Origin of the sequence: Serratia sp. SSNIH1, assembly GCF_002935055.1 — a bacterium.
Classification (GTDB): domain Bacteria; phylum Pseudomonadota; class Gammaproteobacteria; order Enterobacterales; family Enterobacteriaceae; genus Serratia; species Serratia nevei.
Genome location: NZ_CP026383.1, coordinates 1821230 through 1876498 on the forward strand (window position 1 = coordinate 1821230; position 55269 = coordinate 1876498).

The 55269-nt window shown below is 62.0% G+C and carries 54 protein-coding genes and 1 riboswitch (2 of these 55 only partly in view); of the genes, 24 read left to right on the plus strand and 30 right to left on the minus strand.

Going from position 1 to position 55269, the window contains the following annotated elements; genetic code table 11:
• The 6 genes from galK to modE all read right to left on the minus strand — a co-directional run.
• Positions 1 to 841: the 5' portion of a galactokinase gene (galK, locus tag C3F38_RS08760; protein WP_047728448.1), read on the minus strand. The gene continues 311 nt to the left of window position 1, outside the view; only the first 841 of its 1152 coding nucleotides appear in the window; the start codon lies at positions 839 to 841; its stop codon lies off the left edge, out of view.
• Positions 838 to 1890: a galactose-1-phosphate uridylyltransferase gene (galT, locus tag C3F38_RS08765; protein ID WP_047728445.1), complete on the minus strand. Its 1053-nt coding sequence runs from the start codon at positions 1888 to 1890 to the stop codon at positions 838 to 840. Before galT ends, galK begins: the two co-directional genes overlap by 4 nt.
• A 284-nt stretch (positions 1891 to 2174) precedes the next feature.
• Complete coding sequence (locus C3F38_RS08770) at positions 2175 to 2996, minus strand: CPBP family intramembrane glutamic endopeptidase (protein ID WP_055317479.1); 822 nt, start codon at positions 2994 to 2996, stop codon at positions 2175 to 2177.
• A gap of 167 nt (positions 2997 to 3163) precedes the next feature.
• Positions 3164 to 3736: a cysteine hydrolase family protein gene (locus tag C3F38_RS08775; RefSeq protein ID WP_055317480.1), complete on the minus strand. Its 573-nt coding sequence runs from the start codon at positions 3734 to 3736 to the stop codon at positions 3164 to 3166.
• A 95-nt stretch (positions 3737 to 3831) separates the two neighbouring features.
• Positions 3832 to 5319 (minus strand): molybdate ABC transporter ATP-binding protein ModF, encoded by a 1488-nt coding sequence (modF, locus tag C3F38_RS08780; protein WP_055317484.1) that lies wholly within the window; start codon positions 5317 to 5319, stop codon positions 3832 to 3834.
• A 90-nt stretch (positions 5320 to 5409) separates the two neighbouring features.
• A complete protein-coding gene (gene modE, locus C3F38_RS08785; RefSeq protein ID WP_049201184.1) occupies positions 5410 to 6201 on the minus strand; it encodes a molybdenum-dependent transcriptional regulator in 792 nt (263 codons plus the stop codon).
• Between the two features lie 193 nt (positions 6202 to 6394).
• Here modE and C3F38_RS08790 point away from each other — a divergent pair, with 193 nt between their 5' ends.
• From C3F38_RS08790 to modC, 4 genes are all read left to right on the plus strand, one after another.
• Entirely contained in the window at positions 6395 to 6544 is a 150-nt protein-coding gene (locus C3F38_RS08790) for an AcrZ family multidrug efflux pump-associated protein (protein ID WP_004939813.1), read from the plus strand.
• A gap of 158 nt (positions 6545 to 6702) precedes the next feature.
• Positions 6703 to 7476 carry a molybdate ABC transporter substrate-binding protein gene (modA, locus tag C3F38_RS08795; protein ID WP_048232964.1) on the plus strand — a complete coding sequence of 258 codons (774 nt, stop codon included), beginning with the start codon at positions 6703 to 6705 and terminating at the stop codon, positions 7474 to 7476.
• Positions 7473 to 8162 carry a molybdate ABC transporter permease subunit gene (gene modB, locus C3F38_RS08800; protein ID WP_015377003.1) on the plus strand — a complete coding sequence of 230 codons (690 nt, stop codon included), beginning with the start codon at positions 7473 to 7475 and terminating at the stop codon, positions 8160 to 8162. Before modA ends, modB begins: the two co-directional genes overlap by 4 nt.
• Entirely contained in the window at positions 8163 to 9230 is a 1068-nt protein-coding gene (gene modC, locus C3F38_RS08805; protein WP_047728437.1) for a molybdenum ABC transporter ATP-binding protein ModC, read from the plus strand. It begins immediately after the preceding gene.
• 31 nt (positions 9231 to 9261) lie between these two features.
• On the opposite strand, the gene C3F38_RS08810 is transcribed toward modC, so the two are convergent.
• Positions 9262 to 10080, minus strand: coding sequence for a pyridoxal phosphatase (locus C3F38_RS08810; protein WP_055317481.1), 819 nt, complete (start codon positions 10078 to 10080; stop codon positions 9262 to 9264).
• A 178-nt stretch (positions 10081 to 10258) separates the two neighbouring features.
• On the opposite strand from C3F38_RS08810, the gene pgl reads away from it, so the two are divergent.
• On the plus strand, positions 10259 to 11254 hold the full coding sequence (pgl, locus tag C3F38_RS08815) for a 6-phosphogluconolactonase (RefSeq protein ID WP_047728433.1): 996 nt from the start codon (positions 10259 to 10261) through the stop codon (positions 11252 to 11254).
• Positions 11255 to 11321: 67 nt separating this feature from the next.
• On the opposite strand, the gene C3F38_RS08820 is transcribed toward pgl, so the two are convergent.
• Positions 11322 to 11804 carry a kinase inhibitor gene (locus tag C3F38_RS08820; RefSeq protein WP_038870942.1) on the minus strand — a complete coding sequence of 161 codons (483 nt, stop codon included), beginning with the start codon at positions 11802 to 11804 and terminating at the stop codon, positions 11322 to 11324.
• A 32-nt stretch (positions 11805 to 11836) separates the two neighbouring features.
• Positions 11837 to 12805 (minus strand): CDF family Co(II)/Ni(II) efflux transporter DmeF, encoded by a 969-nt coding sequence (gene dmeF / locus C3F38_RS08825; RefSeq protein ID WP_071890428.1) that lies wholly within the window; start codon positions 12803 to 12805, stop codon positions 11837 to 11839.
• 78 nt (positions 12806 to 12883) lie between these two features.
• On the opposite strand from dmeF, the gene C3F38_RS08830 reads away from it, so the two are divergent.
• Positions 12884 to 13159 carry a metal/formaldehyde-sensitive transcriptional repressor gene (locus tag C3F38_RS08830; RefSeq protein ID WP_047728423.1) on the plus strand — a complete coding sequence of 92 codons (276 nt, stop codon included), beginning with the start codon at positions 12884 to 12886 and terminating at the stop codon, positions 13157 to 13159.
• Positions 13160 to 13161: 2 nt separating this feature from the next.
• Positions 13162 to 13563 (plus strand): YkvA family protein, encoded by a 402-nt coding sequence (locus tag C3F38_RS08835; RefSeq protein ID WP_038870940.1) that lies wholly within the window; start codon positions 13162 to 13164, stop codon positions 13561 to 13563.
• A 4-nt stretch (positions 13564 to 13567) separates the two neighbouring features.
• Here C3F38_RS08835 and bioA read toward each other — a convergent pair whose 3' ends face one another.
• Entirely contained in the window at positions 13568 to 14842 is a 1275-nt protein-coding gene (bioA, locus tag C3F38_RS08840) for an adenosylmethionine--8-amino-7-oxononanoate transaminase (RefSeq protein WP_047728422.1), read from the minus strand.
• 88 nt (positions 14843 to 14930) lie between these two features.
• Between bioA and bioB the strand changes: the two genes are divergently transcribed.
• Genes bioB through bioD form a run of 4 tightly spaced genes read left to right on the plus strand, consistent with a single transcriptional unit; the run spans position 14931 to position 18543 of the window.
• Positions 14931 to 15968, plus strand: a complete 1038-nt coding sequence (gene bioB, locus C3F38_RS08845) for a biotin synthase BioB (protein ID WP_038870977.1) — start codon at positions 14931 to 14933, stop codon at positions 15966 to 15968.
• Positions 15968 to 17119: an 8-amino-7-oxononanoate synthase gene (bioF, locus tag C3F38_RS08850; protein ID WP_048232974.1), complete on the plus strand. Its 1152-nt coding sequence runs from the start codon at positions 15968 to 15970 to the stop codon at positions 17117 to 17119. The genes bioB and bioF overlap by 1 nt, the downstream gene beginning before the upstream one ends.
• Positions 17103 to 17870 carry a malonyl-ACP O-methyltransferase BioC gene (gene bioC, locus C3F38_RS08855; RefSeq protein ID WP_057523643.1) on the plus strand — a complete coding sequence of 256 codons (768 nt, stop codon included), beginning with the start codon at positions 17103 to 17105 and terminating at the stop codon, positions 17868 to 17870. Before bioF ends, bioC begins: the two co-directional genes overlap by 17 nt.
• The gene (gene bioD / locus C3F38_RS08860; RefSeq protein WP_057523642.1) at positions 17863 to 18543 is read left to right on the plus strand and encodes a dethiobiotin synthase; all 681 of its coding nucleotides are present in this window, start codon (positions 17863 to 17865) and stop codon (positions 18541 to 18543) included. The genes bioC and bioD overlap by 8 nt, the downstream gene beginning before the upstream one ends.
• Before the next feature lie 56 nt (positions 18544 to 18599).
• On the opposite strand, the gene C3F38_RS08865 is transcribed toward bioD, so the two are convergent.
• Both C3F38_RS08865 and C3F38_RS08870 read right to left on the minus strand, forming a co-directional pair.
• Positions 18600 to 20234 (minus strand): hypothetical protein, encoded by a 1635-nt coding sequence (locus C3F38_RS08865; RefSeq protein WP_055316121.1) that lies wholly within the window; start codon positions 20232 to 20234, stop codon positions 18600 to 18602.
• A gap of 129 nt (positions 20235 to 20363) precedes the next feature.
• Positions 20364 to 21074, minus strand: a complete 711-nt coding sequence (locus C3F38_RS08870; RefSeq protein ID WP_041033958.1) for an ATP-binding cassette domain-containing protein — start codon at positions 21072 to 21074, stop codon at positions 20364 to 20366.
• 1107 nt (positions 21075 to 22181) lie between these two features.
• Here C3F38_RS08870 and uvrB point away from each other — a divergent pair.
• Positions 22182 to 24194 (plus strand): excinuclease ABC subunit UvrB, encoded by a 2013-nt coding sequence (gene uvrB, locus C3F38_RS08875; protein ID WP_038870923.1) that lies wholly within the window; start codon positions 22182 to 22184, stop codon positions 24192 to 24194.
• A gap of 100 nt (positions 24195 to 24294) precedes the next feature.
• Positions 24295 to 24561, plus strand: coding sequence for a VF530 family DNA-binding protein (locus C3F38_RS08880; protein ID WP_004939783.1), 267 nt, complete (start codon positions 24295 to 24297; stop codon positions 24559 to 24561).
• A 6-nt stretch (positions 24562 to 24567) separates the two neighbouring features.
• Here the strand turns inward: C3F38_RS08880 and yvcK are convergent, their stop codons facing one another.
• Positions 24568 to 25485, minus strand: a complete 918-nt coding sequence (yvcK, locus tag C3F38_RS08885) for a uridine diphosphate-N-acetylglucosamine-binding protein YvcK (protein WP_047728409.1) — start codon at positions 25483 to 25485, stop codon at positions 24568 to 24570.
• A 259-nt stretch (positions 25486 to 25744) separates the two neighbouring features.
• Positions 25745 to 25889, plus strand: a riboswitch (molybdenum cofactor riboswitch).
• On the opposite strand from yvcK, the gene moaA reads away from it, so the two are divergent.
• The 6 genes from moaA to C3F38_RS08915 all read left to right on the plus strand — a co-directional run bounded on the left by moaA (position 25876) and on the right by C3F38_RS08915 (position 29561).
• Positions 25876 to 26862, plus strand: coding sequence for a GTP 3',8-cyclase MoaA (gene moaA / locus C3F38_RS08890; protein ID WP_047728407.1), 987 nt, complete (start codon positions 25876 to 25878; stop codon positions 26860 to 26862). Its footprint overlaps the riboswitch before it by 14 nt.
• Before the next feature lie 147 nt (positions 26863 to 27009).
• Positions 27010 to 27525, plus strand: a complete 516-nt coding sequence (gene moaB, locus C3F38_RS08895) for a molybdenum cofactor biosynthesis protein B (protein ID WP_055316122.1) — start codon at positions 27010 to 27012, stop codon at positions 27523 to 27525.
• A gap of 3 nt (positions 27526 to 27528) precedes the next feature.
• Entirely contained in the window at positions 27529 to 28008 is a 480-nt protein-coding gene (gene moaC / locus C3F38_RS08900; RefSeq protein WP_038870915.1) for a cyclic pyranopterin monophosphate synthase MoaC, read from the plus strand.
• On the plus strand, positions 28005 to 28250 hold the full coding sequence (moaD, locus tag C3F38_RS08905; protein ID WP_019453985.1) for a molybdopterin synthase sulfur carrier subunit: 246 nt from the start codon (positions 28005 to 28007) through the stop codon (positions 28248 to 28250). The genes moaC and moaD overlap by 4 nt, the downstream gene beginning before the upstream one ends.
• Positions 28251 to 28252: 2 nt before the next feature.
• A complete protein-coding gene (moaE, locus tag C3F38_RS08910; protein ID WP_047728402.1) occupies positions 28253 to 28720 on the plus strand; it encodes a molybdopterin synthase catalytic subunit MoaE in 468 nt (155 codons plus the stop codon).
• Positions 28721 to 28850: 130 nt separating this feature from the next.
• Entirely contained in the window at positions 28851 to 29561 is a 711-nt protein-coding gene (locus C3F38_RS08915) for a Bax inhibitor-1/YccA family protein (RefSeq protein ID WP_033637508.1), read from the plus strand.
• A gap of 75 nt (positions 29562 to 29636) precedes the next feature.
• On the opposite strand, the gene C3F38_RS08920 is transcribed toward C3F38_RS08915, so the two are convergent.
• Genes C3F38_RS08920 through cecR form a run of 5 tightly spaced genes read right to left on the minus strand, consistent with a single transcriptional unit; the run spans position 29637 to position 35355 of the window.
• The gene (locus C3F38_RS08920; RefSeq protein WP_055316123.1) at positions 29637 to 30743 is read right to left on the minus strand and encodes an ABC transporter permease; all 1107 of its coding nucleotides are present in this window, start codon (positions 30741 to 30743) and stop codon (positions 29637 to 29639) included.
• A 12-nt stretch (positions 30744 to 30755) separates the two neighbouring features.
• Positions 30756 to 31910, minus strand: a complete 1155-nt coding sequence (locus C3F38_RS08925) for an ABC transporter permease (RefSeq protein ID WP_048232980.1) — start codon at positions 31908 to 31910, stop codon at positions 30756 to 30758.
• Positions 31907 to 33643, minus strand: coding sequence for an ATP-binding cassette domain-containing protein (locus C3F38_RS08930; RefSeq protein ID WP_055316124.1), 1737 nt, complete (start codon positions 33641 to 33643; stop codon positions 31907 to 31909). Before C3F38_RS08930 ends, C3F38_RS08925 begins: the two co-directional genes overlap by 4 nt.
• Before the next feature lie 8 nt (positions 33644 to 33651).
• On the minus strand, positions 33652 to 34638 hold the full coding sequence (hlyD, locus tag C3F38_RS08935; RefSeq protein ID WP_038870898.1) for a secretion protein HlyD: 987 nt from the start codon (positions 34636 to 34638) through the stop codon (positions 33652 to 33654).
• A gap of 18 nt (positions 34639 to 34656) precedes the next feature.
• A complete protein-coding gene (gene cecR, locus C3F38_RS08940) occupies positions 34657 to 35355 on the minus strand; it encodes a transcriptional regulator CecR (RefSeq protein WP_038870895.1) in 699 nt (232 codons plus the stop codon).
• Positions 35356 to 35652: 297 nt separating this feature from the next.
• Between cecR and rhlE the strand changes: the two genes are divergently transcribed.
• The 3 genes from rhlE (at position 35653) to dusC (ending at position 39111) form a co-directional block, all read left to right on the plus strand.
• A complete protein-coding gene (rhlE, locus tag C3F38_RS08945) occupies positions 35653 to 37020 on the plus strand; it encodes an ATP-dependent RNA helicase RhlE (RefSeq protein ID WP_038870893.1) in 1368 nt (455 codons plus the stop codon).
• A 114-nt stretch (positions 37021 to 37134) separates the two neighbouring features.
• Positions 37135 to 38094 carry a D-2-hydroxyacid dehydrogenase family protein gene (locus C3F38_RS08950; protein ID WP_055316125.1) on the plus strand — a complete coding sequence of 320 codons (960 nt, stop codon included), beginning with the start codon at positions 37135 to 37137 and terminating at the stop codon, positions 38092 to 38094.
• Positions 38095 to 38178: 84 nt separating this feature from the next.
• The gene (dusC, locus tag C3F38_RS08955) at positions 38179 to 39111 is read left to right on the plus strand and encodes a tRNA dihydrouridine(16) synthase DusC (RefSeq protein ID WP_049295196.1); all 933 of its coding nucleotides are present in this window, start codon (positions 38179 to 38181) and stop codon (positions 39109 to 39111) included.
• A 41-nt stretch (positions 39112 to 39152) separates the two neighbouring features.
• Here dusC and C3F38_RS08960 read toward each other — a convergent pair whose 3' ends face one another.
• The 8 genes from C3F38_RS08960 to C3F38_RS08995 form a co-directional block, all read right to left on the minus strand.
• A complete protein-coding gene (locus C3F38_RS08960) occupies positions 39153 to 39419 on the minus strand; it encodes a hypothetical protein (protein WP_004939738.1) in 267 nt (88 codons plus the stop codon).
• 248 nt (positions 39420 to 39667) lie between these two features.
• Positions 39668 to 40714: a ferric ABC transporter ATP-binding protein gene (gene fbpC / locus C3F38_RS08965; protein ID WP_038879845.1), complete on the minus strand. Its 1047-nt coding sequence runs from the start codon at positions 40712 to 40714 to the stop codon at positions 39668 to 39670.
• Positions 40715 to 40725: 11 nt separating this feature from the next.
• Positions 40726 to 42804: an iron ABC transporter permease gene (locus tag C3F38_RS08970; RefSeq protein ID WP_055316126.1), complete on the minus strand. Its 2079-nt coding sequence runs from the start codon at positions 42802 to 42804 to the stop codon at positions 40726 to 40728.
• 67 nt (positions 42805 to 42871) lie between these two features.
• Positions 42872 to 43903 carry an ABC transporter substrate-binding protein gene (locus C3F38_RS08975; protein ID WP_055316127.1) on the minus strand — a complete coding sequence of 344 codons (1032 nt, stop codon included), beginning with the start codon at positions 43901 to 43903 and terminating at the stop codon, positions 42872 to 42874.
• Positions 43900 to 45204: an MFS transporter family glucose-6-phosphate receptor UhpC gene (uhpC, locus tag C3F38_RS08980; RefSeq protein ID WP_055316128.1), complete on the minus strand. Its 1305-nt coding sequence runs from the start codon at positions 45202 to 45204 to the stop codon at positions 43900 to 43902. Before uhpC ends, C3F38_RS08975 begins: the two co-directional genes overlap by 4 nt.
• Before the next feature lie 84 nt (positions 45205 to 45288).
• Positions 45289 to 46830 (minus strand): MASE1 domain-containing protein, encoded by a 1542-nt coding sequence (locus tag C3F38_RS08985; protein ID WP_047728377.1) that lies wholly within the window; start codon positions 46828 to 46830, stop codon positions 45289 to 45291.
• Positions 46830 to 47459, minus strand: coding sequence for a response regulator transcription factor (locus tag C3F38_RS08990; RefSeq protein ID WP_038879860.1), 630 nt, complete (start codon positions 47457 to 47459; stop codon positions 46830 to 46832). Before C3F38_RS08990 ends, C3F38_RS08985 begins: the two co-directional genes overlap by 1 nt.
• A gap of 123 nt (positions 47460 to 47582) precedes the next feature.
• On the minus strand, positions 47583 to 48347 hold the full coding sequence (locus tag C3F38_RS08995; protein WP_038879863.1) for an arylamine N-acetyltransferase: 765 nt from the start codon (positions 48345 to 48347) through the stop codon (positions 47583 to 47585).
• A gap of 151 nt (positions 48348 to 48498) precedes the next feature.
• Between C3F38_RS08995 and C3F38_RS09000 the strand changes: the two genes are divergently transcribed.
• Positions 48499 to 49251, plus strand: a complete 753-nt coding sequence (locus C3F38_RS09000; protein ID WP_047728375.1) for an SDR family NAD(P)-dependent oxidoreductase — start codon at positions 48499 to 48501, stop codon at positions 49249 to 49251.
• Positions 49252 to 49283: 32 nt separating this feature from the next.
• Here C3F38_RS09000 and C3F38_RS09005 read toward each other — a convergent pair whose 3' ends face one another.
• Positions 49284 to 51104, minus strand: coding sequence for a hypothetical protein (locus tag C3F38_RS09005; protein ID WP_048232987.1), 1821 nt, complete (start codon positions 51102 to 51104; stop codon positions 49284 to 49286).
• Between the two features lie 197 nt (positions 51105 to 51301).
• Entirely contained in the window at positions 51302 to 52201 is a 900-nt protein-coding gene (locus tag C3F38_RS09010) for a LysR substrate-binding domain-containing protein (protein WP_047728371.1), read from the minus strand.
• Positions 52202 to 52317: 116 nt separating this feature from the next.
• Here C3F38_RS09010 and C3F38_RS09015 point away from each other — a divergent pair, with 116 nt between their 5' ends.
• Positions 52318 to 53097 carry a 2OG-Fe(II) oxygenase gene (locus C3F38_RS09015; protein WP_048232990.1) on the plus strand — a complete coding sequence of 260 codons (780 nt, stop codon included), beginning with the start codon at positions 52318 to 52320 and terminating at the stop codon, positions 53095 to 53097.
• Positions 53098 to 53134: 37 nt separating this feature from the next.
• Here the strand turns inward: C3F38_RS09015 and ansP are convergent, their stop codons facing one another.
• Both ansP and C3F38_RS09025 read right to left on the minus strand, forming a co-directional pair.
• Positions 53135 to 54601: an L-asparagine permease gene (gene ansP, locus C3F38_RS09020; RefSeq protein WP_038879875.1), complete on the minus strand. Its 1467-nt coding sequence runs from the start codon at positions 54599 to 54601 to the stop codon at positions 53135 to 53137.
• A 435-nt stretch (positions 54602 to 55036) separates the two neighbouring features.
• Positions 55037 to 55269: the 3' portion of a PACE efflux transporter gene (locus C3F38_RS09025; RefSeq protein WP_047728368.1), read on the minus strand. The gene runs 205 nt beyond the window's last position; only the last 233 of its 438 coding nucleotides appear in the window; its start codon lies off the right edge, out of view — the gene reads right to left on this strand; the stop codon is at positions 55037 to 55039.

The following is a 55269-nucleotide window of genomic DNA, read 5'->3' on the forward strand; positions in this document are numbered from 1 at the left end:
CCTCGGCAGCTGCCAGCGTGCGGGCGTTCTCGCTGATCACATGGCGCGCGCGTTTGGCCACTAACGGATCGAGCTGGTGTTGACGCGCCTCAAACTGTTCGGGGCTGACGTCGCGCAGCGCCTTGACGCCGAAGAACCGCGCCGCTTCCTCGCACTGTTTGCGGCGGGTGTTGTATTCGCTGTCCACCAGCCCGCGTTGCACATTGGAGTTGACGATCACCACCGCGACGTTGTCCGGCATCGGTACCGCACGGGTTTCCAGCGAGCGGCAGTCGATCAGCAGAGCGCTGTCGCGCCGGCCGAGCGCGGAGATCAGCTGATCCATGATGCCGCAGTTGCAGCCGACGAATTGGTTCTCCGCCTCCTGGCCGTTCAGCGCCAGCGCTACGCCGTCCAGCGGCAGCTGATAGAGCGCCTGCAGCGCCTGGCCCACTGCCACTTCCAGTGCGGCGGAGGAGCTGAGCCCCGCCCCTTGCGGCACATTACCGGCGATCACCAGATCCGCGCCGCCGAAGTCGGCGCTGCGGCGCTGGAGGTGCTTCACCACGCCGCGCACATAGTCGGACCAGCGCTGATCGGGGTGGCTGACGATCGGATCGTCGAGCGAGAATTGATCCTGCTGATTCTGATAATCGGCGGCGAGTACGCGGATCTGGCGGTCGTCGCGCTTGGCGCAGGTGATGACGGTTTGATAATCGATGGCGCAGGGCAGCACGAAGCCGTCGTTGTAATCGGTATGCTCGCCGATCAGGTTCACCCGCCCCGGCGCCTGGATGGTCAACGCCGGCGCGTAGCCGAAGTGTTCGGTAAACAGGGAATGGGTAAGCGGTTTCAGGCTCATGCTTGGGCTCCGGCTTCACGGTAATGAATATCGCTGACGGCGCGCAGACGCTCTGCGGCCTGTTCGGCGGTCAGGTCGCGCTGGGTTTCTGCCAGCATCTCGTACCCGACCATAAATTTGCGCACGCTGGCTGAACGCAGCAGCGGCGGGTAGAAATGGGCGTGCAGCTGCCAGTGTCGGTTGTCGGCACCGTTGAACGGCGCACCGTGCCATCCCATCGAATAGGGGAAGGAGCACTGGAACAGGTTGTCGTAGCGGCTGGTCAGCTTCTTCAGCGCCAGCGCCAGATCTTGGCTTTGCGCCGCGCTGAGATCGGTAATGCGCTGCACCGCCGCTTTCGGCAGCAGCAGCGTTTCAAACGGCCAGGCGGCCCAGTAGGGCACCACCGCCAGCCAGTGTTCGGTGTTCACCACGATGCGTTCGCCGGCGGCCAGCTCGCGCTGCGCGTAGTCCAGCAGCAGCGGGGTGGCGTGTTCCCGAAAATACTCGTGCTGCAGGCGATCTTCGCGCTCGGCCTCGTTCGGCAGAAAACTGTTGGCCCAGACCTGCCCGTGCGGGTGCGGGTTGGAGCAGCCCATCGCCGCGCCTTTGTTTTCGAACAGCTGTACCCAGGGGTACTGCCTGCCCAGCTCATCGGTTTGCGCCTGCCAGGCGGCGACCACCTGCTCCAGCGCCGGCAGCGGCAATTCGGGCAGGGTCTTGCTGTGATCGGGAGAGAAGCAGATCACCCGGCTGACGCCGCGCGCGCTCTGGCTGCGCATCAAAGGATCCTGGCTGTCGGGCGCCGGCGGCGTATCGCTCATCAGCGCGGCGAAATCGTTGGTGAAGACGTAGGTGCCGCGATAATCCGGATTGCGATCGCCGGTGACGCGCGCGTTGCCCGGGCACAGGAAACAGTCGGGATCGTGCGCCGGCAGCGTTTCCGTAGGGACGGCCTCTTGTTGGCCCTGCCAGGGGCGCTTGGCGCGGTGCGGTGAGACCAGCACCCACTGGGCGCTCAGCGGGTTGTAGCGGCGGTGTGGATGATCGATAGGGTTAAATGCCGTCATACGGTTCCTTTCTTGGCGTCGACGAGGTGTAATCGCTTTCAGCCGCCGTCTTGATACGCCCATTGCTGAAAAGGGAGAGTACATTGCGCAAAAAGATAGCATGCCCGCGGCGATAAAAAGGTGATCTAACGCGAAAAATGGAATCGTTTACACTTCATTGAAAAGCGCCGGATAGGCGGAGATGAGCCGGTGGCTACGTGATTGAGGGGATTGCGATGAGCTGCCGGTGATAGCGTTTTCACCTGGTCAACCGGCAGAGAGAGGCTCTCTGCCGGCGTCAGCCGTCAGGGGTGCTGATACAGCGGGTAGGTGAAGAACAGCAGATGGGTCAGGTTAAGCCCGAAATGGAACAGAATCGGCACCCACAGGCGGCCGCTCCACATCCATGCCAAGCCGTAGATCACGCCGGCCAGCGTCGCGAAGATCACCATCAGCATGCCGCCGGCCAAATGCGCGGCGCCGAACACCAGGGCGGCGACGATCAGCGCCGGCCAGGCCCCCAGCCATTGGCTGAGGCGCTGTTGCAGGTAGCCGCGAAACAGCGCTTCTTCGGCCATGCAGACGAAGAACAGGTTCGCCATCACGAACGGCAGGATCCAGGCGGGCGCATGCAGTTCGATTTTTAAACCGCCCAGCGCCACGGCCAGCAGCAACAGCGCCGGTACGCTGATGATCAATGCAATCCAGGAACCCGAGGCGACGCTTTTTTCCGCTTTATCGGTTCTGAACAGCGTGGGCAAGCAGGCGAACAGCAGGAAGGGCACCATCGCCTTGTCGAAGTTGTAATACATGGTGAACGGCGCGCTGAGCGGGCCGGCTTTTTCGCCGTCGATCATCAGCTGGTTGTGGATGCCCGGCACCAGATGCAAGAACAGCGCGATGCAGCCGGCTACCACCAACCCTTCGAACGCGACCGCCAGATTACGCTGCTCGCGAAAATGGTGACGCAGCCCCGCCAACGCTACGATCGCCAGCAGATAACTCAGGCTGAGCGGCGTCAGTACCCCATGATAAAGCCCCATGCCCGCCGAGGCGGCCAGGATCACCCAGGCTATCAGCCGGTTAAACGGCAAGAAAAATAACGAAGCAGCCAGTACGCCCCACATAATATGTCCCTTTAAAATATGTACACGGCGCTCAGCGCCTTTGCGGCGTGCGATGATGGCGAAATTGAGCGCTAAAGCGGATAGTAGCACACCCAAATGACGCTAAAGGTCGGGGCAGTGACGGATTTGTGCATGATGCCGGCCCATACGACCGGCGACAACGCGGGTCAGCCTTTCATCCAGGCCTGCGAGCGGGTGATTTCGGCCAGATTTTGCAGGGTGTCCAGACTCTGCTGATGGATCTCCTGCGTGGGGGCCGCGCACAGGTCGTGCAGCACGGTCACCTGAAAGCCGGCGTCGTGCGCCTGACGCGCGGTGCTCTCGATGGCGAGCGGCGTGCTGACGCCCGCCAGCAGCAGATGATGGCACCGATGCTGCCGTAGCCAGGCTAACAAATTGTTACCGGAGAAGGCGCTTACCGCCGTTTTTTCAAACAGCAGATCGGTCTGTTCCTGATGCAGTTCGGGCACCCAGCGGCAGCCCGGGCTGTTAAGCCGCAGCGCGCCTATCTGTTTTAAATGGTTGAACAGCGGCGAATGGGGGGGAATATCATGATAATCGTCGGCGAATCCCACCCGCACCCAAATCACCGGGATTTTTCGCACTCGGGCGTAGGCCGCGGCGGCATTGACGTTGGCGAGCAGGTGGGTCGCCACCACCTGTTCGCGGCAGTAGTTGGCGCGCCCTTTGGGCCCGATCAGCTCCTCGATCAGGTCGATAATAATCAACGCAGCGGACATGGCGTCTCCAGAAAATGGCCTTCTTTCTTTCTATGATAAAAGGCCAAATGTGATGTGCTGCGGTGAAGTGTTGCCGGATATGTTTACGCCGCGCTTCAGGCGGAGGCCGCCTCCAGCCGTTGCTGTTGGTAGCCGTAGCCGCCCTCGCCGTCGGGCACGAAGCTGAGGCGGTGAGTGATGCACTGCGGCGCGTCTTCGGCATGGTGCGAGACGAACAGCAGCTGGGTGGCGCCCTGGCCGATCAGCACGTCGATGAAGCGACGCACCAGCTGGCGATTGAGCGGATCCAGCCCTTGCAGCGGCTCGTCGAGGATCAGCAGCGCCGGGTGTTTCACCAGCGCGCGGGCGATCAGCGCCAACCGCTGTTGGCCCCAGGAAAGGCTGTGGAACGGGGCATCGCCGCGCGCGCCGTCGAGCCCGAGCAGCGCCAGCCATTGTTCGGTCAGCTGCCGCTGACGATCCGACACCGCCTGATAAATGCCGATCGAATCGAAGAACCCCGACAGCACCACGTTGTGCACGCTGGTGTTGACGCGATAGTCCAGATGCAGGCTGCTGCTGACGTAGCCGATATGGCGCTTGATCTCCCAGATGGTTTCCCCGCTGCCGCGGCGGCGGCCGAACAGCGTCAGATCGTTGCTGTAGCCCTGCGGATGATCGCCGGTGATCAAACTGAGCAGCGTGGATTTGCCGGCGCCGTTCGGGCCGACGATCTGCCAATGTTCACCGGGGTTAACCTGCCAGTCGAGATGATTGAGGATCGGCCGATCGTTATAGCTGACCACGCCGTCGCGCAGAACGATCAGCGGCCGATCTGCCGGCAGCGTCACCTTTTGCGTCGGATCCTCGGTCTCCGGCAGCGCCAGCCCGCTGAGGTTTTCGCTGTGCGCCAGCTGCGCCACCAGCGCGTCCGCCATCACCTGGCGGCGCGGCCCGCGGCTGGTCAGGGTGCAGTCCGCCAGCACGCCCACCTGCCGCACAAAATCCGGTATTTCGTCGAACCGGTTGAGCACCAGCACCACGGTTTGACCCTGGGCGGAAAGCTCGCTCAGCAACGCGGCGAGCTGCGCGCGCGAGTGAACGTCCAGCCCGTCGAAGGGCTCGTCGAGGATCAGCAGGTCAGGCTCGGGCATCAGCGCCCGGCACAGCAGGGTTTTACGCGTTTCGCCGGTGGAGAGGTATTTGAAGCGGCGCGTCAGCAGGGCGGTGATGCCGAACTGCGCGGCCAGCCGCTCGCAGCGCGCGGCGTCTTTCACCTCTTCCTGAATGATTTCCGCCGCGGTGCGGCCGGTGTCGTCCTCGTCCGCGCTGAGCAGATCGGTGTTGTTGCGTTGCCACTCGTCGCTGACCATTTTTTGCAGCTGTTCGAAGGAGATGCGCACCGCGTGCTGAAAATCGCTGCGGCGTTCACCGCTCAGCAGAACCAGTTCGTCCACCAGCGCGCGCGCCAGGGCGGACTTGCCGCTGCCGTTGGCGCCGACGAAGGCCCAGCTGTCGCCGGCCTGGATTTCCAGCGCGTCCAGCGTCAGGGTGCGGGTATCGCTTAAGCGGAATGAACCTTGCGAAATGTGCAACGACGACATCACCTGTTCCTTTTTTTGCAATTACTTGCCTTAGAAATAGGCGCATTGCAGGGGGATGTCAATCAACAAAAACGCAACGTCACGTTGCGCTTAACACAACGTGGCGACAATCACGCGATCGGCGTTGAACAGGGCGTGTACGGCGGCGCCGACGCTCAGCTGCAGACGCTGCAACTCCGCCGTCGTCAGGGTGGCGCACAGGGTTTCGCCGCCCGCCAGCGTCACCAGCACCTCGCTGTGTTCAGCGCCCGGCTGAATGCCGGCCACCACGCCCGCCAGCGCGTTATCTGCGCCGGTATGCTCCGCCGTATCGACGCTTAACCGCACCCAGGGCGCCTTGATCAGCGCCAGCACCTCTTTACCCGGCGTCAGCTGCAGCCGGTCGGCGCTTTGTTGGGTGACGGCCGCCATCAGGCGAGTGGTGCCGTCGTTCAACAAAATCGCCAGGTGCTGCTGCACCTGCTGATGATCGCGTTCGATGACGGTGCCGAAGAACTGATTGCGCGCGCTGGTTTGCAGCGAGAAGCGCGAGATGGCCGCCAGCAGGCTGTCGAGCGGCAGATCGTCCTGCTGCAACACGTCGAAAGCTTTTTGCTGCACCTGGCCCAGCAGGTCATACAGCTGGATCAACCGCTGGCCATAGTGGGTCAGCTGCGCGCCGCCGCCGCCTTTACCGCCGGTGGCGCGTTCCACCACCGTTTGTTCCGCCAGCTGGTTCATTTCATTGATGGCGTCCCAGGCGCTTTTATAGCTGATGCCCGCCAGTTTGGCGCCCTGGCTGATCGAGCCGGTGTGCTGCACCTGTTTCAGCAGCGCGATGCGGCGCGGATCGGCGAACAGCTTTTGCTGGAGTTTGAGAGTCAGAAGAATTTCGGCCTGCATAGCGCATCCTGTCGGCGGCAAAAATCTTATTGTCGCCGATTTGGCGGCAAAGCGCCAAAGGGCACGTTTAGCCGATCACAATTTCGCCCCGCTGGCTAAAATAACTCCGGTTTTACCGATTTTTTTGGGTTAGAATAACCCGATATGCGGTGAAAGGCATTTGCCGCTCAATGGGCAGTTAAGCGAGGCTATCATGTTGGAATTATTGAAAAGTCTGTTGTTTGCCGTGGTCATGGTGCCGGTGGTCATGGCGCTGATCCTCGGCCTGATCTACGGTTTTGGCGAAGTGTTCAACGTCTTCTCCAAAGTGGGCCGTTCGAAAGAAAACCGCACCCAGCACTGACCGTTCCCCATCCCGATACCCGCCGGCGTCGCCCGGCGGGCATTCCTCAAGTTATCTCACGCTTTGCCGATAAACCGCATGACAAGCTTTCGCGCAACGTTATATTATTTTTTATATAACGAAGAGTGATAATGCACGTTAACTTGCGGAGAAAAACAATGAAACAGCAATGGACCAAATGGGTTGGCGGGATCGTGTTGGCATCGGGCCTGGTGGCACAGGCTTCGGCGGCGGAAAAGATCACCGTGTTCGCCGCCGCGTCGCTGACCAACGCGCTGCAGGACATCGCCACCCAGTATCAAAAAGGCAAGGATGTGCAGGTGGTTTCCTCCTTTGCGTCCTCTTCGACGCTGGCGCGCCAAATTGAGCAGGGCGCCCCAGCCGATCTGTTCATCTCCGCCGATCAACAGTGGATGGATTACGCCATCGACAAGCAGCAGATGGTGAAAGACACCCGCTATACGCTGCTGGGTAACGAACTGGTGCTGATCGCCGCCAAGAGCGATAAGCAAGATAAGATCGCCATCGACAAGCAGACCGACTGGACCAAGCTGCTCAACGGCGGCCGTCTGGCGGTGGGCGATCCGGATCACGTACCGGCCGGCATCTACGCCAAAGAGGCGCTGGAACACCTGGGCGTCTGGAGCGCGCTGGAGCCGAAACTGGCGCGCGCTAACAACGTGCGCAGCGCGATGGCGCTGGTGGAGCGCGGTGAAGCACCGCTCGGCATCGTCTACGGCTCCGACGCGGTCGCCAGCGACAAGGTGAAAGTGGTGGGCGTATTCCCGGAAGACAGCCACAAACCGGTTGAATATCCGATGGCGATTGTGAAAGATCGTCAAAATCCGACGGTCAGCGCTTTCTATACCTATCTGAAGGGCCCGGAAGCGGCCGCTATTTTTGAACATTATGGATTCACCCCGCGTAAATGATTCTGAGTGAGTACGAGTGGCAGGCGGTTGAGCTGAGCCTGAAAGTCTCCGGTTTGGCGGTGGTCTGCAGCCTGCCGTTCGGCATTCTGATGGCCTGGGTGCTGGTGCGTTGCCGCTTTCCCGGCAAGGCGCTGCTGGACGGCGTCATTCACCTGCCCCTGGTGCTGCCGCCGGTGGTGGTCGGCTATTTGCTGCTGATCGCCATGGGGCGGCGCGGCGTCATCGGCGAGTGGCTGTACGACTGGTTCGGCTTCAGCTTCAGCTTTAGCTGGCGCGGCGCCGCGCTGGCATCGGCGGTGGTGGCGTTTCCGCTGATGGTGCGCGCCATCCGGCTGGCGCTGGAGGCGGTGGATACCCGGCTGGAGCAGGCGGCGCGCACGTTGGGCGCCAACCCGTGGCGGGTGTTTTTCACCATCACGCTGCCGCTGTCGCTGCCCGGCGTCATTGTCGGCGTGGTGCTGGCCTTCGCCCGCTCGCTGGGGGAGTTCGGCGCCACCATCACCTTCGTCTCCAACATTCCCGGTGAAACCCGCACCATTCCGCTGGCGATGTATACGCTGATCGAAACGCCGGGGGCGGAAGCCGCCGCCGCGCGGCTGTGCGTGATCGCCATCGTGCTGTCGCTGGCTTCGCTGATGGTGTCCGAATGGCTGGCCCGCTGGGGCCGCAAACGGATGGGGGTGTAAATGCTGGAGCTGGATTTCTCGCAGCAGCTGGGCGACCTTAATCTCAACGTCCGCGCCGATTTGCCGGCGCAGGGCATCACCGCGATTTTCGGCCTGTCCGGCGCGGGCAAAACTTCCCTGATCAACGCCATCGGCGGCCTGACCCGTTTGCAGCAGGGGCGCATCGCGCTCAATGGCCGCACGCTGGTGGATACCGCCGCGGGCCTTTGCCTGCCGCCGGAAAAGCGCCGTATCGGCTACGTGTTTCAGGATGCACGGCTGTTCCCGCACTATCGGGTGCGCGGCAACCTGCAGTACGGCATGGCGGCCGGCATGCGTGCGCAGTTCAACACCATCGTCGAGCTGCTGGGCATCGGGCCGTTGCTCAATCGGCTGCCGCTGACGCTGTCGGGTGGTGAAAAACAGCGGGTGGCGATCGGCCGCGCGCTGCTGACCGCGCCGGAACTGCTGCTGATGGACGAGCCGCTGGCCTCGCTCGATCTGCCGCGCAAACGCGAGCTGCTGCCGTATCTGGAGCGGTTGGCGCAGGACGTCAACATCCCCATCCTCTACGTCAGCCACAGCCTGGACGAGATCCTGCGCCTGGCCGAGCGGGTGATGGTGCTGGATCGCGGCGAGGTGCGCGCGTTCGGCGGGCTGGAAGCCGTCTGGGCCAGCAGCGCGCTGCGGCCGTGGCTACAGCGTGAAGATCAGAGCAGCGTGCTGCGCGTCAGCGTGATTGAGCATCATCAACGCTATGCCATGACCGCGCTGGCGCTCGGCGATCAAAGGCTGTGGGTCAGCGGCATCGACGCCGAACTGGGCACCCAGCTGCGCATTCGCATCAACGCCGCCGACGTCTCACTGGTGCTGCAGCCACCGGTCAACAGCAGCATTCGCAACGTGTTGCCGGCCAAGGTAAGCGAGTGTCTGGACGTGGACGGGCAGGTGGAAGTGAAGCTGGCGGTCGGGGAACACGTGCTGTGGGCGCGGATCACGCCCTGGGCGCGCGATGAACTGGCGATCCGCCCCGGGCAGTGGCTGTACGCGCAGGTGAAGAGCGTGTCGATCAGCCGCGAGAGCCGCTAAGACAGGCCCTCCCGACGGGAGGGCGAAAAAACTAGAGTACGCGGGTGCGGATCACCTCGGCGATGCCCGGCCGCAGGTTATCGGCGATCACCAGATCGGCGCGTTCCTTGATCGCGTCATCGGCGTTGCCCATCGCCACGCCCAACCCAACCGCTTCCAGCATGCTGATGTCGTTGTAGTTGTCGCCGAACGCCACCACCTGATCCATGCTCAGCCCCTGCGACTCCACCCATTGGCGCAGGCGCTTGCCTTTGCTGTTGCCGCCTTTGGCGATATCCACCTGATCGTGCCAGGACCATTCGCACGCCAGCCCCAGCTCTTTCTCCACCGTGTCGGCAAACTCGCGCAGCGCCAGGGTATCGGCGTGCGAGGTGGCGAATTTCCAGATCGCCTGCGCGTCGTCGGCCGCCTGCGCCAGGCTGCCGACCTGCAGCAGCGTTGGGCGCTGCGCTACCGGCAGGGTTTCGGCCCAGGCCAGCGAGCGGGTCACGTGGCCGCTCGGCTCCTGATAGAGCATGGCGTCGTCGACGTACATCAGCCCGTGAATGTCGGTCTGTTTGAGCATCTGCAACACCTGCTTGGCCTGATCTTTCGCCAGCGGATCGGCGGCCAGCACCTTCTTCTGCTGAAAATCATACAGATAGGTGCCGTTGCAGCAGATGGCCGGGGTATCTATCTGCAGCGCCTGGTAGAACGGATGGATGGCGACATGATGGCGGCCGGTGACCACCACCACCTGGATGCCGGCGGCGCGCGCCTGCGCCAGCGCTTCCAGCGATTGCGGTAAGATGCGTTTTTGGTTGTCCAGCAGGGTGCCGTCAAGATCGAGGGCGATGACGCGGTAGCTCATAGGGTTCTCGTTATCGTTAGCCATGAAATTAATCCGATGGTACACCGGATAGCCAACGGAGAAAACCGCGTGAGCTTCCGGTGCTAAGCGGGGTTGCCATGCGACGGATGTGCGGTAAGCTAGGGGCAATCGAACGGCCTGAAACCGGTTCCTCTTTTACCCTTTGCAAGGAGAACACATGAAGCAAATCGTTTATGTCGCCAGCCCGGAGAGCCAGCAGATCCACGTTTGGCAGTTGGACGATGCCGGCGCGCTGGCGCTGCTGCAAACCGTTGACGTGCCGGGCCAGGTGCAGCCGATGACCCTTCATCCGGACAAGACCCACCTGTACGTCGGCGTACGCCCGGCGTTCGGCATCGTCAGCTACCGCATCGAGGCGGACGGCACGCTGCAGCAGGCCGGCATGGCGCCGCTGCCGGGCAGCCCGACCCATATCTCCACCGATTTGCAGGGGCGTTACCTGTTCTCCGCCTCCTACAGCGGCAACTGCGCCAGCATCAGCCCGATCGGCCACGACGGCGTGGTGACGGCGCCTATTCAGCAGATCGACGGCCTGACCGCGCCGCACTCGGCGAACATCGATCCGACCAACCAGCTGGTGCTGGTGCCATGCCTGAAAGAAGACCGCATCCGCCTGTTCAACCTGAGCCTAGCGGGCCAGCTGACGCCGCACGCGCAGGAAGCGGTGGCGACCGCCGCCGGCGCCGGGCCGCGTCATATGGCGTTCCACCACAACGACAAGTTCGCCTACTGCGTCAATGAGCTGGACGGTACGGTGGACGTGCTGGCCATCTCGGAAAACGGCGGCCACTACACCGTGACGCAGACGCTAGACATCATGCCGGCCGACTTCGACGGCACCCGCTGGGCGGCGGACATCCACATCACGCCGAACGGCCGCTTCCTGTACACCAGCGATCGCACCGCCAGCATTCTGACCATCTTCAGCGTTTCCGATGACGGCGGCACGCTGAGCGTGGTCGGCTATCACCCGACCGAAGCGCAGCCGCGCGGTTTCAACATCGATCACAGCGGCCGCTTCGTGATTTCGTCCGGCCAGAAATCCGGTCACATCGCGGTGCATGAGATTGATCAGCGCAGCGGTGAGCTGACCACGCTGGCGCGTTATCCGGTGGGCAAAGGCCCGATGTGGGTGAGCGTGCTGGCGAAGTAATTCGGCGGTCAGACGAGTATGGAAAAAGCGCGGTTCGGTTGAATCGCGCTTTTTTATTGGCGGGGGATCAGTTGAACGTTACCGTCAGCGTGGCGCTGCCGAGGCTGTGGAAATGGACGTTGAAGCCCACCAGCGCGCCGCTGGATCCCTCATCCACCTCGATATGTTCCACGTCCAGCGCATGCACGGTGAACTGGTAGCGGTGGCTCTCGCCCTCTGGCGGCGCCGCGCCGCCGTAGCCGGCCGAGCCGAAGTCGGTGCGGGTCTGCAGTGCGCCGGCGGGCAGCGGGGCTTTGCCGGAGCCCGCGCCCTGCGGCAGCTCGCGCACGTCGGCGGGAATGTTGGCCACGATCCAGTGCCACCAGCCGGAGCCGGTTGGGGCATCGGGATCGTAAACGGCGATTACGAAGCTCTTGGTGCCGGCCGGCACGCCGTCCCAGGCCAGGTGCGGCGACAGGTTATCGCCGTGGTAGCCCATGCCGTTGAAGACCTGCGCCTGCGGCAGCTTGCCGCCGTCCTGCAGGTCGTTGCTGTACAAACGAAAAGCCATAGTGACTCCCAGTTGCGATAAAAGCAGAGCCCTTAAGCTAGATCTTTTTGGTGGAACAATACAACCCCTTGCGCCAGCGGCGGGCGGTTGATCTCGACGGTGACATGCACCAGTTCGGGATGAGCGGCCAACAGTTGGCGCACCCGATCGGCGGTGAGGGCGCGATCGGTGCTGCTCAAGGCGATGACGCAATGATACTTTCCTTTGCCGATGCGGCCTAAATGCAAATCGGTCAGCGTGAGCGAGTGGCCGGCAGTGGCCAGAGTTTGACGAATCTCTTGTGCAACGGGAGCGTCCATTTCGGCATCCAGCAAAATCTTTCCGCTATCGCGCATCAGGCTATAGGCCCAGGCGGCCACCATCATCGCGCCGACGATGCCCATCAGGGGATCGAGCCAAACGGCGCCCCAAAGCTTACCGCCGAACAGTGCGACGATAGCCAGCACCGAAGTGGCGGCGTCGGCGAGGACATGGACATAGGCGGAACGCAGGTTGAGGTCATGATGATGGTCATCGTGGTCATCCCCGTGATGATGGTGGTGGCCGCCGCCGCGCAACAGCCAGGCGCAAAGCAGATTGACGGCCAGCCCAATCGTACCGATGGCGATGGCTTCGTTGTAATGAATCGGGCTGGGATTCATCAGCCTCTGTGCAGACTGGAACAGCATCAGCGCTGCCACCAGCACCAACAACACCGCGCTGGTGTAACCGGCCAGCACTTCTATCTTCCAGGTGCCGAGGCTGAAGCGGCTGTCTTTGGCCAGCCGTCGTGCGGCGCCGTAAGCCAGCACCGACAAGCCCAGAGCCAGCGCGTGCGAGCTCATATGCCAGCCGTCGGCCAGCAATGCCATCGAGTTAAACAGCCAGCCACCGGCTATCTCGATGGCCATCATACCGGCGGTGAGTATTACCGCCCATCTGGTGTTTCTTTCAGCCAATGGGTTACCATCGTCAAAAACGTGGCTGTGCTCGCGGTGCAAAGCGGGCGCGTGAGAAGTCATGATGAAGTTCCTCAGCAAAAGGTAGTGTGCTGAAATATACTATACCCCAGTATAGTAAATGACAATCAGGCGGAAATGATGAGCCATACTCTCAGAGATCAAAAGAAGCTGTTGGCGCGGGTGCGTCGCATTAAAGGGCAGGCCGAAGCGCTGGAGCGCGCGCTGGAAAGCGGCGGTGAGTGTTCTGCTATTCTGCAGCAGATCGCGGCGGTGCGCGGCGCGGTCAACGGTTTAATGGCGCAGGTGCTGGAAGGGCATGTGCGCGAACATCTGGCTGCCGCGGACGCTACGCCGCAGCAGCGTGAGCAGGACATCGAGCAATTGATGACCGTTTTACGTTCTTATATGAAGTAATCATGATCTCACTGAAAAAACGCACGCCGTGGTTCGGCTGGCTGCGCCGTTGGGCCAAAAGCATCAAGCGCGATATTTACGCGCTGTGGCTGGCCGCCCGTGATAAGCGCACCCCGTGGTACGCCAAACTGATCGCGCTGCTGGTGGCCGGCTATGCGATCTCGCCGATCGATCTGATCCCGGACTTCATTCCGGTGCTGGGCTATCTGGATGACGTAATCATCGTGCCGTTGGGCATCATGCTGGCGGTGCGCCTGATCCCCAAGCCGCTGATGGCCGAGCTGCGCGAGAAGGCGCAAAAGCGCGTCGATAACCCCACCGGCCGCATGGCGGCGGCGATGATCATTTTACTTTGGCTGCTGTGTCTGGGATTGCTGGCCCGCTATCTGGACCAGCATTGGTAAGGCATTAACGCGCGGCGGCGGCGACGGCGGCGGTCAGGCGGCTGAGCTGTTCCGCTTCGATGATGTAAGGCGGCATCAGGTAAATCAGCTTGCCGAACGGCCGGATCCACACCCCGCGTTCGACGAATCCGCGCTGCAGCTCGGCGACGTCCACCGGTTCACGCATCTCCACCACCCCAATCGCGCCCAGCACCCGCACGTCCGCCACCTTCGGCAGCGCCGCGAGCGGCAGCAGTTCCTGTTGCAGCTGGGCTTCGATGGCGTTCACCTGCGCCTGCCAGCGATTTTCCGCCAGCAGCGCCAGGCTGGCGTCCGCCACCGCGCAGGCCAGCGGGTTGCCCATAAAGGTTGGGCCGTGCATAAAGCAGCCGGCCGCGCCGTTGCTGATGGTCTCCGCCACATGGCGGGTGGTCAGGGTGGCGGACAGCGTCATGTAGCCGCCGGTCAGCGCCTTGCCCAGGCAGAGAATGTCCGGCACCACCTGTGCGTGCTCGCAGGCGAACAGCTTGCCGGTGCGGCCGAAGCCGGTGGCTATCTCGTCGGCGATCAGCAGCACCTGATGGCGATCGCACAGCTCGCGCACCCGCTTGAGGTAGGTCGGGTGGTAGATACGCATGCCGCCGGCGCCTTGCACCACCGGTTCCAGGATCACCGCCGCCACTTCACCGGCGTGCTGCTCCAGCAGCGCGGCGAACGGCGCGATGTCCTCTTCGCGCCATTCCTCGTCGAAGCGGCACTGCGGCGCGGTGGCGAACAGGTGCGGCGCCAGGTAGCCCTGATAGAGGCTGTGCATCGAGTTGTCCGGATCGCAGACCGACATCGCGCCGAAGGTATCGCCGTGATAGCCGTGGCGCAGCGTCAGGATGCGCTGCCGGCGCTCACCGCGCGCCTGCCAATACTGCAGCGCCATCTTCAGCGACACTTCCACCGCCACCGAACCGGAATCCGCCAGGAACACGCACTGCAGCGCTTCCGGCGTCATCGCCACTAACCGGCGGCACAGCGAGATGGCGGCCGGATGGGTAATACCGCCGAACATCACGTGCGACATCTTCTCCAGCTGCCGGCTGGCGGCCTGATTCAGGCGCGGGTGGTTGTAACCGTGGATCGCCGCCCACCAGGAGGACATACCGTCCACCAGACGCCGGCCGTCCGCCAGCTGCAGCTCGACGCCGCTGGCCGACTCGATCGGGTAACAGGGTAACGGGTGGCTCATGGAGGTGTAGGGGTGCCAGATATGACGTTGGTCAAACGCCAGGTCGGAAGCGGTGACAGACATGCTTGTAAACCAAATTGAATCAAGATTGGTTGACAGTATATCCACAATATTTAAACTGGCGACACTTTTTCGTTTTGGAGACGCCATGATGGCCGATCGCATTCACTGGACAGTAGGGCAAGCCCAGGCCCTGTTTGATAAACCTCTGCTTGAACTGCTGTTCGAAGCGCAAACCGTACACCGCCAGCACTTTGACCCGCGTCAGGTGCAGGTCAGCACGCTGCTGTCGATCAAGACCGGCGCTTGCCCGGAAGACTGCAAATACTGCCCGCAAAGCTCGCGCTACAAGACCGGTCTGGAGTCGGAGCGGTTGATGCAGGTCGAGCAGGTGCTGGAATCGGCGCGCAAGGCCAAGGCGAACGGCTCGACCCGTTTTTGCATGGGCGCGGCGTGGAAGAACCCGCACGAGCGCGATATGCCTTATCTGCAGCAGATGGTGCAGGGCGTGAAAGCGATGGGCATGGAAACCTGCATGACGCTGGGCACGCTTGACGGCACTCAGGCCGAGCGGCTGGCGGAAGCCGGGCTGGATTATTACAACCATAACCTCGATACCTCGCCGGAGTTTTACGGCAGCATCATCACCACCCGCAGCTACCAGGAACGCCTGGATACGCTCGACAAAGTGCGCGACGCCGGCATCAAAGTATGCTCCGGCGGCATCGTCGGGCTGGGTGAAACGGTGCGCGACCGCGCCGGGCTGCTGGTGCAGCTGGCCAACCTGCCGAAGCCGCCGGAGAGCGTGCCGATCAACATGTTGGTGAAGGTAAAAGGCACGCCGCTGGCGGATAACGACGACGTCGATCCGTTTGACTTTATCCGCACCATCGCGGTGGCGCGCATCATGATGCCGTCTTCTTATGTTCGCCTCTCCGCCGGCCGTGAACAGATGAACGAACAAACGCAGGCGATGTGCTTCATGGCCGGCGCCAACTCGATCTTCTACGGCTGCAAACTGCTGACCACGCCGAACCCGGAAGAAGACAAAGACCTGCAGCTGTTCCGCAAGCTGGGGCTGAACCCGCAGCAGACCGCCACCGAACACGGCGACAACCAGCAACAGCAGGCGCTGGCTAAGCAGCTGCTGAACGCCGATACCGCCGAGTTTTACAACGCGGCGCCGTGATGAGCTGGCCACAACGCATCGAGCAGGCGCTGGCAGAGCGGCGCCTGAACGCCGCCTACCGTCGGCGACAGACCACCGAGGGCGGCAACGGCCGCCAGATCCGGCTTGGCGATCGTCTCTACCTGAACTTCTCCGGCAACGACTACCTGGGGCTGAGCCAGGATGCGCGGGTGATCGCCGCCTGGCAGCAGGGCGCGCAGCGTTACGGCGTCGGCAGCGGCGGTTCGGGCCACGTCACCGGCTTTTGCGCAGCGCATCAGGCGCTGGAGGAGCAACTGGCGGAGTGGCTCGGCTATCCGCGCGCGCTGCTGTTCATCTCCGGTTACGCCGCCAACCAGGCGGTGCTGGCGGCATTGATGCAGAAAGGCGATCGCATTTTAGCCGATCGCCTCAGCCACGCCTCGCTGCTGGAGGCGGCGGCGCAGTCGCCGGCCGAGCTGCGCCGCTTCCAGCACAATCAGCCGCAGGCGCTGGCGGATCTGCTGGCCAAACCCTGTGAAGGGCAGCGGCTGGCGGTGACCGAAGGGGTGTTCAGCATGGACGGCGACGGCGCACCGTTGGTGGAACTGCATCGCTTAACCCGCGCGGCGGGCGCCTGGCTGATGGTGGACGATGCCCACGGCGTCGGCGTGCGCGGCGAGCAAGGCCGCGGCAGCTGCTGGCAGCAGGGCGTGCGCCCTGAACTGCTGGTGGCGACCTTCGGCAAGGCGTTCGGCGTCAGCGGCGCGGCGGTGCTGTGCGATGAGGCGACCGCCGAGTATCTGCTGCAGTTCGCCCGCCATCTGATCTACAGCACCGCGATGCCGCCGGCGCAGGCCTGTGCGCTGCAGGCGGCGCTGGCCTGCATTCGAGAGGGGGATGAACTGCGCGCCCGGCTGCAGGACAACATCTGCCGTTTCCGCCAGGGCGCGGCGCCGCTGGCGCTAACCCTGACGGATTCCGACACCGCCATCCAGCCGCTGCTGGTGGGGGACAATCAACGCGCGCTCGATCTGGCGACCCGCCTGCGCGAACGTGGGCTGTGGGTGAGCGCCATCCGCCCACCGACGGTGCCGCCGGGCGGCGCGCGGCTGCGCATCACCCTGACGGCGGCGCATCAGCCGCAGGACATCGATCGCCTGCTGGAGGTATTGCATGACGTCAGCCAATGACGCGGTGAACAAACAGGCGGTCGCTTCGGCCTTCAGCCGCGCCGCCGGCAGCTACGACGCCGCCGCCGCGCTGCAGCGAGACGTTGGCGAGCGCTTACTGGGGATGGGGAATGCCCATCCGGGTGAACGGCTGCTGGATGCCGGCTGCGGCACCGGCTATTTCAGCCGCCTGTGGCGCGAGCGCGGCAAGCAGGTGACCGCGCTCGATCTGGCGCCGGGCATGCTGGACGTCGCCCGCCAACGGCAGGCGGCGCACCATTATCTGCTGGGTGATATCGAACAGGTGCCGCTGCCCGATGCGGCGATGGACATCTGTTTCAGCAGCCTGGTGGTGCAGTGGTGCAGCGATCTGCCCGCCGCGCTGGCGGAGCTGTATCGCGTGACCCGCCCCGGCGGCGCGATCCTGTTTTCCACGCTGTCGGCGGGATCGCTGCAGGAACTGGGGGACGCCTGGCAACAGGTAGACGGCGAGCGCCACGTGAACGCTTTCCTGCCGCTGGCGCAGATCCGCGCCGCCTGTGCTGACTATCGGCACGAGCTGGTCACGGAGCTGCGCACCCTGAACTACCCGGACGTGATGACGCTGATGCGTTCGCTCAAGGGCATCGGGGCCACGCACCTGCATCAGGGGCGCGAGGGCGGCCTGATGTCGCGTGGCCGTCTCGCCGCGCTGCAGGCGGCTTACCCGTGCCGGCAGGGGCAATTCCCGCTCAGCTATCATCTGGTTTATGGAGTGATTTATCGTGATTAAACGTTGGTTCGTGACCGGCACCGATACCGAAGTCGGAAAAACCGTCGCCAGCAGCGCCTTGCTGCAGGCCGCCAACCGGGCGGGCTACCGCAGCGCCGGTTATAAGCCGGTAGCTTCCGGCAGCGAGATGACCACCGAGGGGCTGCGCAACGGCGACGCGCTGGCGCTGCAGGCCAACAGCGGCGTGGCGCTCCGCTACGACGAAGTGAACCCTTACGTTTTTGCCGAACCGACCTCGCCGCATATCGTCAGCGCCGATGAAGGCCGGCCGATCGAGGCGGCGCGGCTGTCCGACGGCCTGCGCCGGTTGGAGCAGCGCGCCGACTGGGTGCTGGTCGAGGGCGCGGGCGGGTGGTTTACCCCGCTGTCGGCGCAGTACACCTTCGCCGACTGGGTGCAGCAGGAGCAGCTGCCGGTGATCCTGGTGGTGGGCATTAAACTGGGCTGTATCAACCACTCGGTGCTGACGGCGCAGGCGGTACAACAGGCGGGGCTGACGCTGGCCGGTTGGATTGCCAACGACGTGACGCCGCCGGGGCAGCGGCATCAGGAATACCTGGCCACGCTGCGCCGTATGCTGCCGGCGCCGCTGCTGGGCGAAATCCCGCATCTGCCGCAGGCCGAGCGGGCGCCGCTGGGGCAGTATCTGGATATCAGCCTGCTGGCGCAGTGAGGGGTTTTGGCTGATTGGTAACAACGCCGAGTCTTATGATGATCCGGCGTTGGCTTTTACATGGCGGTAATGCAGGCGTTATCGAGGTAAAGCACGCCATTTTTCGCCAGGGCAAACAGGTTGAACGTCAGGATGACATGGGTCGCCCAGACCGGGACTTTTCGCCGATTGGCGTTGAAACGATATTCGGCGTACTCGGTGTAAGCATCGGCTTTCATGACGGCATCCCAGGCTGCCGGCGCGGCTTTGGCGACGATCGAGATGCCGTTGTCCGCATGCTCCTGAATACAGGCGTACTGTAGCGTCGCAAACAGATTGCCGGTGCCGCCGTTGACCGTTTTCAGGGTAAAACAGGCACCCAGCTGTTCATATTGCGCGACGGGCACGCTCACTCTCACCCCGGCGTTGGTATTGGCGTTGCCCAATTTGCTCACTTTCAGGGCGTTGCCGCCGCCGATGCCCGCGCCGGCTTCGATACCGATAGTCACCGCGTCTGAGGTAAAGGGATCGTCGATCGTGCCGCCGGTCACTTCCCAGCCGAACGGTTTGGCGAAAAAGGCGAAATCGCCGTCTTTGAGTTTGTTATTCACGGCGCCGACCAGCGTCTGGATCCCGGCGCCACCCCCACCGCCATCCAGTCGGCTATTGGCGATGACAAAGTCACCGGTACCGCTGAAATAGCGACCGCTGGCGGTTCTTACGCCATAGAACTTCACGCTGTCGACGATAATCCCGCTACTGCCGGTCTCGGCATAAAACAGCGACGCTTGCGCCAGTCGGCCGCCGGCGACGATGATTTCGCCGCCGTGAATCAACAGCGATGCGTTTTGATTGGCGCTGCAGCGGAAGGGGATATCCGTGAGCGGGCTATTGCCGTTGTTGAATTCCATATGGCAGCCATGCAGCTCAATGCTACCAGCTTCGACGTAGGCTATCGAACCTGCATAGTCGATCGAGGTGCCGAACAGGCGGAAGGCGCCGTTGGGGTTGGCGTTGCGAACGGCCAACCCCTGGGAATTGCCGAGGGTGCCGCCGAAGAAGTTGATACCTTCACCGAAGTTTTGGGCTCCGCTGCTCGTTGAGGGCATATGCAGACTTTCAAAACAGCGGATGACTTCACAAGCATAGTGGTGGGCGATATAGGCATTGGTGCCATAATACAGGCCGTAGTAGAAGCCGGAAACATAGACGTTATTGACCGAGAAGTTGCCCAGCGGCCCTTCAGGCGAATGGAAACGGATACCATCGGTGTAGTTGTATTCGGTCGGGGTTTCATCCTTGCCTTTGTTAATTTTGGCGCCAATGCCTTTGACGGTGAAATCTTTTAAGATCGGCGCCGGTCGAATAGGAACGTTGTTATCCAGTGCACCGCTGCTGGTATAGCAACGCAGGAAATAGTTATGGTCGCTTTCCGTGCCGTTGGGGATGATGGCGTTGATGCTGACGCCGTTGCCGTCAAGATAAACGAAGCCGACATTGATATCGGTTTTCGGCGCGGTCCAGGTGGCAAAAGGCGCGGCGAATCTGACGATCGTCGGGCGTTTTAACGTGTTGATGATGAAATCCTGCGCACTGACCAGTTCATCACGTGAGCTGACATAAATACCTTCGACATTGAGTCGTTCCTGCAGGCTCCAGTTTTTGTTGCGCAAATCCGCGTATTGAATAAATGCCGCGTTGTTGTCTGTCATGCTTACATCCCTCGATATTATGGTGTCGGTGTGACCCCTATCGAGTATGAAAAGACGGCGGGCCCATGCCTATTGGGCGCAGACCGGCCGTGACTGATACAACAGCAACCTAATCGCTAACCTGAACGCTCACTCTGCCAGCCCGGCGCCGATCAACGCCTCATCCAGCTGCGCCAGCGCGCCGTGCGCCACCGTGCGCCCGCTGTCCAACAGGCAAAAACGGTCCGCCACCCGGCGCACGAACGGCAGCTGATGCTCCACCAGTAAAATGGTCATGCCCAATTCGCGGTTGAGTCGGCGGATCACGTTGCCGATATCGGCGGCGATCGAGGGGGGGACGCCCGCCGTCGGTTCGTCGAGGATCAGCAGCGCCGGCTCCTGGGCCAGCGCCCGACCAATCGCCAGCTGGCGTTGGGCGCCCACGCAAAGATCGCCGGCGCGGCGTGCCCGCATCTGGCGCAAATGGGGAAACAGGCTGTAGATCAGCGGCGGAATGCGGCGAGGGGCGCCGCGCCCGGCCATTTGTGCCACCTGCAGATTCTCCTCCACGCTCAGCTGCGAGAAGAGCTGCCGCCCCTGGGGCACGTGGCTGATGCCCAGCGCGGCGCGGCGCTCCATCGGCTGCAGCAACAGGTTTTGCGGCGGCTGATCCGCCGGCTGCCAGGTCATGCTGCCGCTCACCACCGGCACATGCCCCATAATGCAGTTGACCAGCGTGGTCTTGCCCACGCCGTTGCGGCCGAGCAGCACGGTGCACTGGCCGCGCGGCAGCTCCAGGTTGATGTCCCACAGGGTGTGGTTCTGCCCGTAAAATTGATTGACCGATCTCAGGCTCAGCATTTGGCATTCTCCTCATAGACGCCCGTTTCACTCGTTGGCGGGGGACTGCAAAGGCCGCATGCGCGGCGGATTTCCCGAGTGTGGCAATGTCTGGAACAAAATGCCGTTCGTCCGATGAGCCAGAGCAAGGTCTGCGGTGGACGGAATGACAGTCAATATGTCGTTAAAAACGACGCTTGTGACGACTTGGTGTCGTTCTTGCGCTTTTACGGGCGATAGCACCGCGGAGATTACGCGTCGCGACAGGCAGCGCATCATGTTGCCGCATCGCGTTTATACGCAGGAAGATAAAGCAACTCTCAGGCCAGTTTTGCCGCCGGGTGAAAACGGGGGTTGTTATCGCCTTGTTAACCACGCGTCAGGCCTGACACGCGCTGCCGTGGCGGCCCGAAAATACGCGGGGAAGTTAACCCGGACGTTTTTTGCACTCTTGTGGTGCTCTTTGGTCAGGGCATGGTGCAAGGCGTTGCGCTGCCGTCAAGCGCGATCCGCGTGAAAGGGGGCAATGCGATTTTGGCAATGGGGATTTTTAGTATTAATCGGCATAAACAAAGCGATATTTTTATGAAAAAATAACTAAAAAAGGCATTTTGGCGAGTGTAAAGGGCGAAAAGCTTTCTTTCTGTAACTCCCGCCCCGGGCGGGGCGGTGAGAGTTATCCACTATTCCTGTGGATAACCTTGTGTATTAGATTTAGAAAAACGCTGTAAAGCGAGAGCCGACGCGGGTTCTGTTCGCTTTGTCCGCATTCTCGTCTTTTTATTAATATTATTAAATATCAATAATTTAATTAAAATCAAGACACAGGGGTATTGATCAGGCCTCTATGTATGATTTTTCGACGCCGTGCTATCAATAAGTTAATTCGCGGCAAGTTCTGGGGATAAATCTGTTATTGACAATAAAAATGTCACCGGGCTGTAACGCCACGGTGCAGCGGCGTTGCTGCGGCGTCGATCCCGGTGACGAATCCGCTTGAAGCTGGTTTTATATCCAGTATCATGGGCACTGGCGCAAATCGCCGACACTTTCCATAATTAGGGGCCATGCCCGGCGCAGAGCCGGCTGGCCGCCTGAGCGCGCGCATCTCCACAGGGTAGCCGAGCAATGAGTAAACTTTTCAAACTGCATTCAGAGTTCAAACCGGCCGGCGATCAGCCTGAAGCCATCCGCAAGCTGGAAGAGGGGCTGGAAGACGGCCTGGCGCACCAGACGCTGCTGGGGGTCACCGGTTCGGGCAAGACATTCACCATCGCCAACGTGATAGCCGATCTGAATCGGCCGACCATGGTGCTGGCGCCGAACAAGACGCTGGCGGCGCAGTTGTACGGCGAGATGAAAGAGTTTTTCCCGGAGAATGCGGTGGAATATTTCGTCTCCTACTACGACTACTACCAGCCTGAAGCCTATGTGCCCAGCTCCGACACCTTCATTGAAAAAGACGCTTCGGTGAACGAGCACATCGAGCAGATGCGTCTTTCTGCCACCAAGGCGCTGCTGGAACGGCGCGACGTGGTGGTGGTGGCGTCGGTGTCGGCGATCTACGGCCTGGGCGATCCGGATCTTTACCTGAAGATGATGCTGCACCTGACCCAGGGCATGATCATCGATCAACGATCCATTTTGCGCCGGCTGGCGGAGCTGCAGTATTCCCGCAACGATCAGGCCTTCCAGCGCGCTACCTTCCGCGTGCGCGGCGAGGTGATCGACATTTACCCGGCGGAGTCGGACGAGCTGGCGCTGCGCGTCGAGCTGTTCGACGACGAAGTGGAACGGCTGTCTCTGTTCGATCCGCTGACCGGGCAGATCGAGCAGGTGGTGCCGCGTTTTACCATCTACCCGAAATCGCACTACGTGACGCCGCGCGAGCGGATCATGCAGGCGATGGAAGAGATCAAGGTCGATCTGGCGGACCGCCGCAAGGTGCTGTTGGCCAACAACAAGCTGTTGGAAGAGCAGCGCCTGACGCAGCGTACCCAGTTCGATCTGGAGATGATGAACGAGCTGGGTTACTGCTCGGGCATCGAAAACTACTCGCGCTACCTGTCCGGGCGCGCCGAGGGCGAGCCGCCGCCGACGCTGTTCGACTACCTGCCGGCGGACGGCCTGCTGGTGGTCGACGAATCCCACGTCACCATTCCGCAGATCGGCGCGATGTTCAAGGGCGACCGCGCGCGTAAAGAAACGCTGGTGGAGTACGGCTTCCGCCTGCCGTCGGCGCTGGATAACCGCCCCTTGCGCTTCGAGGAGTTCGAGGCGTTGGCGCCGCAGACCATTTATGTCTCCGCGACGCCGGGCAAATATGAGCTGGAGAAATCCGGCGGCGATCTGATCGATCAGGTGGTGCGGCCGACCGGGCTGCTGGATCCGATCGTGGAGGTGCGGCCGGTCGCCACCCAGGTGGACGATCTGCTCTCCGAGATCCGCAAGCGCGCGGCGATCAACGAGCGTGTGCTGGTGACCACCCTGACCAAACGCATGGCGGAAGACCTGACCGAATACCTGGAGGAGCATGGCGAGCGCGTGCGTTACCTGCACTCGGACATTGATACCGTGGAACGGGTCGAAATCATCCGTGACCTGCGTCTGGGCGAGTTCGACGTGCTGGTGGGCATCAACCTGTTGCGTGAGGGGCTCGACATGCCTGAGGTGTCGCTGGTGGCGATTCTGGACGCCGACAAGGAAGGCTTCCTGCGTTCCGAGCGTTCGCTGATCCAGACCATCGGCCGCGCGGCGCGTAACCTGAACGGCAAGGCGATCCTGTATGGCGATCGCATCACCGATTCGATGGCCAAGGCGATCGGTGAAACCGAGCGGCGCCGCGCCAAGCAGCAGGCCTACAACGAAGCCAACGGCATCGTGCCGCAGGGGCTGAACAAGAAGATCGGCGATATTCTGCAGATCGGCCAGCCGGTCAACCGCGCCAAGAACAAAGGCAAAGGCAAGGCGCTGGACGGCGGCGCGCCGCTTCAGAACCTCACGCCGAAAGCGCTGGATCAGAAAATCCGCGATCTGGAGGCGCAAATGTACACCCACGCGCAAAACCTGGAGTTCGAACAGGCCGCTGCGCTGCGCGACGAGATCCACCAGCTGCGCGAGCAGTTCATCGCGATTTCCTGACCGTTGGATGGCGCCCGCGCCGCGGGCGTCAAAATTCCTTGTCGGCGGCGCCAAAGCTGTTATGGTGTGCGGCCCGATTTGACCACGAAGAGTACCGAACATGAGCCAACACCAGTCCAAAGACCCGCTGCACGGCGTGACGCTGGAGCAACTGCTGAATAAACTGGTGGATCACTACGGTTGGTCCGAGCTGGGCGCGCGCATTCGCATCAACTGCTTCCGCAGCGATCCGAGCATCAAGTCCAGCCTGAAGTTTTTGCGTCGCACGCCCTGGGCGCGCAAAGAGGTGGAAGACCTGTATATCGATATGGTCAGCCATCCCGCCCCAGCCAGCGATAATCCCTGGCTGCGTGGGCGAGACGGTTAAATTCGATCAGCGGCGATCGGCCAGCGCCACCAGCGCCCGATCCAGCGCCTGGCGCAGCAGCTGGCGATCGTGTCTGTAGGGGATGTCGCTCGCTTCCAGCGGCTGTTGAATCACCACCCGATCTTGCACTTCACTGGCGTCCACCGCCGGGCCGACGATCAGCGCATCGATCATCCGGCGGCCAATCTTCTCTTCCATCAGCGTCAGCTTATCCTGTAGCGACAGCGCCGCGGCGGCCACGCTCAGCTCGCGACCGAGGTTGCCGATATAGATCATGCTGGCGCTGCTGCGGCGCAGTGCCTGGGTCAGATCGTCCAGCAGCAGCAGCGGCATCAGGCTGGTGAGGAAACTGCCCGGCCCGATCAGGATCACGTCGGCCTGCGCGATGGCGTCCAGCGCTTCGCGCGTGGCGCTGACCGGCGGTGACAGCATCAGTTCCTGGGGCATATGGGCCAGCTGGTCGACATTCACTTCACCGTAAACGTGATTGCCTTCGTGATCGTGCGCCATCAAATCCACCGGCTGTTCCGACATCGGGATCAGCGCCGCGTCCACCTTCAGCAGGCTGCGCACCAGGTTGATCGCTTCCAGCGGGCGCACGCTCAGGTGATCCAGCGCTTTCAGCATCAGGTTGCCGAGGTTGTGGCCGGCCAGTTCGCCGTTGCCGCTGAAGCGGTATTCGAACATCGCCGAGGCGACGCTCGGTTCGGTGATCAGCTGGTTGAGACAGTTACGGGTATCGCCCCAGGCAATGCCGCCTTCCGAACGGCGGATACGGCCGGTGGAACCGCCGTTGTCGGTGGTGGTGACGATGCCGGTCAGGCGGGAACCTAAGGACGACAGGGCCGACATCACACGGCCCAGGCCGTGTCCGCCGCCTAACGCCACCACGCGGTCGAGATCGGCCAGGGTACGATTACGCATAAATTTCCTTACAAAGGGGCTGAACTGCCCGCATAAGGTAGCGGATCCGGCATAAAAACGCGATAAGAGTGTCATTTGCGTGATTCCGGTCAATTCGTCCGCGCAAGTGATGTTTATCATGGTTTACCAGAATACGCGGCGTCTAAAATCGCTGTATAGACAATTATATAGCGAATTTACGCGTTGGCTATCGTTGCCGATTAGCGCTAGAATTCTGCTGAAAACCACGGTTTCGTTCCGGCTACTCAAGGTAGCGGGAAGAGAAATCAAACTCCTAGCCCCTGCGCCTACGTTGTTCATCAGGAACGATATGGCGCCTGGGCCGTGGCGAAGTCAGCCACCAGGGTGCAGAGGGGAAACGCTCGCATCTCCCGACTTTGGAAAGGTGTTATGGTGCCGCAACTCATTGATGCTTATGAGCGCAAGTTCTATTACCTGCGCTTGTCGATCACCGACGTGTGCAACTTTCGTTGCACCTATTGTCTGCCCGACGGCTACAAGCCGAGCGGCAGCCCGAAAAGCTTCCTGTCGCTGGATGAAATCCGCCGCGTCAGCCGCGCGTTCGCCGAACTGGGCACTGAAAAGGTGCGTCTGACCGGCGGCGAGCCTTCGCTGCGCCGCGATTTTACCGAGATCATCGCCGCCGTGCGGGAAAACCCGGCCATCCGTACTCTGGCGGTCACCACCAACGGCTACCGTCTGGCGCGCGACGTCGCCGCCTGGCGTGATGCCGGTCTGACGGCGATTAACGTCAGCGTCGACAGCCTGGATCCCCGTCAGTTTCACGCCATCACCGGTCAGGACAAGTTCCGCCAGGTGATGGACGGCATCGACGCCGCCTTCAGCGCCGGTTTCAGCAAGGTTAAGGTCAACGCGGTGCTGATGCGCGACGTTAACCACCAGCAGCTCGGCGCCTTTCTCGCCTGGATCAAAGACCGGCCGATCCAGCTGCGTTTTATCGAACTGATGGAAACCGGCGAGGGCGGCGAGCTGTTTCGCAAACACCACGTTTCCGGCGAAGTGATTCGCCGGCAGCTGGAGCAGCAGGGCTGGCAGCGCCAGGCGCGCGGCCGCAGCGACGGCCCGGCGCAGGTGTTCAGCCACCCGGACTACCAGGGTGAGGTGGGGCTTATCATGCCGTATGAGAAAGACTTCTGCGCCAGCTGCAACCGGCTGCGCGTTTCTTCCATCGGCAATCTGCACCTGTGCCTGTTCGGTGAGCAGGGGGTGCCCCTGCGCGATCTGCTGGCAGAGGACGGCCAGCTCGACGCGCTGAAGGCGCGCATCCAGAGCGGGCTGCTGAGCAAGAAGCAGACCCATTTCCTGCATCAGGGTAACAGCGGGATCACCCAGAACCTGTCGTTTATCGGCGGCTGATACCCACATATTTCAAACCGCAGCGTTGTTGGCTGCGTGCGCTCACCCCAGTCACTTACCGGAGTAAGCTCCTGGGGATTTACGCACTGGCCGCCTGGCTGCAACTTGAAATCTGTTGGGTATCTCAGAATAGGAGCTTATTGAACCATGAGCCATGCGAGCAGCGAGTTTATTCCGGCGCATATCGCCATCCTGACCGTGTCCGACAGCCGCGGTGCGGCGGAAGACACCTCCGGCCAATATCTGCAGGAAGCGGTGCAGGAAGCCGGCCATCAGGTGGTGGATCGCGCCATCGTCAACGATGATATTTACCAGATCCGCGCGCGGGTTTCCGCCTGGATCGCCGATGACAACGTGCAGGCGGTGCTGATCACCGGCGGCACCGGTTTTACCGCCCGCGACAACACGCCGGAAGCGCTGCTGCCGCTGTTCGACAGAGAGGTGGAAGGGTTCGGCGAACTGTTCCGCATGGTGTCGTACGAAGAGATCGGCACCGCGACGATCCAGTCGCGCGCGCTGGCCGGCCTGGCCAACCGCACGGTGATCTTCGCCATGCCGGGCTCCACCCGCGCCTGCCGCACCGCCTGGGAGCGGATTATCGAAGAGCAGTTGGACGCGCGTCATCGCCCGTGCAACTTCCAGCCCCATTTGAAGAAGCCCTGAGTCATGACACAGCTAACCCACATTAACGCCGCCGGCGAAGCCCATATGGTTGACGTGTCCGCCAAGGCCGACACGGTGCGCGAGGCGCGCGCCGAAGCCTTCGTCGAGATGCTGCCCGCCACGCTGGCGATGATCGTCGACGGCAGCCATCACAAGGGCGATGTGTTCGCCACGGCGCGCATCGCCGGCATTCAGGCGGCCAAACGTACCTGGGAGCTGATCCCGCTGTGCCACCCGCTGATGCTGAGCAAGGTCGAAGTGCAGCTGGAGGCGCAAACGCAGCACAGCCGGGTGCGCATCGAAACCTGCTGCCGGCTGACCGGCAAAACCGGCGTCGAGATGGAGGCGCTGACCGCCGCCTCGGTGGCGGCATTGACCATCTATGACATGTGCAAAGCGGTACAGAAAGACATGGTGATCGGCCCGGTGCGCCTGCTGGCGAAAAGCGGCGGCAAATCCGGCGATTTTAAGGTGAACGTATGATCGATATTCTTTTCTTCGCGCAGGTGCGCGAACTGGTGGGCACCGGCGGCCTGTCGATGCCGGCGGATTACCCGACCGTCGAGGCGCTGCGCCAGGCGCTGTGTGCGCGCGGCGATCGCTGGGCGCTGGCGCTGGAGTCCGGCAAGCTGTTGGCGGCGGTCAATCAGTCGCTGGTGGCGGCGGACCATCCGCTGCGCGCCGGCGATGAAGTGGCCTTCTTCCCGCCGGTCACCGGGGGATAAGCATGGAAAATACCCGCATTCGCGTGGGCGAGGCGCCGTTCAACGTCGGCGACGAGTACCAGTGGCTGGCGCAGTGCGACGCCGATGGCGCGGTAGTGACCTTCACCGGCAAGGTGCGCAACCATAATCTGGGTGACGACGTCAGCGCGCTGACGCTGGAACACTACCCCGGCATGACCGAGAAGGCGCTGGCGGAGATCGTGGCCGAGGCGCGCAGCCGTTGGCCGCTGCAGCGGGTGACGGTGATCCACCGCGTCGGCGCGCTGTATCCCGGCGACGAGATCGTGTTCGTCGGCGTGACCGGCGCGCACCGCAGCATGGCGTTCGCCGCCAGCGAGTTCATCATGGACTACCTGAAGACCCGCGCGCCGTTCTGGAAGCGCGAAGCCACCGGCCAGGGCGATCGTTGGGTGGACGCCCGCGACAGCGATCGCGAGGCCGCGCAGCGCTGGCACAACGCGACTAAATAACGCGTCAACAGCGGAAACAAATCAAGACCTTTGCCGCTTTCGCCCGGCATATTCTGTGGTACGCTTATAGCAGGCGAAGCCCCGTTCGCGGGGCTTCGGAATCTTGTTTACAACGCAAAAGGTAACCGTCATGGACCGATATCCACGCTCTAATGGTTCAATCGTCGAACGTGCCAACAGCGGCATTCAGGCCTACATGGCGCAGGTTTACGGCTGGATGACCTGCGGTCTGCTGCTGACGGCGTTCGTTTCCTGGTATGCGGCCAACACGCCCGCGATCCTCAACTTCATCTTCTCCAGCCAGATCACCTTCTTTGGCCTGATCATCGCCCAACTGGCGCTGGTGTTCGTGATTTCCGGCATGGTCAACCGCCTGAGCGGCGCGGTGGCCACTTCGCTGTTCATGCTGTACTCGGCGCTGACCGGGCTGACGCTGTCGAGCATCTTCATCGCCTACACCTACAGCTCGATCGCCAGCACCTTCGTGGTCACCGCCGGCATGTTCGGCGCCATGAGCCTGTACGGTTACACCACCAAGCGCGATCTGAGCGGCTTCGGCAGCATGCTGTTCATGGCGCTGATCGGCATCGTGCTGGCCTCGCTGGTGAACATCTGGCTGAAAAGCACCGCGCTGATGTGGGCGATTACCTACATCGGAGTGGTGGTGTTCGTCGGCCTGACCGCGTACGACACGCAAAAACTCAAGGCGATGGGCGAGCAGCTGAACGCTGATGATAAAGACAGCTTCCGCAAGTACGCCATCGTCGGCGCGCTGACGCTGTATCTCGATTTCATCAACCTGTTCCTGATGTTGCTGCGTATCTTCGGCAACCGTCGCTAAATCCGTGGCCTTTCAAGCAGTAGCTTGAAATCCACAGGACTTACCAGGCTCTGCATGTGACATGCAGAGCCTTTTTTATGCGATTTTGCGGCGGAACAGCGCGTAGGCGGCGCTGCCGGTGGTGGCGGTGATCACCAGCAGCGGCCACAGGCTGTGCCAGATGATGTCGAAGCTGGCGTCCTTCAGGTAGATCTGCTTGGTGATGTCGGTGAAGTGGCGTATCGGGTTGACCCAGGTCAGATCCTGCAACCACACCGGCATATTCTCCACCGGCGAGACGTAACCCGAGAGCAGTATCGCCGGCATCATGAACACGAACACGCCGATGAACGCCTGCTGCTGAGTGGCGCACAGCGACGAGATCAGCAGGCCGAAACCGACCAGTGACAGCCCGTAGATCAGCATGGTGGCATAGAACAGCAGCAGCGATCCGGCAAACGGGATCTGGTACAGGAAGATGCCGATCAACAGCACGATGGTAGCCTGGAAGCTGGCGACGATCAGCGCCGGCACCGCCTTGCCGATAAAGATCTGCCAGGTGGTGAGCGGCGAGACCAGCAGCTGTTCCAGCGTGCCCTGTTCGCGTTCGCGCGCCACCGACAGCGAGGTGACGATCAGCACGCCAATGGTGGTGATCATGGCGATCAGCGACGGCACCACGAACCATTTGTAGTCCAGATTCGGGTTATACCAGTTGCGCACCACCAGCTCGCTGTTGTTGGGTTTGGCGCGGTTGCCGAGCAGCTCGTTCTGATATTCCTGCACGATCTGCTGCACGTAGTTGGCGGCGATCTGTGCGCTGTTGGAGTTGCGCCCGTCGAGCAGCAGCTGCAGCGGCGCGGTGTTGCCGGCGGCGATATCGCGCGAGAACTGCGCCGGGAAGCGGATCAGCAGCAGCGCCCGCTGGTTATCGATGGTGGTCTTTATTTCCTGCGGGCTGCGCAGCAGCAGCACGTGTTGAAAGGCCTTGGCCTTGGCGAAGCGCTGGGTCAACTCCACTGAGGCTTGGCCACTGTCCTCGCTGTAGACCGCGATGGTGGCGTTGGTGACTTCCAGCGTCGCGGCGAACGGGAACAGCAGCACCTGCAGGATCACCGGCATGATTAAAATGGCGCGGGTTTGCGGATCGCGCAGCAGCGCCTGCATTTCCTTGATGATGAGCGTCAACAGACGATGAAACATCGCTCTTTCTCCTCAATCCAGCCGGCGCTGGGTTTTCCAGGCCGTCAGGCCGATGAACACCACGGCGGAAGCGATCAGGAACAGCAGATTGATCAGCAGCACGGTGCCGACGTTGCCCGCCAGGAACAGCGTTTGCAGCGTGCTGACGAAGTAGCGCGCCGGAATGATGTAGGTCACCGCGCGCACGATGGCCGGCATGCTGTCGATCTGGAAGATGAAGCCGGACAGCATGATCGAAGGCAGGAAGGCAGCGTTCAGCGCCACCATCGCCGCATTGAACTGATTGCGGGTGACGGTGGAGATCAGCAGGCCCATGCCGAGGGTGCTGGCGAGGAACAGGCTGCTGATCAGCAACAGGATCGGCAGCGAACCGCGATAGGGCACGCCGAGCACCCAGACCGCCACCGCCATGCACAGCGCCATGGCGGCCATGCCGAGGAAGTAATAAGGGATCAGCTTGGAAAGCAGCAGCTCGCTGCGCGTCACCTGGGTAGACAGCAGGGCCTCCATGGTGCCGCGCTCCCATTCGCGGGCGATCACCAGCGAGGTGAGGATGGCGCCGATCACCGTCATGATGATGGTGATGGCGCCGGGAATGATGTAGTGCCGGCTGATGGCCGCCGGGTTGAACCAGTAGCGCATCTGCACGTCAATCAGCGGTTTGTCGCTGTTCCCCCGATCGGTGGCGCGCTGCTGCTGCCAAATTTGCCATACGCCCTGGGCATAGCCCTGCACGAAGTTGGCGGTGTTCGGCTCGCTGCCGTCGGTGATGATCTGGATAGGGGCGCTGTCGTGCGGGCGCGCCATGCGCTGGTCGAAATCCACCGGGATCACCACCAGGCCGCGGATCGTGCCGGCCTGCATCTGCTGGATCAGCTGTTGGCGGTTGTCGCTGATGGTTGGTTCGATATAGGGCGAGCCGGCGAACGCCTGGGCCAGATCGCGCGCGTCTTCGCTCTGCTGCTCCATCAGAATGCCCAGATGCAGCTTGCTGGAGTCCAGGTTGATGCCGTAGCCGAAGATAAACAGCAGCATCAGCGGGATGACGAAGGCGATCAGGCCGCTGCTGGGATCGCGCAGTATTTGCCGCGTTTCCTTCAGGCACAGCGCGCGCAGCCGGCGCCAGGAGAAGCCGCCGTCGTCGATTGGGGTTCGGTTATCGCTCACCGTGATTCCTCCTCATCGTAACCCTGCACCAGCTCGATAAACGCCTGCTCCATCGAGGGGTTGGGATTGTCGTCGCGCGCCACCTGCTGTTTGAGATCGTCCGGCGTGCCGGCGGCGATGATCTTGCCGCGGTACACCAGGCCAATGCGGTCGCAGTACTCCGCTTCGTCCATAAAGTGGGTGGTCACCATCACCGTGACGCCCTTGTCGACCATGCCGTTGATGTGCAACCAGAACTCGCGCCGCGTCAGCGGATCGACGCCGGAAGTCGGTTCGTCGAGGAACAGGATATCCGGTTCGTGCATCAGCGCGCAGGCCAGCGCCAGGCGCTGTTTGAAGCCGAGCGGCAGCGCGTCCGGCGTCTGATCGAGGATCGGCGCGAAGTTGAAGGCGCGCGACATCTCGTCGATTTTGTCGCGCTGCGCCTTGCCGCTCAGGCCGTAGACGCCGGAGAAGAACTTCAGGTTCTGCGCCACCGTCAGGTTGCCGTACAGCGAGAATTTTTGCGCCATGTAGCCGAGGCGCTGGCGCGCCTGGCCGGAGCTGGTCTTGAGATCCATCCCCAGCACCAGCGCCTTACCGCTGGAGGGGATCAGCAGGCCGCACATCATTTTAAAGGTGGTGGACTTACCGGCGCCGTTCGGCCCGAGCAGGCCGAAAATTTCGCCGCGCCGCACCTGAAAATCAACGTGATCGGTAGCGGCGAAGTCGCCGAATTTTTTGGTCAGCTGCACCGCTTCGATCACCGTTTCACCGCTTGCTCCGTTGACGGTCGGCATGATCTCCGCCAGCGCCGAGCGGTGGTTGGGGCCGCCGCCGAGCAGATCGATAAACGCATCCTCGAAGCGCGGATCCGCTTCGTCCAGTTCGGCGTCCGGCAGGTCCAGCGCCTGCAACAGCTGCCGGTGATCTTCGCCTTCCTTCAGGATCAGGCGCAGATACTTGCCCTGGATCACCCCGTCGGTGACCGCCGGCAGGCAGATCGCCCGCTGCAGCAGCGATCGATGGCTGCCGGGGGGCGCGGCGATCAACACCGTGCGCCCGGCCATACGGCGGGTCAGTTCCTGCGGCGCGCCGCTGAACAGCAGCTCGCCCTCGTTGAGCAGCAGCACTTCGCGGCACTGTTCGGCCTCATCGAGATAAGACGTGCTCCACAGGATCAGCATGCCGTCGTTGGCCAGTTCGTGCACCATGCGCCACAGCTCGCGGCGCGAGATAGGATCGACGCCGACGCCCGGCTCATCCAGCAACAGCACCTGAGGTTCGCCCACCAGCGTGCAGGCCAGGCCGAGTTTCTGCTTCATACCGCCGGACAGCTTGCCCGCCAGGCGCTCGGTAAAGCGGGTCAGATCGGTGAATTTCAACAGCCGCTCGAAGGTCTGGCGGCGAAGATCGCCGGTGACGCCGCGCAGATCGGCGTACAGCGTCAGGTTCTCCATCACCGTCAGATCCTCATACAGCCCGAACTTCTGCGGCATGTAGCCGAGGATCGCGTGCAGTTGACGATCCTGCGCGATCGGATCCAGCCCGGCGACCCGCAGTTTGCCGCTGCTGGGCTGCAGCAGCCCGGCCAGCATGCGCAGCAGGGTGGTTTTGCCGGCGCCGTCCGGGCCGACCAGCCCGATCACCGCGCCGCTGCGCAGGGTGGTGGTCAGGCTGGCGACCGCCGGTTTCTCAAGCGACGGGAAGCGCTTCTCCAGCCCTTCCAGCTCAATGGTGTGCGCCTGTTGCATGGCCGGCCTCAGGGTTTGGCGAAGCGCAGGGTGACCGGCATGCCCTGGCGCAGCGCGTCGTCGGCGTCGGTGACGATCACCCGCAGGCGGTACACCAGATCGGTGCGCAGATCCGGCGTTTCAACGCTTTTCGGCGTGAATTCTGCGGTCGGCGAGACGAAACCGATCTTACCGTGGTAAGGCTTGTCGGGACGGCCGTCGGTGTAGATCTCCAGTTCGGTGCCGGGCACCGCCTGGTTCAGGCTGGTTTCGTTGACGTAGGCGCGCACCCACACCGGCCGGGTCAGCGACAGGGTGAAGACCGTGCCGCCGGCGCCGAGCATGGTGCCCGGCTCCACCGCGCGGGTCAGCACCGTGCCGGCGGAAGGGGAGACCAGCGTGGCGTCTTGCAGGTTCAACTGCGCCTGTGCCAGCGCCGCCTCGCTCTGCGCCACGTCGGCCTTGGCCTGTTCGATTTCTTGCGGGCGGTTGCCGCTGAGGTATTGCGACAGCTTGTCTTTCGCCGCCTGCAGGTTGGCCTGAGCCTGATTGCGGGCGGTGCGCGCATCCTCCAGCGCGTCGGCGGAGGTGGCGTTTTTCGCCCACAGCCCCTGCTGGCGTTTCAGGAAGCTGTCGGCGTAGGCGAAGGCGGACTGGCGCTGCGCCATTTCCGACCGTACCTGGGCGATCTCTTCGCTGCGGTAACCGGCCTGCAGCAGCGACAGCTTGGCGTGCGCGCTGCCGACGTTGGCTTCGGCCTGCTGCAGCGCGTTGCGGTAGGGCGCGTCGTCCAGTTTGCCGAGCAGCTGGCCCGGCTGAACGGCATCGCCTTCATCCACCGTCAGCGACGCCAGGCGGCCATCGACACGAAAGCCGAGGTTCACCGTGCGGATGTCGACGTTGCCGTACAGCGTCAGCGGCTTATCCTGCTGTTGTTGGTAATGCCATACCCCGTAAGCGGCGGCCGCGATCAGCAGAATTAACAACACGATCAAGGCACTGCATTTTTTGTTCATAACACTCCCTGCCTGAATTTACGCGCCGTGACGTTGGCGCAGCCCGGTAACCAGAATCTCAATATGTTCGCTCAGCACGGCGCCGATCTGCGCCGCTTCGTCCTCGCCAATCTCTTGCCAGCCGGCCTGGCGGCGGATGGTTTCGCGCGCCACGCGAAACGACAGCACCTCGCCGATCAGCGCATGGGTATGCAGCACGAGGCGGATCGCCTGGTCGTCGATGCCGGTCGCGGCCGCCAGCAGGCGGCACAGCCGTGCGTGCATCGGCGCGATCACCTGGCTGTGGATCAGCGGGTAGGCCTCGGTCGGGGCGAGCTGTTCGCGCGACATGATTTTGCTCAGGTTCAGCGTGTGCGGCTGGGTCATCAGTTCGCTGAAGGCCAGCAGGCCACGCTGCAGCAAACGCAGCGCCGCGTCGGGTGAGCGCTGCGCGGCGGACTGTTGCCAGAAGCGATCGACTTCGTCGGCCAGCGGGGCGAACGCCTGCTGGATGAAATCGGCGAGCGACTGCGCCACGGCCAGGTACAGCCCCTCTTTGGAGCTGAAGTAATAGGTGATGGCGGCGATATTCTGGCCGGCCCGTTGGGCGATGTCGCGGGTGGTGGCGCCCTGCAGGCCGCATTCGCCGAACAGTTCGGTCGCCGCGGCGAGCAGCTGCCGGCGCGTTTGCTCGCCGCGCGCTCGGCCGGCGGCCTGATGAGGGACGGAAGCTGGCATGGGTCACGCTCGAAGTTAATCAATCATATGATTAACTTTATGCCAGATTGTTTAAAACGCAACCGCTAATCACAATGAGTTATGTGATCGGCTTCAGACAATGCTGAATTTACGGCAGATTGTGCTCTGGGTGCGTAAAAGTGCTTTTTATTGCGCGACTTCTGTTACAATCGCCGCCTGGTGCACTGCAGTTTGTGCCAATCCCTCGTGGTCATGCTTAATGCCCCGTCTGATCATCCTCCCAGGAAACTGCACCGAACACCGTTAGGTTAGGGGGGATCTGGAGTTTTTCTCTTTATGTCATTTGAAACCCTCGGCTTAAGTGCTGAAATTGTGCGCGCTGTTGAAGAACAGGGCTATCGCGAACCGACGCCGATTCAGCGTCAGGCTATCCCTGTCGTGCTGGAAGGTCGTGACCTGATGGCCAGCGCCCAGACCGGCACCGGTAAAACCGCCGGTTTTACCCTGCCGCTGTTGCAGCTGCTGAGCAAGCATGACCATCCGGTCAAGGGCCGTCGCCCGGTGCGCGCGCTGATCCTGACGCCAACCCGTGAGCTGGCGGCGCAGATTGGCGAAAACGTCGATGCCTACAGCAAACACCTGCGCCTGCGTTCGCTGGTGGTGTTCGGCGGCGTGAGCATCAACCCGCAGATGATGAAGCTGCGCGGCGGCGTCGATATCCTGGTGGCAACGCCGGGCCGTCTGCTGGATCTGGAACATCAGAACGCGGTTGACCTGTCCAAAATCGAAATTCTGGTGCTGGACGAAGCGGACCGCATGCTGGACATGGGCTTTATCCACGACATCCGCCGCGTGCTGGCCAAGCTGCCGGCCAAGCGTCAGAACCTGCTGTTCTCCGCGACCTTCTCCGACGACATCAAGGCGCTGGCCAACAAGCTGCTGCACAACCCGGCTTCGGTAGAAGTGGCGCGCCGCAACACCGCGTCTGAGCAGATCGAGCAGAGCGTGCACTTCGTCGACAAGAAGCGTAAGCGGGAACTGCTGTCGCAGATGATCGGCGAAGGCGACTGGAAGCAGGTGCTGGTGTTTACCCGCACCAAGCACGGCGCCAACCACCTGGCGGAGCAGCTGAACAAAGACGGCATCACCGCAGCGGCGATCCACGGCAACAAGAGCCAGGGCGCCCGTACCCGTGCGCTGGCCGACTTCAAAGACGGCCGCATCCGCGTGCTGGTGGCGACCGACATCGCGGCGCGCGGCCTGGATATCGACCAGCTGCCGCACGTGGTGAACTACGAGCTGCCTAACGTGCCGGAAGACTACGTGCACCGCATCGGCCGTACCGGCCGCGCGGAGCGCACCGGCGAAGCTATCTCGCTGGTGTGCGTGGATGAGCACAAGCTGCTGCGCGACATCGAGCGTCTGCTGAAGCGTGAAATTCCGCGCATTGCGCTGCCGGGCTACGATCCGGATCCGACCATCAAGGCCGAGCCGATCATCAACGGCCGCCAGGGTGGCGGGCGCGGCAACGGCGGTGGCCAGCGTTCCGGTAACGGCGGCGGTCAGCGCAGCGGCAACGCGAACGGCGGCCAGCGTGAAAACCGCGGCAACGGCAACGGTAACGCCCGCCCGCAGGGTGATGGCCAGCGCCGTTCCGGCGCACCGGCTTCGCGCCGCCCACGCAACCGCAAACCGGCTGAATAAGCCTGATTGCTCAAAGAGTAAGCCGCCGATACGGGCGGCTTTTTTTTTGCCTGGCGGAACGGCATTTTCGTACTAGGCTGGACGGTGGCTAACCCTACATTCCAGGAGACGGAGATGAAATTGAAGTGCGCAATTCTCGATGATTACCAGCAGGTGGCGCTCAAGATGGCGGACTGGTCGGCGCTGGCCGATCGGGTGGAGGTGTCCGCCATCAGCGCGCACTTTACCGATGAAACGGAGCTGGCGGTGCATCTGCAGGAGTGCGACATTCTGGTCATCATGCGCGAGCGCACGCCGATGACCGCCTCGCTGCTGGCGCGGCTGCCGAAGCTGAAGCTGCTGATCACCTCCGGCATGCGCAACGCTTCTATCGATTTGGCCGCCGCCGCCGAGCGCGGCGTCGTGGTGTGCGGCACCAGCAGCGGGTCGGCGGCGCCGATGGAGCTGACCTGGGCGCTGCTGCTCGGGTTGGCGAAGCATATCGTGCCGGAAAGCGTCGGGCTGCAAAACAACGGCCCGTGGCAGCGGGATCTCGGCGTCACCCTGCAGGGGAAAACGCTGGGGCTGGTGGGGCTGGGCAAGATCGGCGGCCAGATGGCCCGGGTGGCGCAGGCGTTCGGCATGCGGGTGCTGGCCTGGAGCCAGAACCTGACGGCGGAACGGGCGGCGCAGGAGGGCGCCCTGTTGGCGCCGTCCAAACGGGCGCTGTTCGAGCAGAGCGATTTTGTCTCCATCCACCTGGTGCTGAGCGATCGCAGCCGCGGGCTGGTGGGGCGCGACGAATTGACGGCGATGAAGCCCACCGCTTACCTGATCAACACCTCGCGTGCGGCGATCGTCGATCGGGCGGCGTTGGTGGACGTGCTGCAACAGCGGAAGATCGCCGGCGCCGGTCTGGACGTGTTCGAGACGGAGCCGCTGCCGGCCGACGATGCGTTTCGTCAACTGCCCAACGTGCTGGCGACGCCGCATGTGGGTTACGTGGCGGACGACAACTACCGCGCCTACTTCACCGAGGCGGTCGAGGACATTGCGGCGTTCCTCGCCGGCCAACCGATCCGCCGGCTGGGCTGACGGCGCTTTTAATGCCCGCAGAGGCTTGTCTGGCGCGGGCATTCACCCGTATCATTGCGGGTCTTTTTTTAGCTGGGATTGGTCATGCGCGTATTATTGGCTCCGATGGAGGGCGTTCTCGATTCTTTGGTGCGTGAGTTGCTCACCGACGTGAACGACTACGATCTGTGCATCACCGAATTTTTGCGCGTGGTCGATCAGCTGCTGCCGGCCAAATCGTTCTACCGGCTGTGCCCGGAACTGCGCCACGCCAGCCGCACACCGTCGGGCACGCTGGTGCGCGTACAGCTGCTGGGGCAGTACCCGCAGTGGCTGGCGGAGAACGCCGCGCGCGCGGTGGAATTGGGCTCTTACGGCGTCGATCTCAACTGCGGCTGCCCGTCCAAGCTGGTGAACGGCAGCGGCGGCGGGGCGACGCTGCTCAAAGATCCGGAGTTGATCTACCAGGGCGCCAAAGCGATGCGCGCGGCGGTGCCGGCCCATCTGCCGGTCACGGTGAAGGTGCGCCTGGGCTGGGACTCCTCCAACCGCAGTTTTGAAATCGCCGATGCGGTGCAGCAGGCGGGCGCCAGCGAGCTGACGGTGCATGGCCGCACCAAAGAGGACGGCTACAAGGCGGATCGCATCAACTGGGCGGCGATCGGCGAGATCCGTCAACGGCTGAGCATCCCGGTGATCGCCAACGGCGAGATCTGGGATTACCAGAGCGCGCAGGATTGCCTGCAGGCGACCGGCTGTGACGCCATCATGCTGGGGCGCGGCGCGCTCAACGTGCCGAACCTGAGCCGGGTGGTGAAGTACAACGAACCGCGCATGCCCTGGCCGCAGGTGGTTGAGCTGCTGCAAAAATACGTCCATCTGGAAAAGCAGGGCGACACCGGCCTGTATCACGTGGCACGCATCAAACAGTGGCTGGGCTATTTGCGCAAAGAATATGACGAAGCCACCGAACTGTTTAGCGAAATACGCGCGCTGACGACGTCAGGGGATATTGCGCGCGTCATCTGCCGTAGCTAAAAATAAACCCGCACGCGGCGGGTTTATTTAAATCGGTATTATCAGGCGGCTTTGTCGAGACGGTTCAATTCTATCTCGATATCCTGAATGGTTTTTTCCAGCCCTTCCAGGCAGGCGCCCTGCTTATTCAATAGGTCGTTAATGGCTTCGGCGAACGCCTTATTTTTGCATTCCCCCTGATCGAAGGCCAGCCAGTGTGCGGAGAGCGTCTCGGTATTCGCCTGCGCATAGTGGCGCATTTCCTTCAGCTGGGAAGCGACGTTGCGTAAATTATCCAGCTGCGCCTGTGCGTTTGCATTGTTGCTCATGAATTTCTCCTTGAGTTGGCCGTTAAATAATTTCGACTGCGGGATTAAGCTTACCCCATCTAAATAAAAATATCACCCTTGGTTGCCTTGGATGTTATTTTTCAATGAATGCGGATATATTTATTTCTCGGTTGAACAAGGACTTGGGTGGAATTGTAAAAATAGATAAATACGGTTTTTTTTTGGCGGCTATTTACGGCCATTCCATGCGGAATGACCGTTATTCTAACGCTAAAGAGTGATGCCTATTATGCCGCGTCCGCCAGCATAAACATGCCGTAGGGGTGAATTTCCAGATAATAATGTTCACCGACGTTGGGCTGCAGGCGGGTGGCGTTAACCTGCAGTAAAATCTGCTGCCCATGCCACGCCACCGTGACTTCATACTGCGGCCCCATGTAGGCGACATGCTGGATCACGCAGCGCTGGCTTTCCTCGCCGTGCTCGCTCAGCGTGATCGCTTCCGGCCGCACGCCCACCGTGCCGGCGCCTTCGGTGGCAAAGTGCGCGGGGCGCGGCAGGCGATAGCCGCTGATATCGACATAGTCCGCGCTGAAGCCGGCCGGGAACAGGTTGGCGTCCCCCATAAAGCTCGCCATAAAGCGCGACGCCGGCTGCCGATAGAGATCCTGCGGCGAGCCTATCTGCATGATGTGCCCCTTGTTCATCACCAGCACCGTGTCTGAGACCGCGAAAGCCTCGCTCTGATCGTGGGTGACGTACAGCGACGTGATATCAAACTGCTTTTGCAGCTCGCGGATCTTTTCGCGCATGCTGCGGCGCAGGTTGGCGTCGAGGTTGCTCAACGGCTCGTCGAACAGCAGCACTTTCGGCTTGAGGATTAGCGCGCGCGCCAGCGCCACGCGCTGCTGTTGACCGCCGGAGATCTGATCGACATAGCGATCGTCGAACCCCGCCAGATCCACCATCGCCAGCGCTTCCTGCACGCGCGCTTTCACTTCGGCGCGCGGAATGCCGAGCATCTTCAGCCCATAGCCGACGTTTTCCCCCAGCGACATATGCGGGAACAGGGCATAAGACTGAAACACCATGCAGATGTCACGCTGCTGGATGGAACGATGGGTAACGTCTTCACCATCAATGAATATCTGCCCGTCGCTCGGTTTCTCCAGCCCGGCGACCAGGCGCAAAATGGTGGTCTTGCCGCAGCCGGAAGGGCCGAGCAGCGTCACCATCTGCCCCCGAGGGATGGTGAGCGTGATGTTGTCGATCACCGTGTTGCTGCCGAACCGTTTGGAGACGTTGCGCAGTTCAACGAAATTTTTCTGGCTCATCATGGGCTCCATTACGCCTGGTTTTTGGCTGTTGAACGGGAGATGCGTGCCTCGCCGATCAGCCAGTCAAAGAGGAAAATAATCGCCAGCATCACCACGATCAGAATTGAACCGTAGGCGATCGCCACCCCGTATTCGCCGTCTTCCACGCGGTTGAGGATGTAGGCGGTGGCCACGCGGGTATCGGGCGTCACCAGGAAAACGATGGCGCTGACGGTGGTGATGGCGCGCACGAAGCTGTAGATCAGCGCCGACAGGATCGCCGGGCGCAGCAGCGGCAGCAGGATGTGCGTGATGGTGCGCAGCGAGCCGGCGCGCAGGCTGAGCGAGGCTTCGTCCAGCGATTTGTCTATCTGGCCCAGCCCGGCGATCCCGGCGCGAATGCCCACCGGCACGTTGCGCATCACCATCGAGATAATCACGATGGCGGCCGTCCCGGTGAGGTACACCGGCGCGCTGTTGAAGGCGAGAATGTAAGAGACGCCCGCCACGGTGCCCGGCACCGCAAAGCACAGCATGGTGGTGAACTCGATGGTCTTTTTGCCCCTGAACTGCTGGCGCACCACGATCCAGGCGATCAGCAGGCCGAAGGCGGCGGTGATCGGCGCGGCGATCCCGGCGTACAGCAGCGTGTCGAGCAGCGAAGGCCACGCGCCGTCGCTCATGCCCTGGCCGAACAGCTTGATGAAGTTATCCAGCGTCAGCGTGTAATCCACCCCCCAGTTGACGGTGAAGCTGCCGTAGAAAATGCTGCCGTAGAGCAGGGCGTTAAAGGCTACCCACACCGCCAGCAACGCGATCACGCTCCACACCAGCGTGACCGGCAGCGGCTGTACGTCGCCGCGATAGGATTTGCCGGACACGGTGACGTAGGAACGCTTGCCGATCCACAGGTACTGGATGCAGAACACCAGCAGCGAGAACAGCAGCAGGAAGGCGCCGAGGGTGCTGGCGGCCTGATAGTCGAGCTGCGAGCCGGTGATGTAGAAATAGATTTGCGTCGCCAGCACGTCGAAGTTGCCGCCGAGCACCAGCGGGTTGCTGAAGTCGGCCAGCGATTGCACCACCACGATCAGAAACGCGTTGGCCAGCGCCGGTTTCAGCAGCGGCACGAACACGCCGTTAAAGGTTTGCCAACGGCTGGCGCGCAGGGTGTAGGAGGCCTCTTCCAGCGAAGGATGAATGGTCTTGATCGCGCCGTCGAGGATCATGAACGCCATCGGCGTGAACGCCAGCACCTGCGCCAGCCAGATGCCGGTAAAGCCGTACAGCCAGTTGGTGTTGGTCAGGCCGAACCAGGCCACCATCCACTCGGTGACGTAGCCGGAGCGCCCCATCATCAGCGTGACGCCCAGGCCGACGACGAACGGCGGCGTGACGATGGGCAGGATGGAGAAAATGCGGCCGATAATGGCGCTGCGTTTGGCGATGCGGGTGGTGTAAATCGCCAGCACCAGGCCGAAGAAGGTGCAGCCGGCGCCGACCGCGATCGACAGGGCGATGGAGTTGAGGATCACCTGAACGATATGCGCCTGCGACAGCACGTTCATAAACGCCAGCGGCGCGAATGCCCCCGCCTGGTCGGTGAACATCGGGATGAAAATCGCGATGCTCGGCCAGACGATGAAGACGCCGATCAGCGCCACGATGGTGACCAGCGCACCGATAACGAAACGGTCGCCGCCCAGCCATTCGAGGCGGGTCAGCGCCAGCGTCATGATGGCGCCCAGCGCGGTCAACTGCACCAGGGTGGCGTAGCCTAAACCGCGCCCCGCCACCGTGGCGCTGACGACGATAAAGGCCATGCACAGCAGCGCCCAGCCGGCATCGAACGCGTGGCGCCGCCGCCGTTCACCGCCCGCCGGGGCGTAAGGACGAAGCAGCAGCAGGCTCGGCAACAGGCACCATAGCCAGCTGACATTGCGGTGTGACCAGCCGTAGGCCGCGAGGATTTCATCGCCGGTGGACTCCAGCAGGCCGTAATCCAGGCTCCAGCTCGGCAGCAGGGCGAACGCCAGCCAGCCAAGCAAGACCCAAAGGAATATCGCATCTCGTTTTTTCACGAGATGGAGTGCATGTGTATGTGACATAAGTTTCCCGGATGTTCAGGCCGGGTAAGGCGTGAGGCTTACCCGGCAACAGGCGCAGAATGTGGGCTTATTTACCCATCTTGACTTCGCTGACCCATTTATTGATCAGCGCCTTGCGGACCTCGGTCGAGCCGTATTTGTCCATGTCGTAGTTGATCAGCTTCAGATCGTCGAGCTTCAGCGAGTTCGGCGAGGTAGCGGCGGTGGTGTTGGTCAGGATCTGATAGGACTTGCCTTTCTGCCATGCCAGTTCCTGCGCCTCTTTCGATAGCACCCAATCCACAAACAGCTTGGCGTTGTCGAGGTTACGTGCGCCTTTGAGGATGCTGACGCCGCCGATTTCGTAGCCGGTGCCTTCACAAGGCGAGATCAGCTCAAGCGGCGCGCCCTGTTCTTTTTCGAGTGAGTAGTCATGCAGGAAACCGATGCCGATCGCCGTTTCACCGCGGGCGGCGTTGCGCGCCGGGGCAATGCCGGACTTGGTGTACTGCGAGACGTTGGCGTTCAACTGCTTGAGGTAATCGAACGCCTGATCGTCTCCCCACAGCTGGGCAAAGGTCGCCAGCGCAGTGTAAGCGGTGCCGGAGCTCTGCGGATCGGCGATTTGAATCTCGCCTTTGTATTCCGGTTTGGTCAGGTCTTTCCAGCACTGGGGCACCGGCAGGTTTTTCTCTTTGAGGCGCTGGGTATTGACGCCGAAGCCGAGGATGCCGACGTAGACCGCCGAGGAGTAGTTGCCTTTCAGCTTCGCCGGGTCGCGGAATTGTTGCATCACCTGTTCGAGGTTCGGCGATTTGTAGGGCTGCAGCAGCCCCATTTCACCGGCCTGGGATTGCGGATCGAGCGTGCCGCCGTACCAGACGTCCGCCTGCGGGTTTTTCTTCTCGGCGTCCACTTTTGCCAGCGTGCTGCCGGAGCCGTTGCGGATGAACGAGGTTTTCACGTCATATTTCTCGCCGAAGGCTTTGGTCTCCGCTTCGCACATTTCATTGGTGGCGCTGCAGTAAACCACCAGGCGGCCCTTGGCGTGCGCGGTGCCGCTCAGCGTGGCCAGCGCGATGCCGGAAGCTATCAGGGTAGTGACCCACATTTTTTTCATTGTTTTATCCTTCTCTCGGTAGAGGTGGCGACGCTCGCCATCAGCAGCGGCATCAGCAATAAACCCATAAGAACGGCGGCGATCGACAGCAAACTGAACATGCCTGACCAGCCGTAGCCTTCGATGACCTGCGACAGCGGCCAGCCCGCCAGCGCTGCCCCCAGGTAGGCGAACAGGCCGAGAAAACCGGTGATGGAGCCCGCTGCGCCTTTGTGCCCGCATTCCACGGCGGCGAGGCCAATCAGCATCTGCGGGCCGAAGACAAAAAAGCCCACCGTAAAGAAACAGCCCGCCAGCAGCGCGTAGTGATGCACCGGCGCCAGCCACAGCGCGGCGACGGAAACCATCAGCCCGAGCGTGAACAGCAAAATCATCGGCGCGCGCTGCCCGCCGAACAGCACATCCGAACCCCAGCCGGCGAACAGCGCACCGAGCAGGCCGCCTATCTCGAACAGCATCACCGTGGCGTTGGCGCTGAGCAGGTTGACGCCGTGGCTTTCGGTCAGCCAGAGATTGCCCCAGTCGTTCAACGCGATGCGGATCAGGTAGACCAGCACGTAAGAGACGCCGAGCAGCCAGATCATCGGGTTCTTCAGCATCGTGGTGCGCAACATCTGCCACAGCCCCATCGGCGGGCTTTGCTGTTCCTGGCGCAGCTCCAGCGGATCGTGGCGCCACTGGCCGACCGACGGCAGGCCTTCTTCCTGCGGCGTGCCTGTCAGCTGTCGCGTGAGCCAGACGCCCAACACCATGCTGACGGCGCCCGGGATCAGCATTGCCGCCTGCCAACCCCAGCGCTGGGCGGCGAAGGCGCTGATCAGCGGCACGATCGCGCCGCCGAGGTTGATCGACATATTCCAGCAGCCCCACCAGAAGCCGCGCTCGTTGCGCGAATACCAGTGGGTCAGCAGCCGCGCGCAGGGCGGCCAGCCCCAGCCCTGAAAGAAGCCGTTCAGCGCCCAGACCGCCAGCAGCAGCGTCAGCGATTCGCCGAAGGCGAACGCCACGTTCAGCAAGCCGGTGGCGAACAGGCCGATCCCCATAAATCCGCGCTGCCCATGGCCGTCGTGCCACAACCCTGCGGCGAATTTCGACAGGCCGTAGCTCAGATAAAACAGCGAGCCGAGCAGGCCGATGTCCCCTTTATCCAGGCCCAAATCCGTTTGCAGCGCCGGCAGCACGTAATTCACGCTTTTGCGCGTCAGGTAAAAGGCGGCGTACCCGATGACCATGTACAGCAGCAGTCGCGGGCGCAGCGCGCGGTAACGATGATCGATTTCAGATGCCGAGCGTGCCTGCATAGCCGCCTCCCTGGTGGTGACTATAAGAAGGTGAAAGGGAAAGGGGATGAGATAAAGTCCGCAGTGGCTAAGACTTTTTCTTAGTTAGTCGGCGGTTTGTTGCAAATTTGTGGGCAGGTTAACAATTACCCGCGTGCCGCAATGCGTTTCCAGCGTCAGCTCGCCGCCCAGCGCGCTGACCCGCTCGCGCATCCCCTGAATGCCGAGGCCGGGCACCTTGTCCGCACGGATGCCGATGCCGTTGTCCCGCACCTCGAGGTGCAAAAGCGGCCCCTGTTGATACAAGACGATGGCGACTTCGCTGGCCTCGGCGTGTTTGCACACGTTGTTGAGCAGCTCTTGCAGCAGGCGGTAGAGGGTGAAGCGCACCGTTTCGCCGGCGGGCGTGTCGCTCAGCCGGTAATCGAAACGGCAGTGGATGCCCCGTTCGGCAAAGGCGAATTCGCTCAGCAGGTGGTGAAGCGCCTCTTTGAACGCCAGTTCGTCCAGCGCGGGCGGCCGAAGCTGGCGCAGCAGCTGGCGCGTGGAGTGATGAATGCGCCGGGCGAGCTCGCCTATCTGGTGCGCGGCGGCCTGGGTTTGCGCCGGATCGCGCGCCCGTTTGACCAGCTGCGACTGGATTTGAATCGCGGTGATGTTCTGGCCGATTTCATCGTGCAGCTCGCGCGCCAGGTTTTTCCGCGTGTCTTCTTCGGTGTGGATCAGTTTTTCGGTCAGTGCCCGCCGCGCCGCCAGCTCTTCTTCCAGGCGACGCTGATAGTGGTGCAGGTTTTGCGCCAGGTGCTGCTGGCGGCTGATGGCGATGCCCAGGCAGATGCCGAGCAGCGCCTGCGTCGCCAGAAAGATCTCCAGCTCGACCAGATTGCCGAACCCCACGCCGACCTGCCGGGCGAGGGTGATCATCATGCTGCCGAGCAGGCCGGACAGCACGCCGCCCTGCCAGCCGAACTTCCACGCCATCACCACGTTCGGCAGAAACACCACGATCAGCAACAGGCGCTCGATTTCCGGCGACAGCACCATCTGCGTGCCGATACCGATAACGAAAAACAGGCTGCACCAGATGATCAAAGATGCGCGCAGCGGCGGGTTGGGGGTGTCCAGCCCCAGCAGGTGGTAACGGTGCTGTTGGCGCAGAAATTCAAAGATCAGATAGACGAACGGGGTCAGCAAGACGCCGCCGGTAAACGACGCCAGGCCAAGCAGCATCGCCGGGCTTGGCACAAACGGCGAAAGCAGGGCGGTGTTGAGCAGCGAGGCGGCGGTCACCGCAGCCAGCAGCAGCGTCAGCCGCTGCCAGTAGAGCGGAAAACGGTGCCAGAGTCGTTGCGCGACCGCGGCCGGAAACAGGGTGATAAACGGCGCGGCCAGCAGGCCGTAGCCGCTCAGCAGGCGTTCGCCGTGCAGCCATAACAGCAGCAGGATCGGCGGTACGATCAAGGCGGGCCAATAGCGACGCGCCAGCAGGATCAGCAGCGCGAGATAGACGCCGTGCGGCAGAAACAGCGCTGCCTGGTTGCCGTTGCGGGTCAGATAGAAACCGAGCGTCCACAGCATCAGCCAGCCGCTGCCCCAGGCCAACAGGATAAACAGCGAGATAACCCAGGGCCGGAAGCGGGGCGACATCAATGCCCCGCCAGCAGCTGATGATCGAGGGCGAAATGCACCAGCTCGATGGTGCTGTTGCACTGCAGCTTGCCCAGGACGTTGGCGCGATGCACGTGCACCGTTTTATGGCTGAGATCGAGCTTGAAAGCGATCTCCTTTACGCTGTCACCTTTGACCAGCAGATCGAAGATTTCACGCTCGCGCGGGGTCAGCACTTCCAGCGCCGTGGCCGGCCGCTCGCCGCCGCGCAGCGCCCGCAGCGCGTCGGCGCACAGGTAATGGCCGCCCATATCGACGGAACGCACCGCCTGCACCAGCTCTTCCGGCCCGCAGCGTTTGGTCAGATAGCCGCTGGCGCCGGCGTCCAGCGCGCTCTGCACGAAGGTGGGGGAGTCATAGATGCTGAGGATGATCGCGCGGAACTGCGGCTTCTGCGCCCGCAGGCGTTTCAACAGGCTGAGGCCGTTTTCATCCGGCATGGCGATGTCCATCACCGCGACGTTGACGTCGCCGCGCAGCAATGCCGGCCAGGCCGCCGCCGCGCTGCTGTATTGCCCCACCACGTCGAGATCGTCCTCGAGGTTGAGCAACTGCGCAAAGCCGGAGCGCACCACCACATGGTCATCCACCAGTATCACACGGATCATTTTTCGCACTCTGTTGCCGAATCATGGCCCTATGATGCCTGCCGCCGCGGTGCTGGCAATCAGCCAAGCGCGGTTATGCAATCGGTGTAACAGAATCGTAATAAAAGGGCGCCGCCGGCGCCGTCAACGATCCAAATCGATGGCGAAATGTTGCCACAGCGCGGCGCGGCGTTCCTCTTCCGAATGCAACGTCGTTTCGTGGCGCTGGTGATCTTCGGTTACGATCAGCTTCATGTCGCTGAGGGTCACCCGGCCGTGGTCCGTTGGCCGTGAACACACCAGGCGCTGGGTGAAATGCGACTGCGGCGAGGTGCTGTGGAAGCGGCACATCTCGTCGAACTCATGCAACTCGCGCGGTTGAACCGTAAAGCGATACAGGGTTTTGGCATGCGAGCGTTGGTCGCCGTTGCGGCGCTCCAGCAGGTAATACTCGCCTTCCTGTTCCAGGTGGAAGGTGCCGCTGGCCTGCGGTTGCGGCTCGGCGACGACGATCTTTAGCGGCGTCAGGAAGGAATCGCCGAAACCGACGTCCACCAGCCATGCTTGGTCTTCCAGATCCACCCGCAGCGCCAGATGGTCGTAGGGCGGGCCGAAATGGCCGTCGCGCGCGCGGATCTCGCCGGAGATGAAGCTCACCCTGAAACCGATCTCGCGCAGCAGCAGAGCAAACAGCGTGTTCAGCTCATAACAGAAACCGCCGCGGTTGCGCTCGACCACCTTGCTAAACAGCGCCTCCGGCGCCAGCCGGATGCCCTGATGATAAATAATGCTCAGGTTCTCGAACGGGACGCTCAGCATGTGGCGATGGTGCAGCTGTTGCAACGTGGGGAGGTCAGGGCGGGCGGCGCCGGTAAAGCCGATATGCTGCAGGTAGCGTTGGGTATCCACAGGGTGTCTCGCATGAGAAAAAGTAGGCATAAAATAGCGGGCTTTGCGGCGTTTGTGAGCGCATTACGTGCTGCTCTGTTGCTGCTGCCGCAAACTGTCACTGGTCGGCGCTAGCCTGTTCCCCTGAGTTCAACGTTGCAGGAGAACGGCTATGCAAGATTTCAAACATCGGGTGGCGCTGGTGACCGGCGCTTCCACCGGCATCGGCGAAGCGATCGCCGCCGAGCTGTTTCGGCGCGGGGCCACGGTGGTGATGACCGGCCGCCACGCCGCGCCTCTCGCCGCAGCCGCCGCGCGGCTCGATCCCGAGGGCCGACGGGTGATGACGTTGCGGATGGACGTGCGCGATGCGCCGTCGGTGCAGCAGGGCATTGAAGAGACGGTGCGGCGCTGCGGCGCGCTGCATCTGTTGGTCAACAACGCCGGGATCACCGGCCCGCACGAGGTGAACATCGATCGGTATGCGGTCGAAGACTGGCAAGAGGTGATCGCCACCTGCCTGAGCGGCACGTTTTTCGGCATGAAGTACGGCCTGCCGGCGATCGTCGCCGGCGGCGGCGGGGCGGTAGTGAACCTCTCTTCCGCCAACGGCGTGGTGGGCATTGCCGGGATTGCGTCTTATACCGCCGCCAAGCATGGCGTGCTGGGCCTGACGCGCTCGGCGGCGCTGGAGTTCGCCACGCGCGGGGTGCGCATCAACGCCGTCGGGCCGGGCTATGTGGATACGCCGGCGATGGGGGCGCTGCCGGCGCCGGTGCGGGCGCAGATGGCCGCTTCGCACCCGATGGGGAGAATGGCGACGCGGGAAGAGGTGGCGAAAACGGTGGTTTTCCTGCTCTCGGACGACAGCAGTTTCACCACCGGCGCGTTTTACAGCATCGACGGCGGTTATACCGCGCGTTAATGGAAAACAGGCCCCTTGCGGGGCCTGTGCGGTTACCAGGATTTATGTGGGTTGCGTGAGACGATGTCGATCTTTTGACACAGCAGTTGGGTCAGGTCCACCGAGGTGGGCTGAGCGGCGCTGCCGGTAAAGTTTTTCAGCACGATGGCGATACGGGCGTAATTGACGTAGCCCTCAGGCAGCGGCAAATACTCGGCGACGTCGAGTGCGGTAATGCGATCCGAGGTCATCGTTGCCGAAGTGGTCGGCGTTACCGTACCGGTACGGCCCCACTGGCAGGCTTTTTCCAGCACGGTGGTGACGCCGGCATCGCCGTTCAGGACATACTTGCCTTGGTAGGTGCCGATGATGACATCAAGGCTGCTCTGACCTTTCAGGTTGGCCAGCGTGGCGCGCCACAGCACCAGATCGTTTTTCGCGATCGGGAAGTAGATCTCGACGCGTTTGTCCGCCGTCGTTGCCGTTTTGGTGGTGGCGGTCAGCACGCCGTTTTGCAGCGTTACCGCCAGATCGGCGGTCGCCGTTTGCGAGAGACGTGCGCCGCCGAAGGCGTAGACGTTATTCAACGCCAGCGCGCCGCTTTCTTTCCAGCTCGGCTCCGGCAGATGGTTGACGCCATCACCCAGATAGAGCAGGCGCCACATGTTGACGTAGCCGGGTGCGACGATCTTTTTCATCTCGATGTGGTTGTTGGACCAGCCTTTTTTAATGTCGGCGTTCACCAGATCGAAACCGTCGATATAACATTTTCCGCTCAGATCGCTGGACTTATCGAAGAAGAAATACTCGACGTATTGGTAGGGCACGCTGCTGCCGGCATCGGTGTTGTTGGTCATCACGCTGTGCCATTGGCTGTCTTTGATTTTTACCGTACCGCCGTTGTTGCTGGTAAAGACCGGCCGGTAGTTGCGGCAATTGGCGTTACCCCATTCGAAGTGGCAATTTTTAAAGTCCAGCGTGCCGCCTTTAAGGTCGAACAAGCCATAGTCGGTATTGGCCAACTGTTCGGTTTCATTGCTAAAGCCGCTGTAGTCGAACGAACAATCGCGGAAGGCCAGGGCGTGCACCCCCTGATAATAGTTTCTGCTGTCGCCGAACAGGCATTTGTAGAAGACGATTTTTTCGCCGGCGTTGGCGGTGGTTTCAGACCAGATCGGCCAGAAACAGCCGCGCACCATGATGCTGTGCCAGCTCTGGATATAGGCGTTATTGCCGAAGACGATGCCTTTGTACAGGTTGGTTAGCCAGACGTTTTGCACCAGCAGCTGACAGGCCGGCAAGCCGTGCATGTTAGAGGCATCGCTGTAGACGCACAGGCCGCGCAGGTTAGCCGCCGCGCCAGGGGCACCCACGATGCGCAGGTTATAAATCGCCGGCGCTCCCAGCGAATATTGCACGCGTACGCACTCGATGTTGGTGGCGCCGCTGAAGTCCAGAATGGTGCCCTTAAAATCGACGGCGTTTTTCCACAGCTTTAGGTTGGCAGTGGTTTTACAAGGGCGAACGCCGCCGGGGCCAACCAGGGTAATCCCCGCCGGGGTAGTTGGGATAGGCAACTGCCACCACTCTTCGCCTTTGACCTGCAAGAAGTTGCACGCGCGGGTAATGGTCAGCGAGTAATCCAGCTCATCGCCCGGCAGGTGCCACCAATCGATGCTGTAATCGCCGTCATTGATGATGCGCTTCCAGCGGCGGTTTTGCGCATCGACGATCAGGGTAACGCCGTTGTCCTGGCTGGTGGTATCCGCATCGTCTCGGGTAAATACGCCGTGATGGTAGCGGTTTTCGAGCATCACCGCGGTTTCGCTACCGGCATAGCTGCGCAGGTTGGCGTAATCATTTAATGAAATCATGGAATAGCCCTCGTTTTGGACAATAAGAGGCCGATGCAATATGGCGATTGCAGGGGCGGCGGCATAGGGAAATGGCATTGTGGCCGAAGGGCGAATCGGTTCGCGGTCCCGGTCGGCAGAGATAAATTAACAGGCTGAGGTGAGAGGCTTAAGCGTTCAGGGTTGTGCCTGACGCCAGCAAACATCGCCGCCGGGGTTCAGGTTTGGTCTGTAGATGCGAGGGTTTGCAACCAGGCCAGAAACGCCGCTGCGCCGGGTTTTTCCAGCGTGCGCGGTGGGTAAACTACGTAGTAGGGTTTGCTGAGCGGCAGCGCCGGTTCGGCCAGGGTGACCAGCTGGCCTTCCGCCAGTTCACGGGCGATCAGCCGCCGCTGGCCGAGCAGCACCCCGCGCCCTTGCACGGCGGCGTCGATAGCCAACGAAGTCAGGTTATAGGTCAGCCCGCGCCGCGCCGGCGGTGACCGATCGGCGGCGGTGAACCACTCGTGCCAGCCCGGCAGAAACTGGCTCTCCTTGCCCCAATCGACATGGATCAGCGGCAGCTGCGTCCAGTCGCCGCGATCGCGCAGCGCCGGGCTGCACACCGGCTGCACCCGATCCTGAAACAGTTGCATCTTTTCCAGCAGCGGATAGTCCTGATCGCCGAAGCACAGGGCGAAGTCTGCCGCCGAATGGGCGAAATCGACCGCCGCATGGGTGGCGTGCAGCCGCAGATCGCCGTCGGGGCACTGCGCCAGCCAGTCGCCCAGCGCCGGGTTCAGCCACTTGGAGGCTAACGCCGGCAGGGCGAACACCGTCAGCGCCTGTTTGCCGCGCTGGCGCTCGACGTGCTGCTGCGCCACGCGCAGCGTTTCGAACGCCTCCTGCACGTAGGCCAGGTAGTCCGCGCCCTGTTCGGTCAGCGTGACGCCGCTTTTGGCGCGGATGAACAGCGTGATCCCCAGGTGTTGCTCCAGCTGGCGGATCTGCTGGCTGACGGCGGCGGCGGTCAGCGCCAGCGTATCCGCCGCGCGGGCCAGGCTGCCGGTGCGGGCGGCGGTTTCGAACGCCAGAATGGCGCTCAGCTTGGGCAAGCGCGCGCGGGACGGTGAGTGCATGGGCAGGGCTATCGCTAAGAATTGGTTAGCTTATCCATAACGTATTTTTGTTATGGCGGCAATGCGCCATTCGCTACAGTGAGAGGCATCCGGCTATCGCACACGAGGGGAACGTCATGCCGCAACTTGCCGATATTATCGATCTGTCCGCCCATCCCATCGACGACGCCGAGTTCCGCGCCCGTTGCCGGCAAACGCTGGAGCGCAGCGGTGCGTTAGTACTGCCGGGATTTCTGCGCGCCGCCGCGCTGGCGACGGTGCGGTTGGAAGGCGCCGAACAGCACCACGCGGCGTTTTATGCCACCAGCAAACACAACGTGTATCTGCGGCCGCAGGACGACGCGCTGCCGGCCGATCACGCGCGCAACCGGCTGGTGGTGTCGTCCAAAGGCTGCATTACCGACGAAGATATTCCGCCGCAGTCGCCGCTGCGTGCGCTGTACGATGCTCCGGCGTTTCGTGCGTTCCTCTGCGCGGTGCTGGATGAGGCGCAGCTGTATCCCTACGCCGATCGGCTGTCGTCGATCAACCTGCATTACGCCCACACCGGCCAGGAGCTGGGCTGGCACTTCGACAATTCGTCGTTCGCCATCACTCTGCTGATCCAGAAACCGGCGGCGGGCGGGCGTTTCGAGTACGTGGAGAACCTGCGCGACGCCGATCGCGGCGAGATGAACTATGCCGGGGTCACGCAGGTGCTGGACGGGGAGCGGGTGGCCAAACGGCTGGCGATGGAGGAGGGGGATTTGGTGCTGTTTCGCGGGCGCAACGCCATGCACCGGGTGACGCCGACCGAAGGCGACATCACGCGCATGCTGGTGGTGCTGGCCTACAATGCGCAGCCGGACGTGATGCTGTCTGAAAGCGCCAGAATGACGTTCTACGGCCGGTTATAGCGGATAAAAAAACCGCCCCGGAGGGCGGTTTGTCGAATCAGTGCGGGTTTTGTTCTTCGTGAGCCTGCTGTTCCAATTTCACTTCCTGCGCGCGCTTGCGCAGGCCGAACCAGCCCAGCGTCAGCAGCACCGCCAGCACCGGGATGGTGGCGATGGTCCAGGTGCCGTTCGGGTAGTCGAACGCCATCATCACCACCACGATCAGCAGGAACGCCAGCGTCAGCCAGGAGGTGAACGGCGCGCCCGGCATTCTGAACGAGACCGGCTGCGCGCGGCCTTCGTGCACGGCTTTGCGCAGGCGCATCTGGCAAACGATGATAAATGCCCAGGAGGCGATGATGCCGAGCGAAGCGATGTTCAACACGATCTCGAATACCTGCGACGGCACCAGATAGTTGAGCACCACGCCGATCACGTAGATGCCGCAGGTGACCAGGATGCCGGCGTAAGGCACCTGCTGGCTGCTCATTTTGGCCATCAGCTTCGGCGCGGAGCCGCCCATCGCCAGCGAGCGCAGGATGCGGCCGGTAGAGTAGAGGCCAGAGTTGAGGCTGGACAGCGCGGCGGTCAACACCACGATGTTCATGATGGTGCCGATATAAGGCACGCCCAGCTTGCTGAAGAAGGTGACGAACGGGCTTTGGCCGGCCTGATAGGCGTTCCACGGCAGCAGCAGCACCAACAGCACCACGGAGCCGACGTAGAACAGGCCGATACGCCAGATCACGCTGTTGATCGCTTTGGGCATCATTTTGGCCGGATCTTTACACTCGCCGGCGGCGGTGCCGATAAGCTCGATGCCGGCGAAGGCGAAGATCACCCCTTGCACCAGCACCAGCGCCGGCAGCAGGCCGTGCGGGAACATGCCGCCGTTTTCGGTGATCAGGTGCATGCCGGTGGTGTGGCCGGCGACCGGGGTGCCGGTGCCGAGGAACACCACGCCGACAATCAGGAACAGCGCGATGGCGGCGACCTTGATCAGCGCGAACCAGAATTCCATTTCGGCGAACCATTTCACGCCGATCATGTTCATGGTGGCGACGATGCCGAGCGCGCCGAGGGCGAACAGCCACTGCGGCACGTCGGCGAAGGTACCCCAGTAGTGCATGTACAGCGCTACCGCGGTGATGTCGACGATGCCGGTCATCGCCCAGTTGAGGAAATACATCCAGCCGGCGACGTAAGAGGCTTTCTCACCGAGAAATTCGCGGGCATAAGAAACGAAGCTGCCGCTGGAAGGGCGATGCAGCACCAGTTCGCCCAGCGCGCGCAGGATGAAGAAAGAGAAGATCCCGCACACCAGATAGACCAGCGCCAGCGCCGGCCCGGCCAGTTCGAGGCGGCCGCCGGTACCGAGGAACAAGCCGGTGCCGATCGAACCGCCGATGGCGATCATTTGGATCTGCCGGTTACCCATGCTTTTGTGATAACCGGATTCATGGGAGTCTAGCCAGCGTCGTCTGGCGGCGTGTTTATCGTCCGCCGACTTTTTTTGTGAGTGCATTATCCGTCCTGTTTACCTGTCTATGATGAACTCCGCCCTGAGCGGCAGGGCAAACGATTGCCATCAGCAATCGTAATGAGAATGAGGTCGTAGCATCATTCCGCTGTTTATTGTGTATACAGCTGCCGTTAAATAACGGCGTGGCATGCTACCGTTTCCCGATAAATGTGGCAAAAAAACCTGTGCGCAAAGCGTGAGCAATTGTGTGTATTTTTTAAGCTGAAAACAAAAGCGCATATTATTCAGTAAGATGAGTCTCATTATCAACACGGAAATATCGAACGATAAAAGTGATTGAAATCACAGAATAATAATTACCGTGCAAACTAAAGGGATTTGAAGGTTATTTCGCGTCGGGGTAAAGGCGGGCGGAAAATAAAGCGATGGCGCCTGCGCGGCGATGGGCGTGCGCAGGCGAATGGGACGAGGGGGTTTTTAGGCGGATTCACCGGCCGGCAGAGCCGAAGCCGGCAGGCCGAACAGCTTGTCGAACGCCCAGTTAAACAGGAAGGTGTAGCAAGGAATGATGACGATCAGCGCCATGTCCAGCAGCAGCGCCTGCCACAGCGTGATGCCCATCCACCAGGCGATCAGCGGGATCAGATACACTACCAGCGTCAGCTGAAAGCCCACTGCGTGCAAAATGCGGCGCTTGAGGGTGCGGGTGC

What these genes read in the sequence shown, in the direction of transcription:
- galT (WP_047728445.1), bottom strand. Translation starts at nt 1,890, where the DNA reads ATGACGGCATTTAACCCTATCGATCATCCACACCGCCGCTACAACCCG.
- C3F38_RS08770 (WP_055317479.1), bottom strand. Translation starts at nt 2,996, where the DNA reads ATGTGGGGCGTACTGGCTGCTTCGTTATTTTTCTTGCCGTTTAACCGG.
- C3F38_RS08775 (WP_055317480.1), bottom strand. Translation starts at nt 3,736, where the DNA reads ATGTCCGCTGCGTTGATTATTATCGACCTGATCGAGGAGCTGATCGGG.
- modF (WP_055317484.1), bottom strand. Translation starts at nt 5,319, where the DNA reads ATGTCGTCGTTGCACATTTCGCAAGGTTCATTCCGCTTAAGCGATACC.
- modE (WP_049201184.1), bottom strand. Translation starts at nt 6,201, where the DNA reads ATGCAGGCCGAAATTCTTCTGACTCTCAAACTCCAGCAAAAGCTGTTC.
- C3F38_RS08790 (WP_004939813.1), top strand. Translation starts at nt 6,395, where the DNA reads ATGTTGGAATTATTGAAAAGTCTGTTGTTTGCCGTGGTCATGGTGCCG.
- modA (WP_048232964.1), top strand. Translation starts at nt 6,703, where the DNA reads ATGAAACAGCAATGGACCAAATGGGTTGGCGGGATCGTGTTGGCATCG.
- modB (WP_015377003.1), top strand. Translation starts at nt 7,473, where the DNA reads ATGATTCTGAGTGAGTACGAGTGGCAGGCGGTTGAGCTGAGCCTGAAA.
- modC (WP_047728437.1), top strand. Translation starts at nt 8,163, where the DNA reads ATGCTGGAGCTGGATTTCTCGCAGCAGCTGGGCGACCTTAATCTCAAC.
- C3F38_RS08810 (WP_055317481.1), bottom strand. Translation starts at nt 10,080, where the DNA reads ATGAGCTACCGCGTCATCGCCCTCGATCTTGACGGCACCCTGCTGGAC.
- pgl (WP_047728433.1), top strand. Translation starts at nt 10,259, where the DNA reads ATGAAGCAAATCGTTTATGTCGCCAGCCCGGAGAGCCAGCAGATCCAC.
- C3F38_RS08820 (WP_038870942.1), bottom strand. Translation starts at nt 11,804, where the DNA reads ATGGCTTTTCGTTTGTACAGCAACGACCTGCAGGACGGCGGCAAGCTG.
- dmeF (WP_071890428.1), bottom strand. Translation starts at nt 12,805, where the DNA reads ATGACTTCTCACGCGCCCGCTTTGCACCGCGAGCACAGCCACGTTTTT.
- C3F38_RS08830 (WP_047728423.1), top strand. Translation starts at nt 12,884, where the DNA reads ATGAGCCATACTCTCAGAGATCAAAAGAAGCTGTTGGCGCGGGTGCGT.
- C3F38_RS08835 (WP_038870940.1), top strand. Translation starts at nt 13,162, where the DNA reads ATGATCTCACTGAAAAAACGCACGCCGTGGTTCGGCTGGCTGCGCCGT.
- bioA (WP_047728422.1), bottom strand. Translation starts at nt 14,842, where the DNA reads ATGTCTGTCACCGCTTCCGACCTGGCGTTTGACCAACGTCATATCTGG.
- bioB (WP_038870977.1), top strand. Translation starts at nt 14,931, where the DNA reads ATGGCCGATCGCATTCACTGGACAGTAGGGCAAGCCCAGGCCCTGTTT.
- bioF (WP_048232974.1), top strand. Translation starts at nt 15,968, where the DNA reads ATGAGCTGGCCACAACGCATCGAGCAGGCGCTGGCAGAGCGGCGCCTG.
- bioC (WP_057523643.1), top strand. Translation starts at nt 17,103, where the DNA reads ATGACGTCAGCCAATGACGCGGTGAACAAACAGGCGGTCGCTTCGGCC.
- C3F38_RS08865 (WP_055316121.1), bottom strand. Translation starts at nt 20,234, where the DNA reads ATGACAGACAACAACGCGGCATTTATTCAATACGCGGATTTGCGCAAC.
- C3F38_RS08870 (WP_041033958.1), bottom strand. Translation starts at nt 21,074, where the DNA reads ATGCTGAGCCTGAGATCGGTCAATCAATTTTACGGGCAGAACCACACC.
- uvrB (WP_038870923.1), top strand. Translation starts at nt 22,182, where the DNA reads ATGAGTAAACTTTTCAAACTGCATTCAGAGTTCAAACCGGCCGGCGAT.
- C3F38_RS08880 (WP_004939783.1), top strand. Translation starts at nt 24,295, where the DNA reads ATGAGCCAACACCAGTCCAAAGACCCGCTGCACGGCGTGACGCTGGAG.
- yvcK (WP_047728409.1), bottom strand. Translation starts at nt 25,485, where the DNA reads ATGCGTAATCGTACCCTGGCCGATCTCGACCGCGTGGTGGCGTTAGGC.
- moaA (WP_047728407.1), top strand. Translation starts at nt 25,876, where the DNA reads ATGGTGCCGCAACTCATTGATGCTTATGAGCGCAAGTTCTATTACCTG.
- moaB (WP_055316122.1), top strand. Translation starts at nt 27,010, where the DNA reads ATGAGCCATGCGAGCAGCGAGTTTATTCCGGCGCATATCGCCATCCTG.
- moaC (WP_038870915.1), top strand. Translation starts at nt 27,529, where the DNA reads ATGACACAGCTAACCCACATTAACGCCGCCGGCGAAGCCCATATGGTT.
- moaD (WP_019453985.1), top strand. Translation starts at nt 28,005, where the DNA reads ATGATCGATATTCTTTTCTTCGCGCAGGTGCGCGAACTGGTGGGCACC.
- moaE (WP_047728402.1), top strand. Translation starts at nt 28,253, where the DNA reads ATGGAAAATACCCGCATTCGCGTGGGCGAGGCGCCGTTCAACGTCGGC.
- C3F38_RS08915 (WP_033637508.1), top strand. Translation starts at nt 28,851, where the DNA reads ATGGACCGATATCCACGCTCTAATGGTTCAATCGTCGAACGTGCCAAC.
- C3F38_RS08920 (WP_055316123.1), bottom strand. Translation starts at nt 30,743, where the DNA reads ATGTTTCATCGTCTGTTGACGCTCATCATCAAGGAAATGCAGGCGCTG.
- C3F38_RS08930 (WP_055316124.1), bottom strand. Translation starts at nt 33,643, where the DNA reads ATGCAACAGGCGCACACCATTGAGCTGGAAGGGCTGGAGAAGCGCTTC.
- hlyD (WP_038870898.1), bottom strand. Translation starts at nt 34,638, where the DNA reads ATGAACAAAAAATGCAGTGCCTTGATCGTGTTGTTAATTCTGCTGATC.
- cecR (WP_038870895.1), bottom strand. Translation starts at nt 35,355, where the DNA reads ATGCCAGCTTCCGTCCCTCATCAGGCCGCCGGCCGAGCGCGCGGCGAG.
- rhlE (WP_038870893.1), top strand. Translation starts at nt 35,653, where the DNA reads ATGTCATTTGAAACCCTCGGCTTAAGTGCTGAAATTGTGCGCGCTGTT.
- C3F38_RS08950 (WP_055316125.1), top strand. Translation starts at nt 37,135, where the DNA reads ATGAAATTGAAGTGCGCAATTCTCGATGATTACCAGCAGGTGGCGCTC.
- dusC (WP_049295196.1), top strand. Translation starts at nt 38,179, where the DNA reads ATGCGCGTATTATTGGCTCCGATGGAGGGCGTTCTCGATTCTTTGGTG.
- C3F38_RS08960 (WP_004939738.1), bottom strand. Translation starts at nt 39,419, where the DNA reads ATGAGCAACAATGCAAACGCACAGGCGCAGCTGGATAATTTACGCAAC.
- fbpC (WP_038879845.1), bottom strand. Translation starts at nt 40,714, where the DNA reads ATGAGCCAGAAAAATTTCGTTGAACTGCGCAACGTCTCCAAACGGTTC.
- C3F38_RS08970 (WP_055316126.1), bottom strand. Translation starts at nt 42,804, where the DNA reads ATGTCACATACACATGCACTCCATCTCGTGAAAAAACGAGATGCGATA.
- C3F38_RS08975 (WP_055316127.1), bottom strand. Translation starts at nt 43,903, where the DNA reads ATGAAAAAAATGTGGGTCACTACCCTGATAGCTTCCGGCATCGCGCTG.
- uhpC (WP_055316128.1), bottom strand. Translation starts at nt 45,204, where the DNA reads ATGCAGGCACGCTCGGCATCTGAAATCGATCATCGTTACCGCGCGCTG.
- C3F38_RS08985 (WP_047728377.1), bottom strand. Translation starts at nt 46,830, where the DNA reads ATGTCGCCCCGCTTCCGGCCCTGGGTTATCTCGCTGTTTATCCTGTTG.
- C3F38_RS08990 (WP_038879860.1), bottom strand. Translation starts at nt 47,459, where the DNA reads ATGATCCGTGTGATACTGGTGGATGACCATGTGGTGGTGCGCTCCGGC.
- C3F38_RS09000 (WP_047728375.1), top strand. Translation starts at nt 48,499, where the DNA reads ATGCAAGATTTCAAACATCGGGTGGCGCTGGTGACCGGCGCTTCCACC.
- C3F38_RS09005 (WP_048232987.1), bottom strand. Translation starts at nt 51,104, where the DNA reads ATGATTTCATTAAATGATTACGCCAACCTGCGCAGCTATGCCGGTAGC.
- C3F38_RS09010 (WP_047728371.1), bottom strand. Translation starts at nt 52,201, where the DNA reads ATGCACTCACCGTCCCGCGCGCGCTTGCCCAAGCTGAGCGCCATTCTG.
- C3F38_RS09015 (WP_048232990.1), top strand. Translation starts at nt 52,318, where the DNA reads ATGCCGCAACTTGCCGATATTATCGATCTGTCCGCCCATCCCATCGAC.
- ansP (WP_038879875.1), bottom strand. Translation starts at nt 54,601, where the DNA reads ATGCACTCACAAAAAAAGTCGGCGGACGATAAACACGCCGCCAGACGA.